This is a genomic window from Kitasatospora sp. NPDC018619 (genome assembly GCF_044391605.1).
GTDB lineage: Bacteria > Actinomycetota > Actinomycetes > Streptomycetales > Streptomycetaceae > Kitasatospora.
This window is the reverse complement of sequence record NZ_JBISAI010000004.1, coordinates 299,475-354,219: the sequence shown is the minus strand read 5'-3', so window position 1 is coordinate 354,219 and position 54,745 is coordinate 299,475. Positions and strand designations below refer to the sequence as shown.

The following is a 54,745-nucleotide window of genomic DNA, read 5'->3' as shown; positions in this document are numbered from 1 at the left end:
GGACGCGCGGTGCCGCCCGACCGCCCGCTCGACCTCCTCGGCCAGGAGGTCGTGGTCGAGCGCGATGGCGGCCGCCGCCCCCGCACCGGCGGCGACGACCACCTGGGCGCGCGGGTCGGCGACGTTGCCGACCGCCCAGACGCCGGGGACGCTGGTGCGGCCGGTCCGGTCGGTGGTGACCCAGCCCTCGGCGTCCCGGGCGCAGCCGAGGCCGAAGAGCAGCGCGTCCCGGGGCACCGGCCGGGGGGCGACGAACACCGCCTCGCGCGGCACCACCTGCCCGTTCGCGAGCTCGACGCCGCGCAGCCGCCCGTCCTCGGACACCAGCCGGACGATCCGGCCCCCGACCACCCGCACGCCCCGGGCGGCCAGCCGTTCCCGCTCGGCGTCGGTCGGTTCGAGGGTGTGCGCGAGCAGCACCACGTCCGCCGACCACTGCCGCAGCAGCAGCGCCTGGTTCACCGCGCCCGGGCCGGTGCCGAGCACCCCGAGCGGGCGGTCGCGGACCTCCCAGCCGTGGCAGTACGGGCAGTGCAGCACGTCGCGGCCCCACCGCTCGACCAGGCCCGGCAGCTCCGGCAGGCCGTCCCGCAGCCCGGTGGCGACGACCACCCGGCGCGCGTGCAGCGCCGGCCCGCCGGCCAGGTGGACCACGAAGCCCCCGCCGTCCGGCTCGATGTGCCCGACCCGGGCGCCGATCAGGTCCACCCCGTACCGGGCGACCTCCTCCCGGCCGACCGCCAGCAGCGCGGCCGGGGGCATCCCGTCGCGGCTCAGGTAGCCGTACATGTGGGCGGCGGGCGCGTTGCGCGGCTCGCCGGCGTCCACCACGGCGACCCTGCGCCGCGCCCGGCCCAGGACCAGCGCGGCGTTCAGCCCCGCCGCTCCACCGCCGACCACCACCGCGTCGTAGCGCTCGTCCTCGTTGTCCCCGGCCGTCCGTGTCGTCTCGCCCATGGCGCTCACCTCCACCGCCAGGCTGCGACCGGCCGAGCAGAACGGCAAGCTTTGTTGCCGACTCAGCAAACACCGGCGGTCCCCGGCCGAGACACGCCCCCGGCCGAGTCACGCCCCCGTCCGCCGCCAGTACGACCGGGCCGCCACCACCAGCGCGACCCCGTACCCGGCGAACCCTCCCATCCCGATCCAGGCGACCTCCAGCGCACTCTGCTCGCTGGGGAAGTCGCCCAGCCTGATCCGCGTCACCCCGGCCGCGCACAGCCCCAGGTAGCCGACCCCGAACAGCCCGTACGGGGCCAGGGTGGCCGCACCCAGCAGGCCCGGGGCGAGCGGCAGCCAGCGCGGCACCCGGCGGCCGCGCAGCACCGGCGTCCAGCGCGGGAAGACCTGCCCCCACGGGCGGACCAGGCCCCAGAGCAGGAACACCCCGAGCAGCGCCAGCAGCATCGTGCCGTCGAGCCCCCGGCGCTCCAGGGCGAGCCAGAGCCCGGAGGAGCCGTTGCGCACGTAGCTCGCGTACATCCGCTCGCCGCTGATCCCGGCGAAGCTGCCGCCGAGCGCCCAGACCAGCTTCATCAGCACGTACGGCGCGAAGGCCAGGGTGCCCGCCCAGGCGGCGAGCTGGGCCGGCGGCGACGCGGCCGTGGGTGCGGGCGCGACGCGTCCGGCCGGGCCGCCCGGGCCGACGACGGCCGCGGCGGCGCCGGGCCGCGGGCGCCGGGCGGCGCCGGCCAGCAGCACCGCCCCCAGCGCCGCCAGGACGCGCTCGACCGTGTCGGGGACGGCGTCCACCCGCTGCCCGAACAGCAGCGTCACCAGGTCCATCAGGAGGCCCCAGGCCGCCGCCGCGGCCGACCCGCACAGCAGCCACAGCAGCCGGCGCACCGGCCTGCCGCGCGCCGCCGCCGCACCGGCGCCCGCCGCCACCAGCCCCGCCCCGGCCACCACCCAGCCCGGCCACCCCGCGCCGAACAGCTCCGTCCCGCCCAGCGCGCACCCCAGCCCGAACCCGGCGAAGCCGAGGCCCCAGCCGGTCACCGCCCACCCGATCGCCACCATGCCGCCAGGCTCGCCCGCACCGCCCGCCGCACTCCTCCCCCGGCACGGTGATCCGGCTCCCCCGCCCGGGGGACACCGGCACCCCTTGCGTTGGAGCGCACTCCAACTCCTAGTCTCAGGAGCACCACTGACCCACCACCAGGGGGAGCAGCACCATGCGCTACCGCGTCCTCGGCGGCACCGGCATCGAGGTGAGCACCTACTGCCTCGGCACGATGATGTTCGGCTCCATCGGCAACCCCGACCACGACGAATGCGCCCGGATCATCGACGCCGCGGTCGAGCGGGGCGTCAACGTCATCGACACCGCGGACATCTACTCGGCCGGCGAGTCCGAGGAGATCGTCGGCAAGGCGCTGGCCGCCCGCGGCGACCGGGACGACATCGTGCTCGCCACCAAGGTCCACTTCCCGATGGGCGAGGGCCGCAACCGGGGCGGCAACGCGCGGCGCTGGATCGTCCGCGAGGTCGAGGAGAGCCTGCGCCGGCTGCGCACCGACCGGATCGACCTCTACCAGGTGCACCGGCCGGACCACACCACGGACATCGAGGAGACCCTCGCCGTCCTCGGCGACCTCGTCCGGGCCGGCAAGATCCTGGCCTTCGGCTGCTCGACCTTCCCCGCCGAGCAGATCGTCGACGCCCACCACGTCGCCGAGCGCCGCGCGCTGCCGCGCTTCCGCACCGAGCAGCCGCCGTACTCGCTGCTCGCCCGGGGCGTGGAGCGCGACGTGCTGCCGGTCGTCCAGCGGCTCGGCATGGGCGCGCTGACTTGGGGCCCGCTGGCCGGCGGCTTCCTGACCGGCCGCTACCGCAAGGGCCGCCCGATCGACCTCGGCCGCGGGCGGGCCGCCCTCAACCCGGCCCGCTTCGATCCCGAACTGCCCACCACAGACGCCAAGCTGGAGGCGGTCGAGGCGCTCACCGCGCTCGCCGAGGAGCTCGGCCGGACCCTCCCGGAGCTGGCCACCGCCTTCCCGCTGGCGCACCCGGCCGTCACCTCGGTGATCATCGGCCCGCGCACCATGGCCCAGCTGGAGTCCTCGCTCACGGCCGCCGACCTGGTCCTGGACGACGACGTCCTCGACCGGATCGACGCCGTCGTGCCGCCCGGCACCGACCTCTACCGCGCCGACGGCGCCTGGCAGCCGCCGGCCCTCACCACCCCGGCCCTGCGCCGCCGCCCCCTCCCGGACCGCTCGGCGGCCTGAGCCCGGACGGGCCCGGACGGGCCGACCCGCCCGGCGGAACCGGCCGGTCCGGCGGGCGCGGCCGGGGCCTCACCCCCTCGGGGCCGCGAAGCAGTGGACGGTGACGGTGCGTCCGGAGGCCCACCGCTGGTCGCCGCTGCCGAGGTGGGTCCAACCGAGGCGGCGGTAGAGCGCCAGCGCGGCCCTGTCGGTGGCCAGCACGTCCAGTACGGGGTGCAGGCCGAGCGCCCGCGCGTGCGCCACGGCGCAGGCCAGCAGCCGTGCGCCGATGAGGCGGCCGCGCGCCCACGGGGCGACGTAGAGCCGGCCGATCACGCTGGTGAGCTCCGGGCGGCCGCCGGTGCGGTGGCCCCACAGCCCCGGGGCGAGGTCGCCCGGGGCGCTGCGGGCGAGGCCGACGTGCCCGGCGAGCCGGCCGTCCGTCTCGGCGATCCAGGCGGCGAGCAGGCCGTCCGGGGTCAGCCAGGCGGCGGGGCGGTCGGGCCAGTCGGCGGGGTAGCCGTCGGCCGCGTGGACGTCGCCCAGCACCCGGACGCAGTCGGCGAGGTCGTCGGCGCGGCGCGGTCGGACCACCACCCCCGCCCCGGCCTGCCGAGAGTCGGACGCGACGACGGTGGCGCGTTCTTCGAGGTCTGCCATGCCGGTACGTTACCGGCCGCACCTCACCGTCGCAGCAGGTCGACGACCCCGGTCAGGTCCTCCTCGCCGCCGCCGAGCGCCAGCCGCCGCTCCATCAGACGGAAGTACGGCCGCAGGAGTTCGGGGCTCACCCGCTGCTCCTCGGCGGTGCGCAGCAGCGTCTCCTGGCCGGCCACCTGCATCGCCAGGTTGGACACCACGTCCCGGGCGTAGTCGCCGCTCTCCAGCTGCTCCGCCGTCCGGGCCACCGAGCCGGACATCGCGGCCAGCCAGCCGCCCAGCAGCGGCGCCAGCTCGCCCGGCGAAACGGCCTCGCCGCGGACCAGCGCGAAGGCGTGCGCGATCCCGGCGAACATCCCGTACATCCCGCTGAGCAGCGCCACGTCGTGCAGCGCCGCGAAGCCGGCGTCCGCGCCCACGTACCGGGTGCCGGCCGGGACGGCGAGGACGCTCCCGTGCTCCGCGAAGAGTTCGGCGGAGCCGCTGTAGAACACGTACGCCCCGGCCTCCGGGACGCCGACCATCGGCGGGACGGCCATGATCCCGCCGTCCAGGTAGCGGGCGCCGCGCTCCTCGGCCCAGGCGGTGCGGGCGCGGGCCTGCCCGGGGGTGCTGGTGACCAGGTTGACCAGGTCCTTGCCGGCCAGGTCGACACCGTCCAGGGCCGCCGTCACGGAGGCGTCGTCGAGCAGGCAGACGACGACCAGCCGGTTCGCCGCGACGGCCTGCGCGGCGGTCGCGGCGACGGCGGCGCCGCGGGCGGCGAGGCCCTCGGCACGGGCGGCGGTGCGGTTCCAGACGGTCAGCGGGTGCCCGGCCGCGAGCCAGGCCCCGGCCAGCGCGGTGCCCATCGCGCCGAGGCCGAGCAGGGTGAGCGGGGTGGACGGAGTGGACGAAGTGGACGGGGCGGACGCGGACGGGTTCTCAACGGGGTTGGTTGCCATGGCAGTCAGCCTCCGCGCCGGGCCCGTGGGCGATCAAGTACGCACTTCGGAGTGGGTGGTTACCCTGGGGTGAGCATCCAGGTCGGAGGGGTGGGAGGGGCGGGCATGGCGACCGTGTCGAGGCCGGGGGCGTACATCTGCGGGACGGACGCCGCGATGGACGTGATCGGCGGCAAGTGGAAGGTGTCGATCCTCTGGGCCCTGGGCGAGCGCCCGCAGTGCCGCTTCGGCGAGCTGCGCCGGCTGCTGCCGGGCATCACCGAGAAGGTGCTGGCCGCGCACCTGCGCGAGATGGAGGCCCACGGCATCGTCCACCGGGAGGCCTACGAGGAGGTGCCGCCGCGGGTCGAGTACGCGCTGACGGAGGCGGGGCGCCGCCTCAACACGGCGCTGGGGCCGCTGGGCGACTGGGGCCGGGAGCACCTCCTGGGCGGAGCGCCGCACCCGGTGTAGCGCGCGCTGCCGGGGCCGCCCCGGCGCTACGCGATCGCGGCCGACACCACCGCCGCCACCGCGATGTTGCAGCTCGCGGACACCCAGACCGCCGGGTGCGGCTCCGGCTCGACCAGGATCTCGCCGAGCCTGCCCGGCGTCAGCAGGTCCACCAGCCAGAACGCGACGGCCATCAGCAGCAGTCCGAGCAGCCCGTAACAGGCCGTCGAGAGCAGGCCCTTGCCGAAGTCCTCGTAGGTGTACATGATCGCGGTGAAGACGATCCCGCCGATGCCGAGCAGGGCGGAGCTGAGCAGCACGGCGGCGTTGCGGTTGCGCTCGACCCAGATCTGGTGGCCGAGCCTGCCGGGCGTCAGCACGTCGACCAGGCCGATGCCGAGGAGCAGCAGCACCACGCCGAGGGCGCCGTAGGCCGCCGCCGCGCCGAGCCCGTGCAGGATGTCGTTCATCGTGGTTCCAGCCCCCGGTCCGCTCACACCGTTCCCCGACCGGCTCGGTCAAGGGTTGGCAAAGATACCCCACGGCGGCCGGGCGGCGGACCGCTACGCGGAAACCGGGAACGCGGCCCCCGGGGAGCCCCGGCCCGCACCCCCCTGCCGCGGCGCCCCCCGGGTCCGCTTCAATACCGCCATGCACACCGCGCTCACCACCACCGAGCTGCGCAGCGAGCGCCTCGACCTGCTGCCGATCGCCCCCGGCCACGCCGAGGAGCTGGCGGCCGCGCTCGCCGACCCGGCCCTGCACGCCTTCACCGGCGGCCGCCCCGCCACCGTCGAGGAGCAGCGCGCCCGCTGCGCCCGGCTCTCCGCCGGCTCCCCCGACCCGGCCGAGGCCTGGGGCAACTGGGTGCTGCGGCTGCGCGCCGACGGCGCCCTCGTCGGCTACGTACAGGCCACCGTCCGCCCCGACGATGCCGAACTCGCCTGGGTGGTCGGCACCCCGTGGCAGCGCCGCGGCCTGGCCCGCGAGGCCGCCCGCACCCTGCTCACCCACCTGGCCGGCGCCGGCGTCACCACCGTCGTCGCCCACGTCCACCCCGACCACCACGCCTCCGCCGGGATCGCCCGCGACCTCGGCCTGCGCCCCACCCCCCGCACCCGGGACGGCGAGACCCGCTGGGAGGCAGCCCTCACCCGGCCCGGCCTCCTCCCCGCCCCCTCGGCCTGACGGTCGGCCTGCCGCCCGGAGGCCCGCAGCAGCCCGCCCGGAATGCGGGCCCCCGGCGTGCGGTTTGATGGGGTTATGGCATCTCGTGCACGTGTACGCGCCCCCGAGCTGGTCGGGGCAGGCGGTTGGCTGAACACCGGCGGCAAGGAGCTCACGCTCGCCGACTTCCGGGGCAAGATCACCATCCTGGACTTCTGGACCTTCTGCTGCATCAACTGCCTGCACGTCCTGGACGAGCTGCGCGAGTTGGAGGAGAAGCACCGCGACACCGTGGTGATCGTCGGGGTGCACTCGCCGAAGTTCGTGCACGAGGCCGACCACCAGGCCGTCGTGGACGCCGTCGCCCGCTACGAGGTGCACCACCCGGTGCTGGACGACCCGGCGCTGGCCACCTGGAAGCAGTACGCCGTCCGGGCCTGGCCGACGCTGGTGGTGATCGACCCGGAGGGCTACGTGGTGGCCCAGCACGCCGGCGAGGGCCACGCCCACGCGCTCGCCCGGCTGGTCGAGGAGCTGGAGGCCGAGCACGCCGCGAAGGGCACGCTGCGCCGCGGCGACGGCCCGTACGTGGCACCGGAGCCGGCCGCCGGGGACCTCGCCTTCCCCGGCAAGGCGCTCCGGCTGCCGAACGGCCACTTCCTGGTCGCCGACTCCGGCCACCACTCGCTGGTCGAGCTGGCCGAGGACGGCGAGACGGTGGTGCGCCGGATCGGCGACGGGCAGCGCGGCCTGGTGGACGGCGACGGCTCGGACGGCACCGGCCCGCGGTTCAGCGAGCCGCAGGGCCTCGCGCTGCTGCCGGAGGGCTCGGCGTACAACGTGGTCGTGGCCGACACCGTCAACCACGCCCTGCGCGGGGTGCGCCTCGCCGACGGCTCGGTGACCACCCTGGCCGGCACCGGCCGCCAGTGGTGGCAGGGCTCGGCCACCGGGGGCCCGGCCCGCGAGGTGGACCTCTCCTCGCCGTGGGACGTCGCCTGGTTCGACGGCCGGGTGTGGATCGCGATGGCCGGCGTGCACCAGCTCTGGTCGTACGACCCGGTGGCCGGCACGGTCGCCGTCGCGGCCGGCACCACCAACGAGGGCCTGGTGGACGGGCCCGCCGCCGAGGCCTGGTTCGCCCAACCGTCCGGCCTCGCCGTCTCGGCGGACGGCGAGCGGCTCTGGGTCGCCGACTCCGAGACCTCCGCGCTGCGCTGGGTTTCACGTGAAACACACGCCGTCCACACCGCCGTCGGCACCGGCCTGTTCGACTTCGGCCACCGCGACGGCGAGGCCGGCCAGGCCCTGTTCCAGCACCCACTGGGCGTGACCGTGCTGCCGGACGGCTCGGTGGCCGTCGCCGACACCTACAACCACGCGCTGCGCCGCTACGACCCGGCGAGCGGCGAGGTCAGCACCCTGGCCACCGACCTGCGCGAGCCCTCCGGGGCGGTGCTGGCGGACGGGGACATCGTGGTGGTCGAGTCGGCCCGGCACCGGCTGACCAGGCTGCGGCTGCCGGAGGAGGCGGTGCGGGTCGAGTCGGTGGCGCACCGCACCCGGCGCGCGGCCACCGAGGTCGCCCCGGGCGCCTTCCGGCTGGACGTGGTCTTCGAGGCGCCGAGCGGCCAGAAGCTGGACGAGCGCTACGGCCCGTCCACCCGGCTGCTGGTCAGCTCGACCCCGCCCGAGCTGCTGGTCTCCGGCGCCGGCGCCGACACCGACCTCTCCCGCGAGCTGGTGCTCTCCGCCGAGGTCACCGAGGGCGTGCTGCACGTCTCGGCGATGGCCGCCTCCTGCGACGACGACCCGGAGATCGAGTACCCGGCCTGCCACGTGCACCAGCAGGACTGGGGCGTGCCGGTGAAGCTGACCGCCGACGGCGCCCGCCGCCTCCCGCTGGTCCTGGCCGGGATGGAGTAGCCCCGACCGGGCGGAACGACGTGAAGGGGCCCGGCGGTACCCGCCGGGCCCCTTCGCGTGCCGACCGGGCGCTCAGCCCTCCAGGAAGGCCTTGAGCGCGCTCGCCAGCAGGTACGGGTCCTCCGCGCCGCACAGCTCGCGCGCCGAGTGCATGGAGAGCGCCGCGATGCCGCAGTCCACCGTCTTGATGCCCAGCCGTGCCGCCGTGATCGGGCCGATCGTCGTCCCGCAGGGCATGGCGTTGTTGGAGACGAAGGTCTGCCAGGGCACGCCCGCCTTCTCGCAGGCGGCCGCGAACACCGCCCGGCCGATGCCGTCGGTCGCGTAGCGGTTGTTGACGTTGACCTTGAGGATGGGCCCGCCGTTCGGCATCGGGTGGTGGCCCGGCTCGTGCCGCTCGCTGTAGTTCGGGTGGACGGCGTGGCCCATGTCCGAGGAGAGGCAGACGGTGCCGGCGAGCGCCCGGGCCCGGTCCTCGGTGGTGCCGCCGCGCGCGTGGATCGTGCGGTCCAGCACGGTGCCGAGCAGCGGGCTCTGCGCGCCGGTGTCGGACTCGCTGCCGGTCTCCTCGTGGTCGAAGGCGGCCAGCACCGGGATGTACGGCAGGCGGGCGGCGTCCTCGGCGCCGGCCACGGCGGCGAGCGCGGCGGTGCCGGCGTGCACCGAGAGCAGGTTGTCCAGGCGCGGGGCGGCCAGCAGCTCGCGGTCACGGCCCAGGTAGGAGGCGGGCTGGACGTCGTGGGTCATGAGGTCCCAGCCGACCACGTCGGCGGCCTCCAGCCCGGCCCGCCCGGCGACGTAGGAGATCAGCGACCCCTCGTCGACCGGGCCGAGGCCCCAGATCGGGGTGAGGTGGCGCTGCTTGTCGAGCTTCATGCCCTCGTTGACCTGGCGGTCCAGGTGGATGGCGAGCTGCGGCACGCGCAGCAGCGGCTCGTCCAGCTGGACCAGCCGGGCGGTGCCGTCCCGGAGCGCGAGCCGGCCGGAGAGGCCGAGGTCGCGGTCCAGCCAGGTGTTCAGCGGGACGCCGCCGTAGATCTCCACGGCGACCTGCCGCCAGCCCTCCGAGCCGGTGTCCGGCACCGGCTTGACCCGCAGGTTGGGCGAGTCGGTGTGGGTGCCGACGATCCGGAACGGCGTCTCGGGGCCCGCTCCCTGCGGCAGGTACCAGGCGATCAGCGCGCCGCCGCGGATCAGGTAGCGCCCGCCGGCCGCGTCGTCCCACGCGTCCGTCTCGGCTACCTGCCGGAAGCCCACCTTCTCCAGCCGCTCGGCGGCGCTGGCCACCGCGTGGTACGGAGACGGCGAGGTGCCGAGGAACGCGATCAGGTCGTCGCTGTGCGTCCGGTCGAAAAATGCCTGGCGGGCGGCGGTCGACATACTGCTCCCGGGTCGAGTGAGGGCCGAAGCCGGATGGGGGGTCGGCTCCGCCCATGAGCATATGCCCGTACACGGACAGGGCATTCGGAACGGTCGGTTCGATGCGCAACCCGGACACAACCGTGAACCGCCCCGCACCCGCCGGGGGTTTGCGCCCCCGGCGACCGCACCGGCGCCCGGCCACCGCCCGGCAGTGACACCCGGCGGTCACGCCCGGTGGTCACCGCGCCGCCGCCCCGGACACGCCGAAGGGCCCGGTGGCAGCCGGGCCCTTCGGCGTGAGGGTGTGTCAGGCGGTCCGCAGATGGGGCGGGAGGGCCTAGAAGGCCTCCTCCGCCAGCTCCATGATCTCGTTGTCGATGCCCTCGGCGATCAGCCGCTGCGGCGCGACGGTCGGCAGGATGTTCTTGGCGAAGAAGCGGGCGGCCGCGACCTTGCCCTGGTAGAAGGGGACGTCCTTCTCCGAGGCGCCGGCCTCCAGCTTGGCCAGGGCCACCGCGGCCTGGCGCAGCAGCAGCCAGCCGACCACGACGTCGCCGGAGACCATCAGCAGGCGGGTGGTGTTCAGGCCCACCTTGTACATGTTCCGGACGTCCTGCTCGACCGAGGTGAGGTCGGCCAGCAGCTTGCCGACGATCGCCTCCAGGTCGCCCGCGGCCTTGGCGAGCAGCTCGCGCTCGGCGGCCAGGGCGTCGCCGCCGGCGGCGGAGGCGAGGAACTTCTGGATCTGCTCGGACAGCGCGGTGAGCGCCTGGCCGCCGTCCTTGACGATCTTGCGGAAGAAGAAGTCCTGGCCCTGGATCGCCGTGGTGCCCTCGTACAGGGTGTCGATCTTGGCGTCCCGGATGTACTGCTCGATCGGGTACTCCTGGAGGTACCCGGAGCCGCCGAAGGTCTGGAGCGACTGGGCCAGCTGCTCGTAGGACTTCTCCGAGCCGTAGCCCTTGACGATCGGCAGCAGCAGGTCGTTGAGGCGCTCGGCGGCCTCGTCGCGCTCGCCGCGCAGCTTGGCGGCCGTCATGTCGTCCTGGACGGACGCGGTGAACAGCACCAGCGCGCGCATGCCCTCGGCGTAGGCCTTCTGGGTCAGCAGCGAGCGGCGCACGTCCGGGTGGTGGGTGATGGTGACGCGCGGGGCGGTCTTGTCCATGAACTGCGAGATGTCGGCGCCCTGCACGCGCTCCTTGGCGTACTCCAGGGCGTTCAGGTAGCCGGTGGAGAGGGTGGCGATGGCCTTCGTGCCGACCATCATCCGGGCGAACTCGATGATCTTGAACATCTGGCGGATGCCGTCGACCTTCTCGCCGAGCAGCCAGCCCTTGGCCGGGTGCTTGGCGCCGAAGGTCATCTCGCAGGTGTTCGAGGCCTTGAGGCCCATCTTGTGCTCGACGTTGGTGGCGTAGACGCCGTTGCGCTCGCCCAGCTCGCCGGTCTCCCAGTCGAAGTCGAACTTGGGGACGATGAACAGGCCCAGGCCCTTGGTGCCCGGCTTGCCACCCTCGGGGCGGGCCAGGACCATGTGGATGATGTTCTCGGACATGTCGTGCTCGCCCGAGGTGATGAAGCGCTTCACGCCCTCGATGTGCCAGGAGCCGTCCTCCTGCCGGACGGCCTTGGTGCGGCCGGCGCCCACGTCGGAGCCCGCGTCGGGCTCGGTGAGGACCATGGTCGAGCCCCACAGGCGGTCGGTCATCCGCTTGGCGACCTCCAGCTGCTCCTCGGTGCCCTCCTCGGCGATGACGCCGGCGAAGGCCGGGCCGGAGGAGTACATCCAGACGGCCGGGTTGGCGCCCAGGATCTGCTCGGCGAAGGCCCAGATCAGCGAGTTCGGGGTGACCTGGCCACCGATCGACTCCGGGATGCCCAGGCGCCACCACTCGGCGTCCATGAAGGTCTGGTAGCTCTTCTTGAAGGAGGCCGGGACCGGCGCCGTGTTGGTCTCCGGGTCGAAGACCGGCGGGTTGCGGTCGGCGTCGGCGAAGGACGCGGCGAGGTCGTTCTCGGCGAGGCGCGAGATCTCGCTGAGGATGTTCTTCGCGGTCTCGACGTCCATGTCCGCGAACGGTCCGGTGCCGTACACCTGCTCGCGGCCGAACACCTCGAAGAGGTTGAACTCCACGTCCCGCAGGTTGGACTTGTAGTGACCCATGGCCGTTATCTCCGGTTCGTCGCTTCCGGGAGACCGCCGCGTTCCGGCGTCCCGTACCCACCAGTAGGCATCATGATGCTACCCAGCGGTAACTTGGGCAAGCCCCCGCCGGCGAATCCGCTATGAACGTGGTCACGTCCCACAGCCCGCGCGGCCACTCCTTGTCAGGATCGGCGCCAGCGGAAGGGGGTGCGATCCCGCTAGCCTGTCCGTGTGTACGGATATGACCAGAACACATACCCGGGCGACCCCTACCAGCAGCAGGCGGGACCGCAGCAGGGCATGAACGGCATGCCCGGACCCGACGCCTACGGCGGGCAGTCGCAGGCCCCCCAGCAGTCCCTGTACCCCGAACCCTCGCCGCCCTCACTCGCGGACGCCGTCCGGGCCTTCACGACCGGCTCGATGGCGGTCGAGGACTTCCAGGCGATCTTCATCACCTCGAAGGTGCACTGCCCCCGGGGCGACCGCCCCGGCTTCCTGGCGCTGCACAACACCCCGACGCCGGTGATCCCGATGTTCAGCTCGCTGAAGGAACTGCGCCGCTACGCGGGCAAGGACTCCAAGCACTTCACCGTCACCGGCGCCGAGGTCCTGGACCTGCTGCCGACCGGCTACGGCTTCGCGCTGGACATGGAGGGCGAGCACCGGATGGTGTTCGACGCCAAGGCCGTCGAGCAGATGGTCGACTTCACGATGCGCCGGATGTACGGCTGACCCATGCTGGACGAGGAGCCCGCGCTCCTTCGTCACTACATAGTTCAACTTTCAACTTGCCTGTTGTTGAGAATTGAACTAACCTCGTGCACGTAGGCCAGACACCCCCCGAAGGAGGCCGACATGCCCGCCGTGACCGTCGACAACCCGCTGACTCTCCCGCGCGTCACCACGCCGGACCCCGCCGTCACGAGCGCCCGGCCGGTCCTCACCGTGGCGACCGCCCCCGAGGGCTTCGAAGGCGAGGGCTTCCCCGTCCGCCGCGCCTTCGCCAAGATCAACACCAAGTACCTCGACCCGTTCATCATGATGGACCAGATGGGCGAGGTGGACTACGCGGCCGGTGAGCCCAAGGGCACCCCCTGGCACCCGCACCGCGGCTTCGAGACCGTCACGTACATCATCGACGGAACGTTCGTCCACCAGGACTCGCACGGCGGCGGCGGCACCATCACCGACGGCGACACCCAGTGGATGACGGCCGGCTCGGGCCTGCTGCACATCGAGACCCCGCCGGAGTCGCTGGTCAGGTCCGGTGGCCTCTTCCACGGCCTCCAGCTCTGGGTGAACCTGCCCGCCTCGGACAAGATGATCGCCCCGAAGTACCAGGACATCCGCGGCGGCAGCGTCAAGCTGCTCAGCACCGAGGACGGCGGCGCGCTGCTGCGCGTCATCGCCGGCGAGTTGGACGGCCACCAGGGCCCCGGCACCACCCACACCCCGATCACCATGATCCACGCCTCGGTCAGCCCCGGCGCCCAGCTCACCCTGCCCTGGCGCGCCGACTTCAACGCCCTCGCCTACGGCCTGGCCGGCAGCGGCTCGGCCGGCACCGAGCACCGCCCCTTCCACCGGGGCCAGGCCGTCGTCTTCGGCGACGGCGACTCCCTCACCATCCGCGCCGACGAGAAGCAGGACTCCCGGGACACCAACTTCGAGGTGGTCCTGCTCGGCGGCCTGCCGATCCGCGAGCCCGTCGCCTGGTACGGCCCGTTCGTGATGAACAGCCACCGCGAACTCCAGCAGGCCATGGAGGACTTCCAGGCCGGCCGCCTCGGGACCGTCCCGACCGACGGCCACTGACGGCCCCGGAGCCGGGGCGGCGCGACGGCCGCGGGTACCGCCCGCGGCCGTCGGGCCGTTCCGCCTCCGCCCCCACGGCCTCCGCCGCTACAGCAGCGCGTAGACGGCGGAGGCGTCGTCGTGGGTCTTGCCGCGCGGCCAGCGCTCGCAGTCGGCGTCCGCCCGCTCCGCCGCCCGCACCTGGGCGATCAGCTCGCCCGGCCCGGACTCGGCGAGCAGCCGCAGCACGTCGCCCCAACTGCCCAGCCCGAAGCGCTCGGTGTAGCGCGAGGCGCCGTCGGTGAGGGCGGCCAGCGCGCGCAGCCGCTCCAGCCGGACGAAGCCGGTCTCGGCGTGCTCCGCCGCCCGCGGGCTGGCCGCCGCGATCCACGGGCCGTTGCCCCGGTTGCGGGCGGCCCGCACCGCCAGCGTGTACTCCAGGTGCAGCGCAGCCCGCTCGGCCGAGCCGGGGACGGTCTCCCAGACCTGGCGGCGCAGCTCCTCGCCGCCGGGGAAGCGCTGGTTGTCCCCGATCACCTTCGGCGGGCCGTCCCGGAACTCCAGCACCAGCAGGGAGTCGCCGAGCACCAGGTACTCCAGCGCCTCGCCGTGCCGCCGGGCCGCGACGACCATCGCGGCGGGGGTGTTCGGGTGGGCCAGGTCGCAGCGGCCGCCGTGCAGCGCGGCCGTCTCCGCGATGGCGTCGGCCAGGCACCCGGCGATCGAGCGGTCCGCCCGGTCGGTGAGCCGGGCGAGCAGGTGCACGCCCAGCCGGCGGACGTACCAGGCCGTCCCGTGCCGGCACCCGGACTCCAGGCCGGCCGGCGAGCTCGCGCCGTCCAGCAGGACCAGTGCTTCCGGCGAGGCCGCCGCGAAGTCCTCGCTCTCGCGGTCGGGCCGCCGTGCTTCCCCTGCGAGCTGTAGCTGCATCCCGACAGTGTGGCCGCCGCGGCCGGCCCGCGCCCAGACCCGTGCGCCGGTGCGGCGCGGCCCAGGGCCCGGCGCCCGGTGGCAGCCGGGGTGATTCGGCCCTACCGTCGGAACAGTGACCGGACGGTCCGGCCCGTCGTCACGGGCCCGGTCCGGGATCGCCTCCGGCTGCCCCGGCCGCCCGCGACTGACGAGGAGCGGAAGATGTTCTGGCAGTTCATCGTGGTGCTGGCCGCCTCGCTCGGCTTTCCGGCCGCCGCACTGCTCTTCCTGATCGGCGGGCCCCGCTTCCCCGACGAGCGGCGCGCCCCCGCGCCCCGGGGCACCGGGGCCACCCGCCTCTGAACCGCTACGAGCTCACGCCTTCCAGGCCGGGTCGCGGCCGAGCAGGGCCAGCGCCCGGGCGAACCGGCCGGCGCCGCCGCCGGGTTCGAGCCCCGGGGCGAACGCCCGGCCGGGGGCCCGCGCCTCCGGCGTGTCCGGGACGGCCTCCGTCACCGCGAGCAGCGCGGCGGACAGTTCGCCGTCGCCGTCCACCGCCGCGACCAGCCCGTCCGCGGTGCCGAGCGCCGCGGCGACGTCCCAGCCGTGCACCAGGGTGTCCAGCAGGTGGAAGCCCACCGCCGCGGCGAGCGGGAAGGGGCCGCCGTCGCGGATCTCGGGCAGCCAGAGCGGCCGGCCCTCGGCGGCGGCCGCCCGGAAGGCCTCGACGAGGTCGGTGCCGGTGCGGCGGAAGGCGCCCGCCGGGTCGGCACCGAGCGGGGCGTCCGCGAACAGCGCCGGGTCGGGCCCGGCACCGCGGGCGGCCGCGGCGAAGCCCTGGTGCTGGCCCACGCAGTGCTCCAGCAGCCTGCCCAGCGTCCACCCGGCGCAGGGGGTGGGCAGCGCCAGCTGCTCCGGCCGTACCCCGTCCACCACCCCGGCGGCCGACTCCATGGCCCGTGCGTGCAGTTCGACGATCCTCATCCGGCAGCCCCCCGGTCCGACGACGGTGTGTCCGATCACCTGGCCAACGACGGACGGTCCCCGTTCCTTCCTGGTCCGCCCCACCCGTACCGGGGGGCGGCGCCCGGGCGCCGCCCGCCGGTACGGGTGCTAACCGCCCTGCCGACCGCCCGCCAGGGCGCGTTCGAGGAGCGCGGCCCGGCCCAGCAGGCGCTCGTCCCCGCCCTCCGCGCCGACCACCTGGAGCCCCAGCGGCAGGCCCTCCCGGGTGCGCCCGGCGGGCAGGCTGAGCGCCGGGCGCCCGAGGAAGCTCCACGGCAGCGACATCACCGCGTCCCCGGTGCTGTGCAGGCCCTCCGGCGCGCCGCCGGTCGCCGAGGGGGCCAGCCACAGGTCCACCCCGGCCGCCGCGCCCGCCGCGGCCACCCGCTCGCGCAGCCGCTCCCGGAACCGCAGGCCGGCCTCCCGGTCCTCGGCCGCCACGCCCCGGCCGGCCCGGATGCCCGCCGCCGTCTCCGGCCGGTAGAGCCCGCCGAAGCGGGCGAACCAGTCGGCGTGGCTGCGGGCCAGCTCGAACCGGTTGACCCGCTGCAACTGCCGGACGACCTCGGCGAAGTCCGGGAACAGCTCGACCCGGCGCACCGTGCACCCGGCCCGCACCAGCCGCGCCAGCTGCTCCTCGAAGGCGAGCAGCGCGGCCGGTTCGGCGCGCTCCAGGTAGGTGCCCTCCGGCACCCCCAGCACCGGGGCGCCCGGCGCGTCGGGCTCCGGCCGCCAGCCGTCGCAGAGCAGCGGGGCCGCCAGGGCCGTGCCCGCCAGGTCGGCGGTGAAGATCCCCACGGTGTCCAGGCTCGGCGCGTTCGGGACCACCCCCGTGACCGGGATCCGCCCGTACGTCGGCCGGAAGCCCACCACCCCGCAGTACGCGGCCGGGCGGATCACCGAGCCGACGGTCTGGGTGCCGACCGCCAGCGGCACCAGCCCGGCCGCGACCGCCGCCGCCGAACCGCTGCTGGAACCGCCCGGGGTGTGCCCCGGGTGGTGCGGGTTGCGGGTCGGGCCCGGGGCGGTCGCGGCGAACTCGGCGGTCACCGTCTTGCCCGCGACCAGCGCCCCCGCCGCCCGCAGCCGGTCCACCACCGCGGCCTGCGGCCCGGCCAGCACCCCGGGCGGCAGGGCCGAACCCGCGTGCGTGGGCAGCCCGTCCACGTGCACGATGTCCTTGACGCCCACCGCCACCCCGTACAGCGGCGGCCGGCGGCCGGGATCCGGCCAGCGCGCGGCCGTCGCCCGCGCCTGCGACCGCAGCCGCTCGTGCCTCCCGGGCTCCGGCACGAACGCCCGGACCAGCGGGTCCACCCGCTCGACCAGCGCGCACAGCCGGTCCACGGACGTCGGCAGGTCCGGCGCACCGGCGCGCAGCCCGGCGGCCTCGTCGGTCAACGGCCGCGGCCGGACGAGGGGTTGCTCCGTGCCGGGCACGCTGGCGCCGCTCACCCGGGAGCGCCCCTACTGGTGTTCGGCCGCCAGGTACGGTGCCTCGCGCAGGAAGTACGCCCCGCACGTGTGGCAGCACAGCTCCGGGGTCTTGCCCCAGTCCACCGCCGAGCGCACCCGCGCCTCGGGGGCGAGCTCGCGGCCGCACATCGCCACGCTCTCCTCGCCCCGGACCACGTGCCACAGCCGCACCCCGCCGGCCTCGCCGTCCGGGCCGTACTCGGCCCGCATCTGGTGCATCATGGCCCCATCGTCCGGCCGCCGCGCGCCCCCGGCAACCGCAGCGGCCCCACCGCCCGGCAGCGCTACGACGCCCGCAGCAGCGCGTCGTCCCGCCACTTGAGGATCTTGTCGAAGCTCACGATCGCCCCCCGCAGGGGGTGGTTGCGCAGCTGGACGTGGTCGGTGAGGGCGTGGATGAGGAAGAGGCCCCGGCCGGACTCGGCGGTGAGGTCGGGCAGGGTGTCCAGGTCGACCGGGCGCAGGGTCGGGGCGCTGGGGCGGCCGGGCAGCACATGGGTGTCGTACGGGCGGCCCTCCCGGCGGGGGCGGTGGGCGGTGAGGACGCGGGCCGGGACGGTGGCACGGCCGCGGCGGGTGCGGCGGGGGGCCCGGCCGGCCGCCGGACGGGCCGGGGCGGCCGGGCGGCGGGCGGCCACGGCGGGCGCCGCGGGGGCGGGCAGGCCGGGGCCGGAGTCCGTGACCTCGATCCGCAGCCGGTCGCCGCAGATCGACGCGGTGACCTGGAAGGCGTCGTCGGGCCGCCCGGTGGCGCCGTGCTCGACGGCGTTGGCACAGGCCTCGGTGAGGGCGACACCGAGGTCGTCCGCGATCTGCGGGTCGACGCCCGCGGTCGCCATCGCACCGAGCAGGATGCGCCGGGCCAGCGGGACGCTGGCAGGGTCGCGCTTGAGGTGCAGAGTCCACCAGATGTCCACGGGAGGTCCCTCCTGGCTGCGGCTCCACATACAACTAGGTATCTCCGGGCGATTCCCGGGTGAACCGTGCCCGGGGGCCGCTACCGCCCGTTCGGCGGATGGACCGGGGGCCGGGGTCTGTGCCGGGCGACACGTACGCCCCCTCGCACGCCGCCGCCGAAAGGGGCATTCATAAGGATTTCCCACCCTGCCCGTGTCGGCGGCGTACGCAATGAGAGGATGGCCCGGCCATGACTGCCCTCGCCGCCGCCCCGCTCCCGGGCGCCCCCGGACCGGCTCAGCCGGTGGGGTCCGCCGCCTGGGACCTGCGGCTTGCCCGGGCGGTCCCGTTCGCGCTGGTGTGCACCCTGATAGCCGCCGCCGGGCACGCCCTGGCCGGCGGCGGGAACGTGCCGCCGACGGCACTGGCCCTCGGCTTCGCCGGGACGCTGGCGTTCGCGGCGGTCTGCGGCGGGCGGGAGCGTTCGCTGGCGGCCATCGCCGGGGCGCTGGGCGCCGGGCAGCTCGCACTGCACTGCCTCTTCCACGGCTTCAACGGCCTCCCCGGCGCCATGGCCGGGATGCACCACGGCGCCCCCGGCTCCGGCCCGCTGACCGTGCCGCAGGTGGCCGGCCGGCTGATCTGCAACGAGGCCCGGCCCGGCACCCTGCTCGGGCTGCCCGGCGGCCCCTCCCCGGAGCAGCTGGTCTCCTCCGCGGGCCTGGACCCGCACGCCTTCGCCGCCGCGCCCTGGTGGCAGGCCGGCCTCTTCGGCATGACGCCGTCGATGCTGGCCGGGCACCTGGGGGCCGCGCTGGTCGCGGGCTGGTGGCTGCGGCGCGGCGAGGCGGCGCTGTGGCGGCTGCTGCGGGTGGCCGGCACGGCCGCCCGGGTGCACTGGGCGGCGCCGCTGCGTACCGCGTTCGCCCTGGTGGCAGCAGTGCTACGGGGCCTGTTCGCGGTGGCCGGTCCGGTCCGCCGGTTCGGTGCCCGGGGCGGCGAGGGACTCCTGCCCTCCGATGCGGTGCTGCGGCACAGCGTGGTGCGGCGCGGCCCGCCGTGCGGGGCCCTCGCGTACTGACCGGCGTCTCCCGGCGGCCCTTCGGCCGTCCCGGGTGCCGGGTGTGCGCACCGTCCGGCCGTTCCCGACCACCGGGGCGGCCCGAGGCCCTGCCCCCCACGCCCCCGCGGCCCCGCGGCACGGCTCACGCCCGCGCCCGGCACCCGCCGCCGAGCTCCGATCGGAGACCCGCCCCATGCGTTCCCTTCCCACCCGCCGTACCGCCGCCGTCGCCCTCGCCGCCGCCGCGTCCGTGCTGGCGCTGGCCGGCCCCGCCGCCGCGCACGTCACCGTGAACCCGGGCGCGGCCGCCCAGGGCGGCTACACGGCCGTCGACTTCCGGGTGCCGAACGAGAGCGACACCGCGAGCACCGTGAAGCTGGAGGTCAACCTCCCGCTGGACCACCCGCTGGCCTCGGTCCGCACCCTGCCGCTGCCGGGCTGGACGGCCACCGTCGAGAAGGCCAAGCTCGACAAGCCCGTCAAGGTGCACGGCAACGACGTCACCGAGGCCGTCTCCAAGATCACCTGGACCGCCGATGCCGGTACCAGGATCGCCCCCGGCCAGTTCCAGGAGTTCCGCGTCTCGCTCGGCCCGCTGCCGACCGACACCGACACCCTGGAGTTCAAGACGCTCCAGACCTACGACAACGGCGACATCGCCCGCTGGATCGACGAGTCCAAGGAGGGCCAGCCCGAGCCGGCCAAGCCCGCGCCCGTCCTGAAGCTCACCAAGGCCGCCGCGGGCGACGGCCACGGCGTCACCGCCTCCCCGGCCGCGGCCGCCCACGGGGACAGCTCCGACCGCGCCGCCGCCTCGGACGGCGCCGGGTCCAGCGACTCCACCGCCCGCACCCTGGGCGTCGTCGGCATCGTGGTCGGCGTCATCGGCACCGCCGTCGGCGTGCTCGGCCTGCGCCGCAAGAACGGCAGCTCCGCCTCCTGACCCCCGCGCCGGCGGGGCCGTGCCCGGGTTCCGGGTACGGCCCCGCCGGCGGTCCACCGCGCACGATCGGAACACCCATGCCCCGCACCACCCGACTGGCCGGCGCCGCCGCCCTCGCGCTGGCCGCCGCCCTGACCCTCTCCGCCTGCGGCTCCTCCGGCGGCGACTCCGGCACCGCCAAGGTCACCCGGCAGAAGGAGGACACCCCGTACCAGGGCACCAAGCTCGCCAAGAACTTCGACAAGCCGGACCTCCAGCTGACCGACACCTCGGGCCGGCCGTTCGACCTGCGCCGGCAGACCGACGGCAAGGCCACCCTGCTGTTCTTCGGCTACACCAGCTGCCCGGACGTCTGCCCGACCACCATGGGCGACATCGGCGTCGCGATGAAGGCGCTCCCCGCGGAGGAGCGGCAGAAGATCAACGTCGTCTTCGTCTCCACCGACCCGGACCGCGACACCCCCACGGTGCTGCGCACCTGGCTGGACTCGATGGGCAGCGACTTCATAGGCCTCACCGGGGACCTGGCGAAGGTGAAGACCGCCGCCAGGTCGCTCGGCATCATGATCGAGGACCCGGTGGTCAACGCGGACGGCACGGTCACCTCCACCCACGGCGCGCAGGTGCTGGCCTTCCTCCCCTCGGACGACAAGGCGCACGTGCTCTACATGAGCGGCACCGAGGAGAAGACCTACGAGCACGACCTCCCGCTGCTCGCCAAGGGGGTCGCGGCGTGAGCTCCGTGCAGACCGGAACCGGCCGCTTCCGCCGCAGCGCCCTGCTCGGCGCCGTCGTCGCCACGGCCCTGGGCGGCGGCGCCTTCCTCGCCGCCTGCGGGACGGACGGCGGCACCGGCGGCCGGGACGGCGCCTCCGCCGGCCCCGCCCGGCTCAGCGTCGCCGACTCCTACATCCCGCTGCCCCCGGCCGGCGGGATGGCGGCCGGCTACCTGACCGTCCGCAACGACGGCGGGCAGGACCAGCTGCTCAAGGTGACCAGCCCGGCCGCGGAGTCGGTCACCATGCACCGCTCGACCGCGTCGACCATGGAGCAGGTGGACCGCCTCGACGTCCCCGCGCACGGCGAGCTGCAGCTCGCCCGGGGCGGCAACCACCTCATGATCATGGGGTGGCAGAAGGCCCCGGCCCTCGGCGACGAACTGGAACTCGACCTCACCTTCGCCAAGTCCGGCACCATCGCCGTCAAGGTGCCGGTCAAGGAGCTCACCTACCGCCCCGGCCAGAGTTAGGGGACCGCCACCATGCAGTCGGCCGGCCTGGAGAAGGCCACCCACCACCGGATCGCCGGGGTGCTCGGAGTGCTCGGCGCGCTGCTCGCGCTGATGCTCGCGGGCGCCGGGCCGGCCTCCGCGCACGCCACCCTGGATTCCACCGACCCGCCGCAGAACTCGGTGGTCGCCACCGCCCCGCAGGCGGTGACGCTGACCTTCAGCGAGTCCGTCTCGCTCTCCGGCGACTCCGTCCGGGTGCTCGACCCGGCCGGCCGGGCCGTGGACACCGGCAGCCCGGCGCACGCCGACGGCCGGGGCAACACCGCCCGGGTCGGGCTGCGCAGCGGGCTCGCCAACGGCACGTACACGGTGGCCTGGCGGGCCGTCTCGGACGACTCCCACCCGGTCGGCGGGGCGTTCACCTTCTCCGTCGGCGCGCCCTCGGACACCTCGGTGTCGGCGACCGCGCTCCAGGGCGCCGACGCCGACGGCCTGGTCGCCGCCCTCTACGGCACCGGGCGCACCGTCGCCTACGCCGCCTTCGCGCTGCTGGTCGGCGTGGCCGGCTTCGTACTGGTCTGCTGGCCGGCCGGGACCGCCCGGCGCCGGGTGCAACGGCTGCTGATGACCGGCTGGACGGCCCTGCTGGTCTCCACCGTCGCGGTGCTGATGCTGCGCGGCCCGTACGAGCGCGGCTCGGGGATCGGGCAGGCCTTCGACCTCTCGCTGGTGCGCGCCACGCTGGACGAGCGGATCGGCACCGCGCTGGCCGCCCGGCTGCTGCTGCTCGCGGCGGGCGGGGTGTTCCTGTCGCTGCTGGTCGGCCAGCTGGGGCAGCCGCAGCGGCCGGTCGTCCCCGCGCCGCGGGACGAGCCGGAGGGCGGAGCCGGCGCGGCCGCCGAGGAGGACGCCGAGGCCGCCGAGCTGCGCGAGCTGGAGCGGCGGGCCGCCGAACGCCCGCAGCACGAGGTCCGGCTGGGCCTCGGCGTGGCCGGGCTGGTGCTGGCGGTGGCCCTCGCGGCGACCTGGGTCGGCGCCGACCACGCCTCGGTGGGCATCCAGGTCTGGCTGGCGCTGCCGCTCGGCATCCTGCACCTGATCGCGATGGCGCTCTGGCTGGGCGGGCTGGCCGCACTGCTCGTCGCGCTGCGCGAGGGCGTCGGCGCCGAGGTGGTGGACCGCTTCTCGCGGATCGCCTTCGGCTCGGTGGCCGTGCTGGCCGTGACCGGCGTCTACCAGTCCTGGCGCGGGCTGGGCGGCTGGGGCGCGCTGACCGGCACCGAGTACGGGCGGCTGCTGCTGGTGAAGAGCGGCTGCGTGGCCGTGATGCTCGGCGTCGCCTGGATCTCCCGCTCCTGGCTGGCCAGGCTGCGCTCGGCCCCGGCCGAGGCGGTCGAGGTCGCCCCGGCCGAGCTGCCGGAGCCGGTCGCCGTGTCGGCGCACCCCGAGGACCCGGTCCGGCAGGCCCAGCTGGAGCGCCAGCGGGCCGCCCTGCGCAGCGCCGGACGCGACCGCGGGCTGACCCCGACCCGGGCCGGGCTGCGCCGCTCGGTGCTGGTCGAGGCGCTGGTCGCGGTGGCGGTGCTGGTGGTCACCACGATGCTCACCAACTCCCCGCCCGGGCGGGTCGCGGGCGAGGTGAAGGCCGGGTCGGCCGCCGCGCCGGCCGCCGGCGGGCCCGCGGCGGCGCCGCAGACCGAGCCGGGCCGCACCGTCGAGCTCAAGCTCCCGTACGACACCAAGGGCCGGACGCCGAACGCCAAGGGCACCGCGACCGTCACCCTCAACCCGGCCGGGACCGGGCCGAACGACGTGCGGCTCGCGCTGGACGGCGCGGACGGGCAGCCGGTGGACGTCCCCGAGGTGCAGCTCGCCTTCACCCTGCCGGACCGCGACCTCGGCCCGCTGCCGGTCGCGCTCACCACGGAGGGCACCGGCCGCTGGAGCGGCACCGCGCAGCTGCCGCTGGCGGGCAACTGGGTGGTGTCGGTGCAGATCCGCTCCTCGGACATCGACCAGACCACCCCGACGCAGCAGTTCAGGATCGGGTGAGCGGGATGACGGACGTTCGGGCGGACCAGGACGCGGCCGCCCCGGGCCCGGCGGACCAGGACGCGGCCGCCCCGGGCCCGGCGGGGCCCGCGGGGTTCACCCGGCGGGCGCTGCTCGGCACCGCCGGGGCCGGGCTGCTGGTCGGCGCCGGCGCGGGCGCCGCCGGGGCGGTCGCCTACGACCGGCCCGGCCGCGGCGGCGCGGGCGCGGCAGGGCGGGCCGGGGCGCTGGGCGCGGGCCGGGTGCCGTTCCACGGCGAGCACCAGGCCGGGATCACCGACCCGCCGCAGGCGAGGGTCCAGCTGGCCGCCTTCGACCTGGCCGAGGGCGTCGGCCGGGACGGGCTGCGCACCCTGCTGCAGCGCTGGACGAGGGCGGCCGAGCGGCTGACCGCCGGGGAGCCGGCCGAGGAGTTCGACAACCAGGTCGCGCTGGACGCCGGGCCCTGTTCGCTCACCGTCACCGTCGGTTTCGGCGCCGCGCTGTTCGACAGGACCGGGCTGGCCGACCGCCGCCCGCCCGGGCTCGAACCGCTGCCCGCCTTCCCCGGCGACGCGCTCGACCCGGCCCGCGGCGACGGCGACCTGTTCGTCCAGATCGGCGCGGACGACGCCCTGGTGGTGGTGCACGCCCTGCGGGTGCTCCAGCGGCTGGCGGCCGGCACCGCGGCGCTGCGCTGGCAGTCGGCCGGCTTCGCCCGTACCCCCGGCGCCGCCGCCCGGCCGGTGACCGGACGCAACCTGATGGGCCAGATCGACGGCACCAACAACCCCCGGCCGGACGAGGAGGGCTTCGCCGCCACGGTGTTCTGCACCGCGGGCGAGGACCGGCCGGCCTGGCTGGCCGGGGGCTCGTTCCTGGTGTTCCGGCGGATCCGGATGCTGCTGGACCACTGGGAGGCGCTGCCGGTGGACCGGCAGGAGCGGGTGATCGGGCGGCGCAAGTCGGACGGCGCCCCGCTCGGCGCGCCCGCCGGGGCCGGCGAGCACGCCCCGGTCGACCTCGCCGCCCAGGGCCCGGACGGCACCCTGGCGATCCCCGCCGACGCCCACATCCGGGTCGCCGCCCCGGCGGCCAACGGCGGGGCGGCGATGCTGCGGCGCGGCTTCTCGTACCACGACGGGCTGCTGCCGGACGGCTCGCCGGACGCCGGGCTGCTCTTCCTCGCCTTCCAGTCCGACCCGCGCAGGGGCTTCACCCCCGTGCAGCGCAAGCTCTCCCGGGGCGACGGCCTCTCCCGCTTCCTGCGGCACGAGGCCGGCGGGCTGTACGCACTGCCGCCGGGCGTGCCGCCCGGCGGGTACCTCGGCCAGCAGCTGCTGGACGGGTAGCTCCGGCCCGCCCCGGCGCCGCCGGCCCGCCCCGGCGCCGCCGGCCGGCCCCGGAGCCACCGCCGCGGTCCCGGTCGCCGAAACGCTTGGCTGCCGGGGCCGCGGAGTCGTTAGGGTGACCACTTCGGCACATCCTGCCCGCGCAGCACCGAGACTCCCGGAGGCGTCATGTCGGCCACCCGCTACACCTACCTCGGACCGGCCGGCACGTTCACCGAGGCCGCCCTGCACACGCTGCCCGAGGCGGCGACCCGGGAGCTGGTGCCGCTGTCCTCGGTGGCCCTGGCGCTGGACGCGGTGCGCGCCGGGAAGGCGGCCGGGGCGTTCGTCCCGATCGAGAACTCGGTGGAGGGCGCCGTCACCGCGACCAACGACGAACTCGCCTCCGGCACCGCACTCATGATCTACCGTGAGGTGCTGCTGCCGATCACCTTCGCGCTGCTGGTGCGCCCGGGCACCGAGCTGTCCGACATCAAGACCGTGACCAGCCACCCGGTGGCCCAGCCGCAGGTGCGGCGCTGGCTGGCGGCCAACCTGCCGGACGCCGCCTGGGAGTCGGCGGCCTCCAACGCGGACGGCGCCCGGCTGGTCGCCGAGGGCCGCTACGACGGCGCGTTCGCGGGCGAGTTCGCGGCGCCGATCTACGGGCTGGAGCCGCTGGTCAAGGAGATCGCGGACGCCCAGAGCGCGGCGACCCGGTTCGTGCTGGTCGGCCGCCCGGGGCGGATCTCGGCACCGACCGGCGCCGACAAGACCTCCATGGTGGTCTGGCTCCCGGACGACCACCCGGGCGCCCTGCTGGAGCTGCTCCAGGAGTTCGCGGTGCGCGGCGTCAACCTGATGCGGATCGAGTCCCGCCCGACCGGCGAGGGCATGGGCAGCTACTGCTTCCTGATCGACTGCGAGGGCCACCTGTCCGAGCGGCGGGTCGGCGAGGCGATGATGGGGCTCAAGCGGATCTGCCCGCAGGTGCGGTACCTCGGCTCCTATCCGCGCGCCGACCGGCAGGAGTCCACCCACCGCCGGCCGGGGACCTCGGACGGGGACTTCACCTCGGCGGCGGACTGGCTGTCCCGCGCGCTCGACGGCCGCGCGGACGACTGAGGCGCCCGCCGCCCGACTCCGGCCATCCTGACGGCATCTTTCGTCTTTCCGACCATTTCCGACTGTTTCCGACCCGACAGATCGGCCGGGGCGGGCGGCCCGACCCGTCGTCCACAGGCCGCCCGGAGCCGGGACCCGCTGTCCACAGGGCTCCCGCTGTCCACAGCCCGGAGTTATCCACAGGCCTGGGGACGAGTCGACAAACCGGTATAGCCATTGCCCAGAACTGGTCGGACCATCGGTTTGCGTCGCAGAGATGACCAATCGGACCAGAGTCACCCGGTTGCCACCAAATCACCCGTCCGAGTGCTTCAATTCCCTCACCCGGGAAGGTTCATTGAGGTTTGAAACCTCAATTCCCCAGTCCGCTCGCCCGGAGGCCGGCCCTCCCCTTTGGTCCACAGGCCCGGGCCCCGGCCTGTGGATAACTCGGCCGAAGAGCGTTCCCCACAGGAGTTATCCACAGGTCCGGCGAAGTTATCCCCAGGGAAAAAGGCGTACCGGTGGAGGAACGGCCGCCCGGTACGCTTGGGCCTGTGATTGACCTTCGCCTGCTCCGTGAGGACCCTGACCGAGTGCGCGCCTCGCAGCGCGTCCGTGGCGAGGACGTCGACCTGGTCGACGCCCTCCTCTCCGCCGACGAGCGGCGCCGGTCCTCGGGCAGCCGCTTCGACGAACTGCGCAGCGAGCAGCGGGTGCTCGGCAAGCAGGTCGCCCAGGCCAAGGGCGACGAGAAAGCCGCCCTGCTCCAGCGCACCAAGGAACTGGCCGCCGAGGTCAAGGCCGCCGACGTCGAGCAGGGCGCGGCCAAGGAGGAGGCCGACCGCCTGCTCCGCGCGCTGGCGAACCTGATCGACCCGGCCGCTCCGGTCGGCGGCGAGGAGGACTTCGTCACCCTGGAGGAGATCGGCACCCCGCGCGACTTCGCCGCCGAGGGCTTCGAGCCCCGCGACCACGTCGAGCTCGGCCGGATCCTCGGCGCGATCGACACCGAGCGCGGCGCCAAGGTCGCCGGTGCGCGGTCCTACTACCTGACCGGCGTCGGCGCGCTGCTGGAGCTCGCCCTGGTCAACATGGCGATCGCCCAGGCCACCGCGGCCGGCTTCATCCCGATGATCACCCCGACCCTGGTCCGCCCGGCCGCCATGGACGGCACCGGGTTCCTCGGCCAGGCCGCCGAGAACGTGTACCACCTCGCCGAGGACGACCGGTACCTGGTCGGCACCAGCGAGGTCCCGCTCGCGGCGTACCACATGGACGAGATCCTCGACGCCGACAAGCTGCCGCTGCGCTACGCCGGCTACTCGTCCTGCTTCCGCCGCGAGGCCGGCACCTACGGCAAGGACACCCGCGGCATCATCCGCGTCCACCAGTTCGAGAAGGTGGAGATGTTCGTCTACACCACTCCGGAGGACGCGGAGACCGAGCACCGCCGCCTGCTCCAGTGGGAGAAGGACTTCCTCAACGCGCTGGAGCTGCCCTACCGGGTGATCGACGTCGCCTCCGGCGACCTCGGCGCCTCGGCCGCGCGCAAGTTCGACATCGAGGCGTGGATCCCCACCCAGGGCAAGTACCGCGAGGTCACCTCGACCTCCAACACCACCGAGTACCAGGCCCGCCGGCTGTCGATCCGGATGCGCGAGGAGGGCAGGACCCGACCGCTCGCCACCCTGAACGGCACCCTCGTCGCCGTCCCGCGCACCATCGTGGCGATCCTGGAGAACCACCAGCAGGCCGACGGCTCGGTCGTCGTGCCCGAGGCGCTGCGGCCGTACCTCGGCGGGCGGCGCGTCCTCGAACCGGTCGAGTAGTCCGGCCCGCCCCGCCCAGCACCACCTGTGAACCCCCGGGAGACGTACGGCCCATGAGCACCGCCAGCCCCCGCCACGGCTCCCCCGACGGTGGCGACCTGCCCTACCGGCTGGTCGCCACCGACCTCGACGGCACCCTGCTCACCAGCTCGGAGACCGTCTCCGAGCGCACCCGCGCCGCCCTGGCCGCGGCCACCGGCGCGGGCGCGCTGCACATCATCGTCACCGGGCGCTCGGCCGTCTGGGCCCGCCCGGTCTTCGACGAGATCGGTTACACCGGCATAGCGGTCTGCGGCCAGGGCGCCCAGGTGTACGACGCCGGGGCGCACCGGCTGCTCACCTCGCTCACCCTGGACCGCCGGCTCGCCGCGCTCGCGATCGAGAAGATCGAGGCCGAGACCGGGCCGCTGGCCATCGCCGCCAACCAGGACGGCCTCGACGGGCAGGTGCTCGCCGGCCCCGGCTACGAGCTGCTGATCGGCTCCGACCTGCCGGTCGTCCGGGTCGACCGCGGCGGCCTCCTCGACGCCCCGCTCAGCAAGCTGTACATCCAGCACCCCGCCCTCACCGACGACGCGCTCGCGGACGCCGCCCGCCGCGCCGCCGGGGACCTGGTCGGCGTGGTGATGGCCGGGGCCGGCGTGGTCGAGCTGCTCCCGCTCGGCCTGTCCAAGGCCACCGGCCTGGCCGTCGCCGCCCGCCGCCTGGGCGTCCGCGCCACCGACACCATCGCCTTCGGCGACATGCCCAACGACGTCCCGATGTTCGGCTGGGCCGCCCACGGCGTCGCCATGGCCAACGCCCACGAGGAACTCCTCGCCGTCGCCGACGCCGTCACGGGCAGCAACGACGAGGACGGCGTCGCCATGGTCCTGGAGCGGCTCTACCCGCGGTCCTGACCCCACGGGGGCCGGTGGGCCCTCCTGCCCCGCTCCGGTTGTAGGATGACCGGACAAGTGGTCGTAGGATGACCCATGACCAGCGGTGTGGAAGGGAGGTCCGGCATGAACGGCGGTCTGCAGGCGGCCGGGCGGCGCTCCCTGGTGGACACCGCGATCGAGCAGCTGCGGGCGCAGCTCGCGGACGGGGCGTGGCCGGTCGGGTCGCAGATCCCCACCGAGCACGAGCTCGCCGAGCGGCTGGGCGTCGGCCGGAACACCGTGCGGGAGGCGATCCGGGTGCTGGCGCACGCCGGCATGCTGGTCTCCCGACAGGGCGAGGGGACCTTCGTCCGCTCCACCAGCGACCCGGCGTCCGTCCTGCGCGGCGTCCAGCGCTCGGGCATCCGGGACGTCCTGGAGGTCCGCGCCGCGCTGGAGACCGAGGGCGCCCGGCTGGCCGCGCTGCGGCACACCCCCGAGGACATCCGGCGGATGCGCGCCGCGCTGGCCCGCGAGGCCGAGGTGTTCGCGGCGCACCCCGAGCGGGCGAGCCGCGAGGCCACCGTCGAGCACGACCTGGAGTTCCACACCGCGGTCGTCGAGGCCGCCCACAACCCCGCACTGGCCGAGGTGTACCGCTACTTCGGCGCCTCCGTGCGCGAGGCGATGACCTCCGCCTTCGGCGACCACGAGATGCCCGAGGCCGTCGTGGCCACCCACGAGGCGCTGGTCGACGCGATCGAGAGCGGTGACCCGGACCGGGCCGAGGCGGCGTCCCGCGCGCTGCTCGCGGAGCCCACCGCGGCCGTCGAGCAGCTGCTCGCGGCCATCGCGGCGCGGAAGTAGGACGGCGCGAGCCGCCCTTCCGCCTGCCCGCATCCACGCACATTCACGAAAGAACAGCACGCCCATGGCCGTCACCCGTGCCCAGCAGCCGGTTGCCACCGCTCCTGCCCCGCTCCCCGTCCGCGCCCGGCTGGCCCATCCGCTTCTGCTGCTGACCGGCATCGTGCTGGTCGCGGCGAACATGCGCGCCTGCCTGGCGGCGGTCTCCCCGATGGTCGGCGAGATCCAGCGGACCTTCGGCCTGTCGGCCACCGCGGCCGGGCTGATCACCACCGTCCCGGTGCTGTTCCAGGGCGTCGGCGCCCCGCTCACCCCCCGGCTGACCCGCCGCTTCGGCGTGGAGCGGGTGGTGCTGGGCGCGGTGCTGGTGCTGGGCGCGGGCGTGCTGCTGCGGGTGCTGCCCTCGGTGGCGGCCCTGTACGCGGGCTGCGTGGTGATCGGCGTGGCGATCGCCGTGCTGAACGTGTCGATGCCGGGCCTGGTCAAGCGCGAGTTCCCGGACCGCGCGGCCACCATGACGGGCGTCTACTCGACCACCATGCTGGTCGGCGCCACCGTCGCGGCCGGCACCTCCGTCCCGCTGGAGCACGCGCTCGGCGGCGGCTGGCGGGCCTCGCTGGGGGCCTGGTCGCTGCTCGCGCTGGTCGCGGCGGTGGCCTGGCTGCCGCAGGTGCTGCGCTCCCGCCAGGAGCAGCGGGAGGCGGTGGCCGCGGCCGCCGCGCCGGCCAGGCCGATCGAGGGCATCTGGAAGTCCCCGCTGGCCTGGCAGATCAGCTTGTTCATGGGCATCTCGTCGCTGCTGGTGTACACCCTGGTCGCGTGGATGCCGACCATCCTGGCCGAGCACGGCATGGACCGCGGCCAGGCCGGTCTGGTCTTCGCCTTCTCCAACCTGGTGCAGGTGACGGGCGCCTTCCTGGTGCCGCTGATGGCCGGCCGGATGACCAGCCAGCGCGGGCTGGCACTGACCATGGTCGCCCTGAACGGGCTGGGCATCGCCCTGCTGCTGGTCGCCCCGGTCCCCGCCGCGTGGGTGTCGGCGACCATCCTGGGCGTGGCCCAGGGCGGTTCACTGGGCCTGGGCCTGGCGTTCATCGTGCTGCGCACCCGCACCGCGGCGGGCGCCGCCCAGCTGGGCGGGATGTCGCAGGCGATCGGCTACCTGGTGGCGGCGGCCGGCCCGGTCGGCGCCGGTGCGCTGCGCCAGCTGACCGGCGGCTGGGAGACGCCGCTGGTCCTGATGCTGGTGCTGGTCCTGGTGGTCGGCGCGGCCGGCTGGGGCGCGGGCCGCAACCGCACCCTCTGAGCCGCTCCGGCAGCACGACGGGCCCCGGACACCCTGCGGTGTCCGGGGCCCGTCGCCGTTCGGGGCCCGCTCACTCCTCGCCGGCGAGGGTCATCCCGGCCAGCTTCACCGAGGCGAGCACCGTCGCCGCGACGGTGACCACCAACAGCAGCGGCACGGCCGCGCCGAGCGAGACGTCCGAGCGGATGGCGTCCTGCCCGGCGACCGCCTCGGCCACCGCGCGCCCCCACTGCTGGATGCTCAGCGTCCGGGCGCCCTCGACGAAGTTGCCGACCGTCGACTCCCAGATCAGCGCGTACGCCAGCCCGGCCACCACCGCGTGCCGGGTGACGACGCCGAGGAGCAGGAACAGCGCGCTGTACGCGGCCCCGGCGACCAGCACGGCCACGGTGTAGCCGAGTGCCACGCCGTCCTGGGTGCCGACCAGCACCAGCCCGGCCAGCAGGGTCGGGACGACCGAGAACAGCCAGGTGACGCCGATCGCGACGGCCAGCTTGGTGGTGACGATGCGCCACCGGGGCAGCGGCTTGGCGAGCAGGTAGACGATCGAGCCGTCGTCGATCTCGTTGGCGATCGCCCCGGTGCCGACCACCAGCCCGAGGATCGGGATCAGGGTGCCGAGGCCGAGGGCACCGAGGATGTTGCCGGCCATGTCGTGCGGGTCGGCACTGGAGGCGCGCGCGACGACCGCGACGAGCAGCAGCAGGGCGGGTGCCACCAGCAGCAGCAGACCGCGGCGGCGGCCCAGCAGCCCGCGCAGGGTCAGTCCGGCGACGGTGGGGTTCATGGTCGGTCGGCCCCTTCCTGGGCAACGGCGGTCATGCGCTCTCCTCGCTTCGGCTGATGCGCGCGCCTCGCGGTGGTTCGCTCGCTCACGCGGACACCAGGTACGAGAAGACGCTCTCCAGCGATTCGTCCGCCGGGGAGACGGTGTACAGCCGGATGCCGGCCTCCCCGGCGACCCGGGGCAGCAGGGTGGTGAAGCCCTGGAAGTTCACCGCTTCGATCCGCAGCGCCCGCTCCCGCTCGTCCACCTCGATGCCGCTGGTGGAGCCGTCGGCGATCAGCGCGGCGGCGAGTCGGCGGTCGTCGCTGGAGCGGACCAAGTAGCGGTGCGGGCGGTCGGTCATCAGCCGGCGGATCCGGCGGAAGTCGCCCGAGGCGGCGTGCCGGCCGGCGACCACCACCTCGATGTGCCGGGCCAGCTGCTCGACCTCCTCCAGGATGTGGGAGGAGAACAGCACCGTCCGGCCGTCCGCCCCGAAGCGGCGCAGCAGGTCCATCAGCTGGAGCCGCTGGCGCGGGTCCATGCCGTTGAAGGGCTCGTCGAGCAGCAGCACGGACGGGTCGTGGACCAGCGCGGAGGCCATCTTGACCCGCTGCTTCATGCCCTTGGAGTAGGTGCCGGTGCGGCGGTCCTTGGCGTGGGCCATCTCCACCAGGTCCAGCGCCCGGCGGGCGGCGGCGCCCGGCTGGGCGAGGCCGTGCAGTTCGGCGTTGGCGAGGACGAACTCCCAGCCGGTCAGGTAGTCGTACATCGACTCCCGCTCGGGCACCAGGCCGATCTGCCGGTAGACCTCCTGGTTGCGCCAGATCGGCGCGCCGTCCAGGGTGACGGTGCCGCTGGAGGGGGCCAGGAAGCCGCTCATCATGTGGATGAGGGTGGACTTGCCCGCCCCGTTGGGGCCGAGCAGACCGGTGATGCCGGGGCCGATAGACATGGTGATGTCGTTGACCGCGACCACGTTCCCGAACCAGCGGGAGACCTTGTCGATGCTGATGGTGGCCATGCCGCCCTCTCAGACACTGCGTTGGATTTAGACACGGCGGTAGCGGCGCAGCAGCAGCCGGTACGAGCCGACCACCATGGCCACCGCGACGAGGGCGAACACCGCCAGCCCGAGCCCGCCCGGCGCGTGCCGGCGGTCCAGGCCCTCGCCGAGCCCGAACAACTCGTTGACCAGGGACTCCACCAGGTCGGTGGGCGAGATCAGCGACATCCACTGCGGGGCGTCGGAGCCGGTCGTGCTGCGGTTGCTGATCCCGACCGCGGCGGCCCCCAGGGCGGCGCTGACCGCCAGGTAGCCCATGATGGCGGCCACCCCGAAGCCGCGGCGCGGGGTGGAGGCCGCGATCACCGTGGCGACCGAGGTCGGCACCAGGGCGTACAGCACGGCCGCGACCAGGCCGTACAGGAAGTGCCCGGTGTTGTGTCCGAAGTCCATCCCGGCGAGCAGCGCCCCGATGTACAGCACCAGCAACGGGGCCGTCATCAGCAGCAGTTGGGCGCAGACCATGGCACCGAACTTGGCCCGGACGTAGTCGGTGCGGGTGATCGGGCGGGAGAAGTAGAGCGGGACGGTCTGGTAGCGCAGGTCCCGGGAGAACAGCACCGGCGCCTGGGAGGCGAGGAAGACCGAGATCACCAGGCTGAAGACCGAGAGGTAGCCGGAGTACTCGACCGGCAGCTCGTCGCGCTTCATCACGATCGAGACCGCCACGAAGATCGTCGCGGGCACGGTGATCACGCCCAGCACCAGCATCGGCAGCACCTTGGACTTGCCGGAGCGGCCGAGGCCGTACGCGGCGCGCAGGCTCTGGGTGAACAGCGCGCGGGTGGCGTAGGAGCGGCCGAGCCGGGGGCCGGTGTAGCCGCGGTAGCCGATGTCGTGGATGACGCCGGTGTCGACGGGCCTGGTCTCAGGAGGCAGCGGCATCGTTCGTCCCTCCCCTGCTCTGCTCGGTGTCCTGGGCGTCGGTGAAGAGTTCGGCGACCCGGTGCCGGCGCTGCTCCAGCCGCACCAGGCCGAGGCCGAGGCCGGCCACGGCGTCGCGGATGGCGTCGTACGTGGACTCGTCGGCCAGCCGGACCAGCACCTGGTGCGAGCCCTCGGGCTGGACGGACAGGCCGGCCGCGGCGAGCCGCTCGCCGACCGCCGGGCCCGGCTCCCGGCCGTGGTCCTCCGGGAAGTCGCCGACCTCGACCGCGAGGACGGCCGTCGCCTCGGTGAAGGAGGCGGTGGAGGAGGAGCGCAGCAGCCGGCCGCCGTCGATCACGACCAGGTGGTCGCAGGTCCGCTCCAGCTCGCCGAGCAGGTGGGTGGTGACGAGCACCGAGATGCCGAAGTCGGTGTGGACCCGGCGGATCAGCGCCAGCATCTCGTCCCGGCCGGCCGGGTCGAGGCCGTTGGTCGGCTCGTCCAGCAGCACCAGCTTCGGGTCGTGCACCAGCGCCTGGGCGAGCTTGACCCGCTGCTTCATGCCGGTCGAGTAGCCGCCCATCGGGCGGTACCGCTCCTCGTACAGCCCGACGTGCCGCAGGGTGTCCGCGGTGCGCTCACGGGCGGCGGTGGCGGGCAGGCCCGCCATCCGGGCCATGTGCACCACGAACTCCGTCGCGGAGACGTCCGGCGGCAGGCAGTCGTGCTCGGGCATGTAGCCGACCTGCGCGCGGATCTCGGAGCCCCGGGTGGCGACGTCCAGGCCGAGGACCTCGCCGCGGCCGGAGGACGCCGGGGCGAGCCCGAGCAGGATCTTGATGAGGGTGGACTTGCCCGCGCCGTTGGCCCCGACCAGACCGACCACACCCGGCCGCACCTCGACGGTCAGCTGGTCGAGGGCGGTGACGCGGGGATACCTCTTGGTGAGGCCGTCCGTCTTGATGACAGCTGTGGACACGCCCACCAACGTAACGGTCCTGTGCCGCAAGGGCCATGAGCACGAATGACGAGCCCGTCTGCTGCTGCGGTATGACGCCGGGCCCCCGCACCCCTAGGGGTCCGGCCAAGCGGAACTCGCCTGTACCCTTTGTCGAACTCTTTACGCACGTGACGAGTTCTTTGCCGACGGGGGTGCCGGGACAGCGTGCCGGCACGGAGGGGGAGCGATCGACATGTCTGATCGGGCGACCGCGTTCGACCGGATGATGAACCCTTGGGCGTACGACGCGGACGGGAACCTGACCGACCGGGCCCGCGCCCAGGAGGCGGCCCGGACCCGGCTCAACTCGGCCTCGGCGGCGGGCGGCGGGGGCGGCTTCAGCGCCGACACCAACGCGCTCACCACCGCCGGCAACAACTCCGACCAGATCCACGCCCGGCTCAACACCGACGGCCGGGCCGCCGACGAGGCCACCGCCAAGGTCTCCACCTCGCTCGCCAACTGGAGCACCGGCAAGGCCGCTGCGGGCGCCGCCGGCACCTGGGACCAGTGCGTCGCCGCCCTCGGCAGCACCATCGGGCAGACCACCCAGGCGCTGCGCGCCAGCGCCGCCAACTACCGGCAGAACGAGTCGGCCGTCCAGTACGACCTCGGCAACTGAGAGGACCACCGCGATGGTCGACTTCCACGAACTCAGCACCGCCGACTTCGGCGTCCTGGACACCGCCGTCACCGCCTGGACCACCGTGGCCCAGAAGCTCAAGTCGCTGGACGAGGACTGGGACACGACCGTGCTGGCGCAGGTCGGCTCCGCCTGCTGGAGCGGCCCGGCGGCCGACCGGGCCCGCCCCGGACTCCAGCGCACCAACGAGCAGTTGACCGCCGCCGTCACCGAGGCGAACGCCTTCGCCTCGATCTTCACCGAGGCGTCGACCGAGTTCAAGGCGGCGCGGGCCAAGCTCGACAAGGCCGTCGCGGACGCCCGCGCGGCCGGGCTGACCGTCACCGACAACGGCACCGTGAGCTGGCCGCCGGCCGACAACGCCACCCGGCACGACTACGAGGCCCTGCGGGACTACCAGAAGGAGTGGGGCGACAAGGCGGAGGCCGCCCGCAAGGCGATCGACGCCGCCGTCGCCGAGGCCACCGCCGCCGACGAGCGGATCGCCTGGGCGCTGCGCGCCGACAGCACGACCGACGCCCAGAAGTCCTTCAACGGCAAGGCGATCGGCGGCGGCCCGGAGGCCGACGGCCGGCGCGCCGCCCAGCTCGCGGCCCGGGGCGGGGAGATCACCGAGCCCGAACTCACCGAGCTGAACTCACTGCTGGCCTCGCACGGCAACGACCCGAAGTTCGCCACCGCGTTCTACCGGGACCTCGGCCCGGACGGCCTGATCAAGACCTGGAACAGCATGGTCGGCGACCCGGCCCACCCCCGCGACGACAAGTCCCCGCGCTGGAAGGGCTACGCGGAGCTCCAGAAGAACCTCGGGCTCAGCCTGGCCACCGCCACCCGCACCACCAACGAGCCGCACCTGTCCGACGAGTGGGCAGCCGCGCTGCGCAAGGCCGGCTCCCAGCCGGTCTGGGACAAGCCCTACCGGGCGTCCGGCCTGGACTACGTGCCGTACGGCTACCAGGTGCTCTCCGGCATCCTGATGAACGGGAACTACGACGCCCACTTCATCAACCCGATCGCCGAGCACGTCACCCAGCTCGACACCCGGGACCGCTACTGGCCGGCCCCGATGCCCGGCTCCGCGATCCACGGCTTCAACCTCGCCGGCGGCGACGAGGCCGGCGCGGGCTTCCGCCCGACCACGGCCGTCCTGGAGGCGCTGGCGCACAGCCCGGAGGCCGCCAACAGGTTCTTCACCGAGCAGCCGACCGCGTACCACGAGGACGGCACGGTCGACCGGGACGGCAAGCCCAAGCCGGCGGACTACTTCACGTACTACGCCCACGACAAGGACTGGGTCCCGGACACCAGCTCGCGGGACGCCAAGGTGTGGGACGCGAGCAAGCAGGCCGGGCCGGCCGCGTTCGGCCACGCCCTGGAGGCCGCCACGACCGGGCACCCGTACGACGAGCCGGGGCCCGTCCCGCCGGCCCGGCACACCACCGAGCAGGCCGACCTGATGAAGCGGGTCGTGGACACCTTCGGCCGCCACGGCGAGGACGGCGGGCTGGACGACATCAAGGGCGACGGCAAGCTCTCCGCCCTGCGCGGCAGCCTCGGGCACATGAGCGCCGAGTACATCGGCGACGTCCAGAACGCGCTCGCCCTCACCCACGAGCTGCCGGTCAACGGCTCGCCGGCCAACCTCGGCAAGTCCGCCGTGGAGGGGCTGATGGACGCGCTCGGCCGCGACCCGGAGTCCTACGGCGCCGTGGTCAACGCCAACCAGGCGTACACCACCGCCCTCATCCGCGGCCACATGGACGGCGGGCAGACCGACTTCGCCCGGCTCAACGTCGACATCAACAACATCGCCCACGCCGGCGGGATTACCAGCGGCATCCTCAACGAGGCCCGGGTCGACGAGGTGCACTACAAGCAGGCCGAGTCGGACAAGGAGTTCAACGAGGCGCTGGAGAAGAACGTCGGCTACGGCAAGGACGCCTTCAGCGCCGTCATCGGCACCGTGACCGACAAGATCCCGCTCGGCGGCGAGATCGCCGACCAGATCATCGACTCGATCGCCGAGAGCGTCGTCGAGGCCAACAAGCAGGACACCACGGCCGCCGGCGACCAGACGGCGCGCGACAGCAACGCCGGCGGCCAGAACCAGGCGGTGGGCAGCGTCAAGCAGGCCGTCAAGGACGCCGGCTCCACCTCCGGGATGAGCCGCGAGGACGTCAACCGCCTCGCCGAGAGCGCCGGGATCAACGTGATGAACGGGTACAGCAACGGGGTCGTCAACAACCACGTCGACCATGCGAAGGGCGGCGCGTGAAGGACGCCGCGGCCCGGTGGGGCCGCCACCAGGCGAACCGGTGGGCGGGGCGGCTGCACGACCCGCTGGTGCTGCCCGCCGTGCTGGTCGCGGCGGTGGCCGCGGCCGGCCTCGTCGGCTACCGGGACTGGCAGGGCCACCGCCCGACCGACCCGCCCGGCCGGGCCGCCCGCCTCTGCCACCTGCCCACCGGCGCCGACACCCCACTGGGCCGACTGCTGCCCGACGGCGACCAGGACACCGAGGAGCAGACGAAGGCCTACGCCGGCCGCGACCCGCGGACCTGTGTCATCCGGGTCGACGGGCGCACCGCGCTCACCTTCACGTCCGTCCGCAGCCAGGGCGCGCTCGCCCTCACCGCCGCGGGCGCCGGGCGGCCGGACGCGCGCCCCTTCGAGGTCGCCGGGCTCGGCGCCTCGTGGCCGGGCGGCGCCGCCGTGGCCGCGAGCTGCCTGACCGCGGCGGCCGGGCCGGACGACCACCTCCAGCTGGAGGTCACCGCCGGGGAGGCCGTCCGCACCCCGGCCGGCTCCGGCGACGGCGTGCGGGGCGACCTCGAAGAGCTCGCCCGCGCCGCGCTGGCGCAGACCAGGAAGGACCTGTGCTCATGAGGCGTCCCCGGGCGCTGGCGGCCGGCGGGACGGCGCTGCTGCTCGGCGCCGGCCTGCTCGGCTGGCACGTGTACCTCGACCGCACCGCCTACCGGCCGCCGGCCGTGGCCCTGTCGCACGGCGAGTGCCGGGGGCTGCTGGACGACCCGGGCATCGCCGCGCTGCTGGGCCGCGCCCCGCGGGTCTTCGCGACCACGGAGTACCTGCCGGCGGCGGACGGGGCCAAGCCGTCCCTGCACTGCCGGATCTCCGGGGAGGACGGGCGCTCCCTCACCGCCGACGCGGGGACCACGGCCGTCGGCACGGGCGGCGCCGGCGTGGGCGCGGCCTCCTTCGGCTGCTCGCTGAACGGCCGGACGGAGCTCTACCTGGCCGTCCTCAGGGTCACCGGGAAGGACGGCGCGGCCTTCGCCGACGGCCCCGGCCGGGCGCGGATGGGCGAGCTGGCCGGCGGCTTCGCCCGGCGGGCCGCCGAGCGGCAACTCGGCTGCGCGGGCGGGGCGGAGCAGCTGGAGGCCCGGTAGCCCCCGCCCCCGCCCGCGCCTCCGCAACGGCGACGGGTGCCGCCCCTGGGGGGCGGCACCCGTCGGTCCGTCACACCGGGGCGGTCAGGGGCTGCCGGCCGCCGTCCGCGCCGGGGCGGCCGGCAGCTCCAGCGGGTTCACCGGCCGGGTGGCGGCGCTCCCCGGCGCGGCCGGCGCCGCCGACCGCGCGCTCGCGGCGGCCGACTTCGCGCCGACGCCCGTGGTGTAGTAGCCGAACATGTCGACCACCAGGTCGGTGCTGCCGACGTGGTTGAAGAAGTCCACGTACCCGTTGGCCCCGACCGCGGCGTTGACCAGGTTGGGGATGGTCTGGCCGGCGGTGAAGTTCAGGTTCGAGGCGTCCGGCAGCCCGGCACCGGTCGGAGCGGAGTCCGCCGGGCCGCCGTCCGGGTAGACGGTGACGAAGCTGTCCTCGGTCGGGTTGGTGGCCGTCACGTTGAGCAGCAGCGAGCCGATGCCCCAGTCCCGCGGCTTCAGGCCCCAGCCGAGCAGCGAGCTGCCGCCGGGGATCGGGCCGCCGCCCTGGCGGCTGTCGTACTGCCGCACGGGGGTGCCGGTGACCAGCACGCCGTCGGTGGTCTGGCCGCTGTCGTCCGGGACGAAGTAGCCCGAGGTGTCGACCACGATGTCGACCGGGGCGAACGCCGAGCTGAAGACGTCCACCAGGCAGCCGTCGCCGAGCCGGGCGACCGCCATGTTGGAGACCGTCTGCCCGGGGGTGAAGTTGAGCGTCGACGCGTTCGGCAGCGCCTGGCCGTGCGGGTAGACCGTCAGGAAGCCCTGGTCCCGGGGGTCGGTCACGGTCACGTTGAGCGCCGCCGCCGTCGCGTCGTACGGGATACGGGCCTGGCTGCACAGGTTCACCGTGACGGTGCCGCGGGGCGGCACGTGGGTGGGCCGGGTGTCCAGCACCCGCTTGGGGGTGAAGCCGGTGTAGACGGCGCCGGTGGTGTCCGGGACGTAGTACCCGGTGACGTCGGCGATCAGGTCGAGGTCGCCGTCCGAGCCGTTGAGCAGTTCGACGGCGCCGTCGGCCCCGAGCTGGACGGTCACCGCGTTGGGGACGGTCTGCCCCGCGGTGTGGTTCAGGTTGGAGGTGGTCGGGGCCGGCCGGCCGGCCGGGTGGACGGTGACGAACCCGGTGTCCCCGGCGTTGGTCGCGGTGACGTTCATGACCACGGCCACCGCGTCGGCCGGGATGCCCGCGGTGCCGGCGACCTTCAGCGAGGCGGTGCCGCGGCCCCGCAGCGTGCCGCCGTTGCGGGTGTCCAGCAGGCGCTGCGGCGCCGTCGCCACGTACGTGCCCGCGCTGCCCACCGAGATGTCCAGCGGCCTGGCCGGCGGGGTGCCGGCCGCGCCGTGGCTCTGGGTGCCGTTGGCGTCGGTGACGGCGATCTCCAGCGCGTACAGCCCGGGCTGGCAGCCCGTCGGCTTCGAGCCGTCCGCGGTCGTCCCGGCCGCGGCGAACGGCAACGACAGCGAGACGTTCGTGGCGAGGGTGCCGGGCGGGAGGTCGGTCGAGGCCGTCGGCGCGCAGCCCGGGGCGACCGGGCCGTGGGCGGTCACGGTGACCCGGGAGATCGGGACGGAGTCGCTCACCGGGAAGGAGACCGGCGCGCTGCCGCCGTCGGGCGACACCTGGTGCTGGAAGGAGACGTCACCGATCGTCACGGCACTGGCCGGCGTCTGGAGCGGCGTGACGACCAGCCCGGCCGGGGCCTTGGCCTCGAAGTCCCGCTGGCTGTCGTCGGTCACCCTGACGGAGGTGACCACGCACGGGGTCACGGCGCTGGTCGGCACCGTGATCTTCATCGTGACGGTGTCGCCCGACCAGCCGAGGTCGAAGGCGTTGCTCCAGCAGTCCCCGGTCAGCTCGGGGCCGACCTGGGTGATCCGGCCCGCGGTGTCGGTGGCCTTCATCGACATCGTCACGGTCTGGGCCTGGGCCCGGTTGTCCACCGTGGTGGCGCTCAGCGCGAACCCGGAGGCCTGGACGGGGTTGGCACCGGCCGTCAGCTCCACCGACGGCACCTTCAGCTGGGTGCCGATGGCGGCAGTGACCGGCTGCCGGTACACCGAGCCGTCCGGCTGGGCCAGCTCCACCCCGGTCATCTCCCAGTGGCCGAGCGCGGCGGCGCCCGGGAAGTGCACCGTCACCCGGCACGTGCTGTCCGGCGAGCCCTTGGGCGTCCAGCAGGGTGCGCCCTGCTCGTCGCCGCCGAAGGCCGCCCGGACGGTCTGCGAGGGGTCGGCGGAGGAGGTGAAGGTGACGCTGTTGCCACCGGCCACCCCGGCCCCCTTGACGAGGAACCAGAACGTCCGGTCCCCGCCGTCGGGCTGGAGGTAGACGCGGGTGTCCGCCGTCCACACCGCGCCGGTGGAGATCACGCTGTGCACCGGTGCGGTGCCGGCCGAGGCGGCCGGCGCGGCCAGGCCCGCCGCCGCGAGGCCGGTCACCGCCGTCAGGGCCACCGCGGTGGCCCGGCGCAGTCCGCCGCCTCGGGATATCTCTGTGGTCATGCCGTCCTTCGCTGTGGACTCGACGCGCTCGCCCGGGGCTGCGGAATCACGGGCGTCGGACGCCGCCCCCGGAAATCGGCCAGATCCTAGCGCCCGCCGACGACACGACGGGGCCGGAGCACCCCGCGGGGTGCTCCGGCCCGGTGCGCTCGGCGGCTCAACCCAGCTGCGCGAGGCCCTCGGTGGCGATCCGCTCGAAGACCGCGAGGTCGTTGTCGAAGATCGAGTCGGGGATCGGCCAGTGGATCACCAGCTCGGTGATGCCCAGCTCCCGGTACGTACCCGCCCAGTCGACGAAGGCGTCCACCGACCGCAGCGGCTTCTCCGCCGTCGAGCCCTGGAGCAGCACCTTCTCCAGCCCGGCCGCGTCCCGGCCGACGGCCTCGCAGGCCGCCGTCAGCCTGTCGATCTGCCGCGCGACCACCCCGGGCGCCTGCTCCACCGGCACGTCCGCCGGGCCCTTCGGGTCGCCGTACGTCACCCAGCCCTGGCCGTGCTCGGCGGCCAGCCCGAGCCCGCGCGGGCCGGTCGCGGCCACGTAGAACGGCAGCCGCGGACTCTGCACGCAGCCGGGGACGTTCCGCGCCTCGACCGCCGAGTAGTACGTCCCCTGCCGGGTGGTGGCGCCGTTGCGCAGCAGCTCGTCCAGCAGCGGCACGAACTCCCCGAAGCGGTCCGCCCGCTCCCGCGGCGACCACGGCTCCTGCCCGAGCGCCGTCGCGTCGAAGCCCGTCCCGCCGGCCCCGATGCCCAGCGTGAACCGCCCGCCGGACACGTCGTCCAGCGTGATCAGCTCCTTCGCCAGCGTCACCGGGTGCCGGAAGTTCGGCGAGGTGACCAGCGTGCCCAGCCGCAGCCGCTCGGTCGCCGTGGCCGCCGCCGTCAGCGTCGGCAGCGAGCCGAACCACGGCTCGTCCTGGAAGGACCGCCAGCTCAGGTGGTCGTAGGTGTACGCGGTGTGGAAGCCGAGCTCCTCGGCCCGCCGCCAGATCTTCTGCCCCTCGCTCCACCGGTGGACGGGGAGGATCACGGTGCTCAGTCGCATGCCCCGACCCTATGCCGACCGGGCCGGGGCGGGGCGGTGTTCTCCGGGCGGGGGCGCCGGCGGGCGCCAGGGCGTGTCCGACGCGAATTGCCAGACACGCCCTAGGGGTGGGGGCGGGTGCGCTGGGCGGGGAGGGAGGGGGCGCGGGTGCGGCGGGCGAGGTCGGTGAGGGTGTGGAAGAGGACGTCGCCGAGCAGGACCGGCTCGCGCGAGGCGTCGTCGGACGCCTGCGGGGCGCGGGTGTCGGGGCGGGCGGAGGAGGGCGGCTGGTCGCTGAGCTGGCGTGTGGGCATGGCTCTTCCTGCCGACGGGGTGGCCGTGGGCAGTCATGCCCGCCGCCGTGGGCCGGGCACCCCGGGGCGGGCGGATCGGCCGGAAACGGCGCATGAAGGGCTTGATCACTTCGCGGGCCGTCGGGGGCCGCGGGCCGGGCCCGGTGACCCGGCCGCGCCGATGGGCGAAGATGGACCGGTGACCGAACCCCGTACCGCGCCCCGCCTCATCGCCACCGACCTGGACGGCACCCTGCTCTGCTCCGGCGGCACCGTCACCGACCGCACCGCCGCGGCGCTGGCGGCGGCCGAGGCGGCCGGGGTGCAGGTGGTGTTCGTGACCGGGCGGCCGCCGCGCTGGATGCAGCAGGTGAGCCCGCACATCGGCGGCCACGGGGTGGCGATCTGCTCGAACGGCGGCGCGGTGGTGGACGTGCGGCGCGGCGAGCTGCTGGAGACCTTCCCGCTGCCGGTGGAGACCACCCTGGCGGTGGTGGAGGCGCTGCGGGCCGAGCTGCCCGGCACCGCGTTCGCCTTCGAGTACCCGGGCGGCTGGGCCCGCGAGGCCGGGTACGCGGTGCCGATGTGGGGCGACGAGCTGGAGCACGAGGTCGGCTCCGCGGAGGAGCTGCTCGGGGCCGGCGGGCCGGTCCGGGGCCTGTTCAAGCTGCTGGCCAAGCACCCGGACCTCGACCCGGACAAGTTCCTCGCCGAGGCCCGGGTGGCGGCCGGGCACCTGGCGGAGATCACCCGCTCGGCGTCGATCCCGCTGCTGGAGATCAGCGCGCCCGGCGTCACCAAGGCCAGCACGCTGGCCCGCTGGTGCGCCGGGCACGGGATCGACCGGAGCGCGGTGGTGGCCTTCGGCGACATGCCGAACGACCTGGAGATGCTGGCCTGGGCCGGCACCGCGTACGCCGTCGCCAACGCGCACCCGCAGGTGCTGGCGGCGGTGCCGCTGCACACCCTGAGCAACGAGCAGGACGGCGTCGCGGCGGTGCTGGAGGAGCTGCTCGGCCTCGGCCGGGCCGAGGACGCCTCCGGCCCGGCCGGGAGCCACCGGACGCGCCCTAGCCGAAGCGGCCGTTGACGTAGTCCGAGGTCCGCTGGTCGCGCGGGCTGCCGAAGACCTGCACGGTCGGCCCGGCCTCGACGATCCGCCCCGGGGTGTCGTGGGTGGCCAGGAAGAACGCACAGGTCTGCGAGACGCGCTGGGCCTGCTGCATGTTGTGGGTGACGATCACGATGGTGAGCCGCCCGCGCAGCTCGGCGATGGTCTCCTCGACCCGCCGGGTGGAGGTCGGGTCGAGCGCGGAGCACGGCTCGTCCATCAGCAGGATGTCCGGCGAGACGGCCAACGACCGTGCGATGCACAGGCGTTGCTGCTGGCCGCCGGAGAGCGCCCCACCCGGGGTGTGCAGCCGGGTGGACACCTCGTCCCAGAGCCCGGCCCGGCGCAGGCTGGTCTCCACGAGGTGCTGGCGCTCCTCCTTGGAGACCTTGATCCCGGCCAGTTTGAGCCCGCTGGCGACGTTGTCCTGGATGGACATCGCCGGGAACGGGTTGGGCCGCTGGAACACCATGCCGATCCGGCGCCGCACCTCGGCGGGCCGGCGGCCGGGCCGGTAGACGTCGTCGCCGTCCAGCAGTACCTCGCCGGAGAGCGCGGCGCCGCGCACCATCTCGTGCATCCGGTTGAGGATCCGCAGGTAGGTGGACTTGCCGCAGCCGGACGGGCCGATCAGCGCGGTGACCTCGCCGGCCGGCATCGCCAGCGAGACCCGCTCCAGCACCTTGCGGCTGCCGAACCAGGCGGAGACGTCCCGGGTCTCCAGCCCGGCGAGCGGCTCACCGGGCCGGGCGCCCGCGTCCCGGTGGCCCGCGTACGGGGCGGCGGCGACCGGCGGGAGGGTGATGGTGTCGGCGACCGGGTCGGTCGGCGGGGTGTCGGTCAGTGGTGCGTCGGTCATCGGAACGGTCCTCCGGGCGCGCGTCAGTAGAGGTTGGGCAGCAGGGCGGCGGCGTTCTCGTAGACCGCCCAGAGCAGCGCGCCGACCACCGGCGCGAGGCTCAGGTACGCGGCCGAGCGCCGCCAGTACCGGGCCAGCACCACGGCACCGGCCACGGCGCCGAGCAGGCCGAGCGACCACAGCTGGAGCGTGGCCAGCGCGCCCTTGTCCGCGGCCAGCGCCTTGTCGTACGGGACGGTCGCGGGCCGGCGGCCCGGGTTCTGCTCCGGGTCGCCGTCCAGCCGGGCCCCGACCAGCACGGTGGTGCCGGGGATCCAGTCGGAGTCGCCGGTGACCAGCACCATCCGGTTGGTGGCCTGGTCGGCGATCGGGTGGTCGCCGTCCCCGTACGTGTTGACGGTGTAGCTGAACCTGCCCTGGCCGGTGGTGGCTTCGATCTTGTCGCCGATCCGCAGCTTGGACAGGTCGGCGAACGGCGCCCCGAAGGTGGCGCCGCGGCCGAAGACCACGGCGACCCCGCGCTGGCCGGGCAGCGCGGTGTCCCGGCGGTGGCCGGGGCCGCGCATCAGGTCCCGGCCGGTGGTGCCCTCGACCACCACGGCCTGGTGCAGGCCGATCGCCGGGATGTCCAGCAGCGCCACCGGAGCGCCGTCCGCGGCCGCGCCGGTCGGGGCGACGGCCCGGGCCAGCTGGTCGCGGAAGGTCTTGTACGCGGTGGACTGGTAGTGCCGCTGCTGGATGTGCGACAGCGTGAACAGGTACCCGACGAAACCGAGCACCAGCGCGGCCGCCAGGCTGACCGCCCAGGCGCCCTGGAGGAACCGCCGCCGCCCCGCGGAGACGGCGGGCCGGGCCGGGGCGGCGGGCGCCCCGGGGGCGGCGGGCTGCTCGGGGGCGCTCGGCGCGACCGGCTTCTCCAGCACCGGGGCGGTCACGAGGTGCCGCCCGAGCCGTTGCGGCGGCGCAGCAGGCGGCGGCCGAGCAGCGGCGGGACGAGCACCACGGCGAGCAGCTCCAGCGCGGTGAGCGAGGACAGCATCCAGTCCTCGGGCCGGCCGCTGACCTCGACCACGTTGGCCGCCACCTCGGTGGCGGCGCCGCCGCGCCCGCGGGCGACCACCTGGCCGGTCTGCGGGTCGACCACGTCCTCGGTGGCGTCCCCCGCGGCGGGCGCGTTCGGGTCGCCGCCGGCCGCACCGTCGGCGGCGTTCGGGTCGCCGGCGCCGCCGGCCGTACCCGCGCCCGCACCCGCACCGCCGGTACCGCCGTTCCCGGTGCCGCCGCTGCCGCCGGACCCGCCGGCCGCACCGCCGGAACCGCCCGCGCCCGCACCGCCCGCGCCGCCGCCCGCGCCGCCGGAACCGCCCGCGCCCGCACCGGCCTTGACCGGCTGGCCGTCCTTCACGACGCAGTCGATCGGAGCGCCCGCCTTGTCGCACGGGCTGGGCATCGGGGCGTTCTTGAGGACGGTCAGCTCACCGGCCGAGTTGAAGGTCGGGTTGGCGCAGTTGGACAGCGTGTTCGGGTCGACCGGGCTGGCGTTGCCGGGGATGTTCCTGGTCTGGAGCAGACCGCCCTTGACCAGTCCGCGCGGGATCGGCGAGTAGCCGAGGTCGTCGGCCTTGCCCTGGCCCTCGCACAGCACGTACGACAGGAAGCGGCTGAGCGCGGAGCCCTTGTCGTTGTTGAAGCGCGGCGGCGGCGGGTTGGCGGCGCCGGCCCGCGGCACGATCAGGTAGCTGTAGCTGGAGATCGGGTAGGCCCGCGGGTCGTCCATGGTGTAGACGCCGTCGAGGTTCTGCTGGAGGTAGTTCGGGTCGTTCGCCGGGGTGCTGTCGTCCACGCCGCGGATCCTGGCGGCGGTGAGCGCGACGGCGACGTTGGAGGCGGTCGGCAGCGAGTAGTAGCCGGCCTGGTTGAGCACCTTCACGACCGGCCAGTTGCTGCGCTTGGCGAAGGCGTACTCGTCGTAGCCGATGGTGCCGACGTTGGTCGGGGACTTGATGTAGCCGGCCACCACGTCCGAGCCGTTCTGCGCGGTCATCCGGCCGGACGGCGGGAAGAACTCGGTGTAGTCGCCGCAGCTCACGCCGTTGACCGAGGTGCAGTAGGCGTCCCACTGGTCCTTGTGGGTGTGCTCCATCCAGCGGGTGAACTGCGCGGTGGCGCCGGAGCCGTCGGAGCGGACCACCGGGGTGATCGGCAGGCTGGGCAGCGGCTTGCCGTAGTCGTTGGTGATCTTCGGGTCGTTCCAGTTGGTGATCTTGTTGGTGAAGATGTCCACGATGGTCTGCGGGGACAGCCGCAGGTCGCGGACCTGCTTGCCGCCGACCACCAGGTTGTACATGAAGGTAGTGCCGCCCGCCGTGATCGGGACGTAGGAGAAGCCCCAGACCGGGTTCTCCGCGCTGCCGGCGCCGGAGGACGTGCCGCCGTGCCCGACGCCGGTGTCCTGCACGGAGCGGAACGGGACGTCCGAGGCGGTGAAGTCGTCCTGCCCGACCGACCACTGGGTGCGGCCGGCGGCCGAGCCGACCGGGTTGAAGTTGATCTGGATGCCCTGCGGGGAGACGTCCTGGCGCCACTGGTCGATGGCGGGGCCGGCCCAGCTGGAGCCGTCCGCGCTCAGCGAGACGGAGGCGGCGGACGCCGGGGTCTGCCCCAGCAGGGGGGAGGCCGCCGCGAGCATCAGGGACAGCGTCCCCGCCAGCAGCCGGGCCACGGAGCGACTGAGGCCCCTGGACATGTGAACTCCTCTGGTACGGAGGTTGGTTGGCCTTGTCATCGGTGCTCGGCCTCGGAGTGGAGGGCGTACGGGCGGGCGGCGCCGCCGAGGGCGGCCGCCTCCTGGCGGCGGGCCTCCCGGCTGATCCGGCGCTTCTGGGCCCTGGTCAGCTGACCGGGGCGGCGCCCGCCCACCACCCGTGCGGTGACGAAGAGGACCAGCACCACGGCCATCAGGGTCAGGCCGGCCGCGAAGCCGCGCGCGATCATGCCGTCGTAGGGCTGCTTGACGTAGTTCCAGATGTACAGCGGCAGCGACACCTGGTGCTCGGAGAACGGGTTGCCGTTGAACTGCGAGGTGAAGCCGGAGGTCAGCAGGACCGGCGAGGTCTCGCCGACGCCGCGCGCCATGCCGAGCACCACCGCCGTCACCAGGCCGGGCCGGGCGGTGGGCAGCACCACGTTCCACACCGTGCGCCACTGGCTGCCGCCGAGGGCGTAGGAGGCCTCGCGCAGGGTGCCCGGCACCAGCCGGATCACCACCTCGGCGGCGCGGGTGACGATCGGCATCATCATCACGGTGAGCGCGAGCGAGGCCGCGAGGCCGCTCTTCTCGAAGCCGAAGGTGAGGATCACGACGCCGAGGATGAACAGGCCGGCCACGATGGACGGCAGCGCCGTCATCGCCTCGACCAGGGTGCGCACCGGGCGGGCCATCCGGCCGCCGACCTCGGACATGAAGACGGCCGCCGCGATGCCCAGCGGGACGGCGAACAGCGTGGCCAGGCCCAGCTGTTCGAGCGAGCCGACGACGGCGTTCAGCGCTCCGCCCGAGTCCAGCCCGTCGAGCGGGCCGGTGTGCTCCATCGACTGGAGGAAGAAGTTGAGGTGCTGGGCCGCCTCCCAGCCCCGGCTGGCGACGTAGCCGATCTGCTCGGCGATCAGCGCCACCACCAGCAGGCCCGAGCTCCAGGCCACGACGGCGATCAGCCTGTCCCGCACCATCATCGGGTGCCACTGGAGCCGGCCGGCCAGGTAGTAGCCGGCCAGGAAGAGCAGGTACCAGCAGACCAGGAAGCCGAAGGCGCCGCTGAACGGCAGCACCCGCTCGTACAGCAGCCAGTCCAGCGCGAGCGAGCCGACCGCCGTGCCCGCCACGGTGAGGACGTCGTCACGGGTGACGCCGCCGAGCCGGAGTCGGCGCTCCGGGCGCGGGGCCGCGGCCTCGGCGGCCCCCGGTCCGCCGGCGGGCCCCGGTTCGTCGGCGGGCCCGGGCGCCGCGACCGGCGGCAGGTCGAGCGTGGTCATCGGAGGGTCCCTTCACGGTTCGGGTGGCTGGGTGCCGCCCCACGGGCGGCCTGACGATCCGTCATGCTCAGTCCGCCGTCGCGGCGCCGGAGCGCGAGCGGTTGATGACGAACCCGGCCAGCACGTTGACCAGCAGGGTGAGCGCGAACAGCACCAGGCCGGCGGCCATCAGCGCGGAGAGCGACAGCGCGTCCGACTCGCCGAAGCGCAGCGCGATCAGCGCGGAGATCGAGTTGGCGCCGTTCTCCAGGATGTGGGTGATCGCCTTGAAGTTCGGCGAGATGATCAGCGCGACGGCGATGGTCTCGCCCATCGCGCGGCCGAAGCCCAGCATCACCGCGCCGATCACCCCGCCCTTGCCGAACGGCAGGACGACCGCGCGCACCATCCCCCAGCGGGTCGAGCCCAGCGCGTACGCGCCCTCCCGCTCGCCCTGCGGCGCCTGGGAGAAGACCTCCCGGCTGAGCGAGGTGATGATCGGAATGATCATCAGCGCGACCACCACCCCCGCGATGAAGGTCGACGAGGTGTACGAGGTGCCGATGTCCCCGGTGCGCACCTTGAGGAAGGGGACGTAGTCCCCCAGGTGGTTGGCCAGCCAGCGGACGAAGCCGAGGATCCGCGGCTGGAGGAAGAACAGCCCCCACAGGCCGTAGACGATGCTGGGGATGGCCGCCATCAGGTCGATCAGCGACACCAGGGCGGCCCGCAGCCGCACCGGGGCGTACTCGGAGATGAAGACCGCGGTGCCGAGCGCCACCGGGACGGCGATGACCAGCGCGATCAGCGCGATCAGCAGGCCGTTGGGCAGGACGGCGCCGATGCCGAAGTTGTGGGCGGCGGTCTGCCACTTCTGCTCGGTCAGGAAGGACCAGCCGACGGAGCGCAGGGCGTCGGTGCCCCGCAGGATCAGGAAGAAGGCGATCAGTCCCATGATCGCGAAGACCGAGAGGCCGGCCATCCGCAGCACGCCGCGGAAGACCCGGTCGCCCGGGGTCGCGGGGGCGGTGATGGTGCGCGGCACGTCCTGGTCGGGCCCGTGGCCGGGGTCGCGTGGCGCCCCGGCGTACGGTGCCGCGGGCTCGGCGGCGGATGTCATGGTGTGCTCTCCGTGCTCGGGAACGGGCGTGCTCGGTGAGGGACCGGGGCGCTGCCTCGGCGGGCGGGGATCGACGGGCGCGGATCGGCGGGGCGAAGGCGCTCGGCAGGGCCAAGGCGCTCGGCGGGGCCGGAACGGCGGCCCCGCCGAGCGCGGGCTCCTACGTGCGGCGCAGCCGCGACCACCGGGCGCGGGCGCCGGCCAGCGCCTTCGCCCCGGCCGGGGTGCCGCCGAAGAACAGCGCCGCCGGGCCGCCGACCAGCAGCACCAGGCCGGCGATCAGCGCGACGGGCAGCAGCAGCCGGGCGGTGCCGGGACGGTCGGGCACCGGGGTGCCGACCGGGGCCGCGGCGATCGCGTTGCCGGAGGGCGCGGCGCTCGCGCCGGGCTTGGCGCCGCCGGCCGCACCGGGCGCCGCGGCGCCCCCGCCCGTACCCGGCCCGGTGGAGCCGGTGGTCCCGGTGGAACCGGTCCCGGAGAAGCCTCCGCCGCTCAGGCCGTCGGAGGAGCCGAAGCCGGTCCCGCCGGAGTTGCCGTCCGCGGTGGTGCCGCCGGTGCCGAGGCTGCTCACCGGGGTGGTGCCGTCCCCGGCACCGCCGGAGGGACCGTTTCCGCCCTCCGGGGTGCCCGGCTCGCCGCCGGCCGGCGGCGCGGTCTGGTTGCCGGGCAGCTTGCCGTCCTGGGCGGCGACGTGCTGCGCGGCCTCCTGGGCCTGCTGCCGCTGGGCGCCGGTCAGGGCCAGGTAGCCCTGGGCCAGCTGGCCCGGCGCGATGCCGTAGGTCTGGCCGTCGGTGGTCACGGTCCTGAGGAACTGCGAGATCGCGGCGGCCTTCTCGGCGGACAGCCCGCCGGTCGGCACCATCGCGTACTGCACCGCGGTCAGCGGGTACGCCCGCTGGTCACGCGAGAACGCGGTGTCCGGCGCGCCGTAGGGCAGCAGCTGGACGCCGGTGGCGGCGTCGGTCGGCATGTCGGCGACGGCGGCCTGGAAACCGGCCGTGCCGGGCGCGACGTAGGAGCCCGCCGGGTTGAGCAGCGCCGCCTCGGGCAGCGAGAACGCCTTGGCCTGGGCGGTGTCCATGATGGCGAGCAGCGAGCGCTGGCCGGGGATCTGCGCGGGGCAGGCCTTGTGGCTGCCGTCGGACTCGGTGTTCGGCTGCTGGCAGTTCGGCTGGTACTGCATCAGGTTGCGGGCCACCCGGCCGAGACCGTCGATGGACGGGTTCCACTCGTACTGCTTCCAGTGCTGGAAGTCCACGTTCGGGATGCTCTGGGTGGGCCCGGAGTAGTCCTGGACCTGGAAGGCCTCCGCCGGGTAGCCGGCGAACTTCGGCTTCAGGTAGAAGCTGTCGACGTGCATGCCCCACGGGTCCGGCTCGCCGTCGAGGAAGCGGCTCGCGTCCGGGTCGGCGGCCAGCCACGAGGTCAGCTGGTAGGTGAAGTCGGTGGTGCCGCCGGGGACGCCGGGGTAGATCGTCAGGGTCCCGCCGCAGCTCGTCGGCCAGTGGATCCCGTTGGCCGTGGTCTCCGGGTTCAGCTGCCTGAACTCGGGGTCGGTGAACAGGCAGGTCGGGTTGCCGGCCACCGAGGCGATGGTCGTACCGGGCGAGGCGTAGGACTGGGTGAGCAGCTTGGCCACCAGCCGGGCGTTGAGCCTCATGTCGCGGATCTGTCGACCGGTCTTCGGGTCGTCGATCAGGTACGTGACCGAGATGCCGGTCGTGGCGAGCGGGGCGTAGACGTACGGGCGGGTGGGCGGCGACCGGTCGGGCCGCACCGTCAGCGCGACCTCCGTGGTGCCGCTGCCGGCCAGGAACGCCGCGCGGGCCTGCGGCTCGCCGCCGGCCGGGACGTAGCCCACGGTCATCGGCGCGTCGCCCAGGCACAGGCCCGAACGCCACTGCTGCATGGCCCGGTTGGCCATCTCCAGGCCGGCCGCGCCGAAGGCCTGGCCGCTCACCTTGCAGGACTCCGCCGTGGGGGCGAACGAGAGCGGGACCACCGTCCGGTGCTGCCAGGCGCACTGCTCGCTGGTCCGGTTGCCGGTCTTCCAGTTCTGGTTGCCCGGCGTCATGATCCCGTCGGCGGCGGTGTAGCCGTCCGGGTCGGTGTCCAGATCGTGGAACTCGCAGTCGGCCTTGCCGTCGAGGACCTGGTAGAGGTCCAGCGGGTCGCCGCCGTAGTTCGGCTCGACCACCAGGGAGCAGGGGTGGGTCGCGTCACAGCCGAGCGTGGCGCTCTCCTTGGCGCTCCACACCTCGATCGAGGCGGCGCCCGAGCCGTCCGGGCCGGTCGCGGCGATCACCTGGTTGGTGGGCCACTCCGGCACCTCGGTGCGGGTCGGCCGGGGCGGCTGCTCGAAGCCCTTCGAGGGGTCGCCACCGTAGAGGGTGCTGCCGTAGCAGTCCGTCACCGCGGGGTCGGTGCCGCGGCACTGGTAGATCCGCACCGCGTACAGGATGTGGGTCGACAGCGGCTGCGCGGTCGAGACCGGTGCGTTGGAGCCCAGGGCGACCGTCGGGGTGAACCCGCTCCAGGAGACCTGGAGCACCTGGTTGGTCAGGTTGCTCGTCTGGGAGACCGTCACGCTGCCTTCGGGCCCGTACGACTTGGTGGCGGGGATCCAGACCTTGGGGCCCTTGACCGTCGTGGCCGAGGCGGCGTGCGCCTGCGGCGCCGCACCCAGCCCGATCGGGATGACGGCGAGCGTCGCCACCACGGCCTTGGCGAGTGCCAGGGCCGGTAGTCGGCGGCGCCACCTCCCTCGGTCTCTCGGGTCGGGTACGCGGTTTCTCATGGCGAGGCCTCCGGGAGGTACGGGCCGCCGAGGGAGGCGGCGCGAGGGCGTCGATCGCGCTGGGGACGGACGGTTCCGTGCGTACTATTCGGCCAGCCGGATATGGCGGGATCCGGTCGGCCAGATGTACGAGACCACAACGCGACGACTCCGTACCGGAGTTGGGAACTCCGCAAAGGGGCGGGCGCGCGCCGGGGCGCGGGCCCGCCGACCTGCGGTCCGGGTACCGGGTGAGCGGTACCGGGCGGCTCAGTGGGCCGGGGTGTAGGACAGCGCGAGCTTGCCGATCTTCTGGCCGGCGGTGAAGTAGCCGGTGCCGAGCTTGGTGTCGAGGTACTGCGCGCCCGCCGCGTCCACCTCGAAGCTGGAGGAGGCCAGGTTCTGGGTGAGGCCGCTGCGGGTGATCACGTTGTCGCCGGACGGGTCGAGCAGCGGGACGGGGGTGGTCGAGCCGTTCGGCACCGCGGTGAAGTAGCCGTTGTCGACCGAGAAGTCGAGCTGCTTGAACGTCACGCTCCTGCCGGTCCTGAGGTTCAGGAAGAGCAGGCCGCCGCCGAACTGCACGTCGCCGTAGAAGGAGGGGATGTTCGCCGCGCCGCCGGTCACCGGGAGCGTCACGGTGAGGCCCGCGGTCTGGTCGTAGGCCGGGCTGGCCGGCTGGAGCGGGATGACCACGATGCCGTTGAGCGCGGCGTTGGTCAGGAAGTCGACGTCGGTGGTGATCACGGCCTGGCCGGCGGCCGGGGTGGTGGCCGCGTCGGCGACGGCGGCACCGCTCACGGCGGTCAGCGACAGGACGACGGCGGCACCGGTCGCGGCCAGGCGGGCGCTGAGGCGGGACATGCTGGACTCCTTGGGAGAGGGAGAGGTGGTGTGCGGGTCGCGCGGTTCACAGGAGCCCAGGGGTGGGTGGCGCTGCCGCGGGCGGACCGGGGCAGGGCCCGCCTCCGGCGTCCCGTGGTGGTGGAGCCGGGCCGGCGGCCGCGGGGAACGGGCCCCGCGGCCGCCGGTGTGGTGCGGGTGGATCAGGAGTGGGTGACGGAACCGCAGGCGAAGGAGGACAGCGGCAGGAAGCCGAAGCTCTTCAGGTCGTTGCCACCGTTGGTGCAGAGCCAGCCGTTCTTGCCGAAGATGGCGCGCAGGGTGGCGTTCGAGGTCCACTCGGCGTCGCGGAAGACGTTGTAGACCACGCGGGAGTAGGGGGTGGCCGCGTAGGCGGAGCTGATCGTCTTGGTGGTGGTGTCCACCGGGCCGCCCGTCACGCCGTCCACGTTGCGGATGGTCAGCGGGCCCTGGACGTCGGCGCCGGCGCCCTTGCCGTAGTAGACCTGGCCGATGTAGTGGGCCACGGAGTAGGGGACCAGCGCGTTGACGTCGGCCAGCGCCGGGTCGCTGCCCTGGTTCTCCTGGGTGCCGCTGGTGACGCAGGCGCCGGGGGTGACCGCGACGCCGCCACCGATGGTGGTCAGGAAGAAGGAGCGCGTGCCGGAGTCGGACTGCGGCAGGAAGGGCTTGATGGTGGCGTTCGGCAGCGACGCGTCGATGTCGTGCCAGTTGGTCACCGCGCAGGTGTAGATGTCCTTCAGGTTCGCGGTGCTCAGGTTCGCCGGGGCGTTGCCGGTGGCCGGGGCGGCCCAGGCCACGGCGTCCTTCGCCAGGCTGACGAAGTCGTCGGTGGTCGGGTCGGTCGGCTGCGGGCCGCGCGAGGAGCGGGCGAAGTCCACCGTGGTGTTGGTGTAGGTGGTCAGGGCCTTGATGCCGGCGCCGGAGCCGTTCGGGCGGGCGATGGTGGCGGCGCCGGCCTTCGGGGTGATGGTGGTGCCGGTCGGGGTCGCGTCCCAGCTGTAGACGCGGGGCGCGGTCGGGTCGGTCAGCGACGCGTTGTAGTCGGCGGCGAGCTGGTTCAGCACGGCCTGGGTGGTGTCCGAGCCGGTGCCCACGAAGTCGATGGCGCGCGGGGTCACGCCGGCGGCCGGGTCGGCGACGGCGGTGCCGCCCGCGACGGTCGCGATGGAGGTCGCCAGGGCGGCGACGGTGAGCAGCTTGGCAGCGGTCTTACGCATGTTCCTCTTCCTCCGGGGGAGAGACGTACATCGCGTGAACCCGTACTCCGTTCGGGAGTCCGGTGCCGTGTGGCCGCGTCCGCTGCGGCCTCGCCGGCAGTGCCGATCCTGTCCGGCGGGGAGGTTCCGCCGGAAGAGAGGTCGAGCCCCGCCGGGGAATGTCGACTCATCGGTTCGGCGAGGTTTAGCCACTGGTCAGCGTGCACGTGACAGGGGCACTGCCCGGGCTCCGAACCCGGTCGACGTTCTTCTCCAGGAGGCTGCTCGGGGTGTTGCCGGAAACCTGCCCTTCACCGGAACTGCACGGGAGCGGAGCCGGAGCGGAGTCGTCGCCTCCGCGAACGCCTGTATGACAGGCCGTCGGGCGACGGACCGTTACGACGGCTGCGGTTCACAGCGGCCAGCGGCCGTCCCGCCCGGACCTGCGCAACTCCTGGCCCACCCACTGCAGTCCGGCCAGGAACCCCTCCGCCCCGGCCTGGCACTGGTCCCGCCGCAGGTAGCCCCGGGCGCTGCGGGCCACCGGAACGGCGTCGGCCGCCCCCGGCCGGGTGCTGCGCACCGGCAGGTAGGCGGCCCAGACCCACTGACGCCCCTCGGACTGCCCGACCGAACACCGCAGTGCGGCCCGCTCGATCAGCAGCACCCGCACCGCCTCGGCGAGTTCCTC

The 54,745-nt window shown here is 74.5% G+C and carries 51 protein-coding genes (2 of these 51 only partly in view); 23 read left to right on the top strand and 28 right to left on the bottom strand.

Annotation, left to right across the window (positions count from 1 at the left end; genetic code table 11):
* On the bottom strand, positions 1 to 957 hold the 5' portion of the coding sequence (locus tag ACH5AR_RS08790) for an NAD(P)/FAD-dependent oxidoreductase (RefSeq protein WP_396300647.1). It extends 21 nt beyond the left edge of the window; the window shows 957 of its 978 coding nt (coding positions 1-957); it begins with the start codon at positions 955 to 957; the stop codon falls past the left edge of the window.
* Positions 958 to 1,065: 108 nt separating this feature from the next.
* Complete coding sequence (locus ACH5AR_RS08785) at positions 1,066 to 2,019, bottom strand: hypothetical protein (protein WP_396300646.1); 954 nt, start codon at positions 2,017 to 2,019, stop codon at positions 1,066 to 1,068.
* Between the two features lie 155 nt (positions 2,020 to 2,174).
* Between ACH5AR_RS08785 and ACH5AR_RS08780 the strand changes: the two genes are divergently transcribed.
* A complete protein-coding gene (locus ACH5AR_RS08780) occupies positions 2,175 to 3,230 on the top strand; it encodes an aldo/keto reductase (protein WP_396300645.1) in 1,056 nt (351 codons plus the stop codon).
* Between the two features lie 69 nt (positions 3,231 to 3,299).
* On the opposite strand, the gene ACH5AR_RS08775 is transcribed toward ACH5AR_RS08780, so the two are convergent.
* Together ACH5AR_RS08775 and ACH5AR_RS08770 are read right to left on the bottom strand one after the other, a co-directional pair.
* A complete protein-coding gene (locus tag ACH5AR_RS08775) occupies positions 3,300 to 3,869 on the bottom strand; it encodes a GNAT family N-acetyltransferase (RefSeq protein WP_396300644.1) in 570 nt (189 codons plus the stop codon).
* A gap of 23 nt (positions 3,870 to 3,892) precedes the next feature.
* Positions 3,893 to 4,813 (bottom strand): NAD(P)-dependent oxidoreductase, encoded by a 921-nt coding sequence (locus ACH5AR_RS08770; RefSeq protein ID WP_396300643.1) that lies wholly within the window; start codon positions 4,811 to 4,813, stop codon positions 3,893 to 3,895.
* Between the two features lie 105 nt (positions 4,814 to 4,918).
* On the opposite strand from ACH5AR_RS08770, the gene ACH5AR_RS08765 reads away from it, so the two are divergent.
* Positions 4,919 to 5,266, top strand: a complete 348-nt coding sequence (locus ACH5AR_RS08765) for a winged helix-turn-helix transcriptional regulator (RefSeq protein WP_396300642.1) — start codon at positions 4,919 to 4,921, stop codon at positions 5,264 to 5,266.
* A 26-nt stretch (positions 5,267 to 5,292) separates the two neighbouring features.
* Here ACH5AR_RS08765 and ACH5AR_RS08760 read toward each other — a convergent pair whose 3' ends face one another.
* On the bottom strand, positions 5,293 to 5,715 hold the full coding sequence (locus ACH5AR_RS08760) for a DUF350 domain-containing protein (RefSeq protein WP_396300641.1): 423 nt from the start codon (positions 5,713 to 5,715) through the stop codon (positions 5,293 to 5,295).
* 181 nt (positions 5,716 to 5,896) lie between these two features.
* Here ACH5AR_RS08760 and ACH5AR_RS08755 point away from each other — a divergent pair, with 181 nt between their 5' ends.
* Both ACH5AR_RS08755 and ACH5AR_RS08750 read left to right on the top strand, forming a co-directional pair.
* Positions 5,897 to 6,433: a GNAT family N-acetyltransferase gene (locus ACH5AR_RS08755; protein WP_396300640.1), complete on the top strand. Its 537-nt coding sequence runs from the start codon at positions 5,897 to 5,899 to the stop codon at positions 6,431 to 6,433.
* 75 nt (positions 6,434 to 6,508) lie between these two features.
* Positions 6,509 to 8,338, top strand: a complete 1,830-nt coding sequence (locus ACH5AR_RS08750; protein ID WP_396300639.1) for an NHL domain-containing thioredoxin family protein — start codon at positions 6,509 to 6,511, stop codon at positions 8,336 to 8,338.
* Positions 8,339 to 8,410: 72 nt separating this feature from the next.
* On the opposite strand, the gene ACH5AR_RS08745 is transcribed toward ACH5AR_RS08750, so the two are convergent.
* Together ACH5AR_RS08745 and ACH5AR_RS08740 are read right to left on the bottom strand one after the other, a co-directional pair.
* Positions 8,411 to 9,718 carry a M18 family aminopeptidase gene (locus ACH5AR_RS08745; RefSeq protein ID WP_396300638.1) on the bottom strand — a complete coding sequence of 436 codons (1,308 nt, stop codon included), beginning with the start codon at positions 9,716 to 9,718 and terminating at the stop codon, positions 8,411 to 8,413.
* Between the two features lie 319 nt (positions 9,719 to 10,037).
* Positions 10,038 to 11,867, bottom strand: coding sequence for an acyl-CoA dehydrogenase (locus tag ACH5AR_RS08740; protein ID WP_396300637.1), 1,830 nt, complete (start codon positions 11,865 to 11,867; stop codon positions 10,038 to 10,040).
* A gap of 213 nt (positions 11,868 to 12,080) precedes the next feature.
* On the opposite strand from ACH5AR_RS08740, the gene ACH5AR_RS08735 reads away from it, so the two are divergent.
* Together ACH5AR_RS08735 and ACH5AR_RS08730 are read left to right on the top strand one after the other, a co-directional pair.
* Entirely contained in the window at positions 12,081 to 12,584 is a 504-nt protein-coding gene (locus ACH5AR_RS08735; RefSeq protein ID WP_049651062.1) for an SseB family protein, read from the top strand.
* Positions 12,585 to 12,707: 123 nt separating this feature from the next.
* Positions 12,708 to 13,667: a pirin family protein gene (locus ACH5AR_RS08730; protein ID WP_396300636.1), complete on the top strand. Its 960-nt coding sequence runs from the start codon at positions 12,708 to 12,710 to the stop codon at positions 13,665 to 13,667.
* 87 nt (positions 13,668 to 13,754) lie between these two features.
* Here ACH5AR_RS08730 and ACH5AR_RS08725 read toward each other — a convergent pair whose 3' ends face one another.
* The gene (locus tag ACH5AR_RS08725) at positions 13,755 to 14,576 is read right to left on the bottom strand and encodes a protein phosphatase 2C domain-containing protein (RefSeq protein ID WP_396300635.1); all 822 of its coding nucleotides are present in this window, start codon (positions 14,574 to 14,576) and stop codon (positions 13,755 to 13,757) included.
* Between the two features lie 204 nt (positions 14,577 to 14,780).
* Between ACH5AR_RS08725 and ACH5AR_RS08720 the strand changes: the two genes are divergently transcribed.
* On the top strand, positions 14,781 to 14,921 hold the full coding sequence (locus ACH5AR_RS08720) for a hypothetical protein (protein WP_396300634.1): 141 nt from the start codon (positions 14,781 to 14,783) through the stop codon (positions 14,919 to 14,921).
* Positions 14,922 to 14,933: 12 nt separating this feature from the next.
* Here the strand turns inward: ACH5AR_RS08720 and ACH5AR_RS08715 are convergent, their stop codons facing one another.
* The 4 genes from ACH5AR_RS08715 to ACH5AR_RS08700 all read right to left on the bottom strand — a co-directional run bounded on the left by ACH5AR_RS08715 (position 14,934) and on the right by ACH5AR_RS08700 (position 17,956).
* Positions 14,934 to 15,542, bottom strand: a complete 609-nt coding sequence (locus ACH5AR_RS08715) for a TIGR03086 family metal-binding protein (RefSeq protein ID WP_396300633.1) — start codon at positions 15,540 to 15,542, stop codon at positions 14,934 to 14,936.
* Positions 15,543 to 15,671: 129 nt separating this feature from the next.
* Positions 15,672 to 17,018, bottom strand: coding sequence for an amidase (locus ACH5AR_RS08710; RefSeq protein WP_396300632.1), 1,347 nt, complete (start codon positions 17,016 to 17,018; stop codon positions 15,672 to 15,674).
* A 12-nt stretch (positions 17,019 to 17,030) separates the two neighbouring features.
* Entirely contained in the window at positions 17,031 to 17,261 is a 231-nt protein-coding gene (locus ACH5AR_RS08705; protein ID WP_396300631.1) for a hypothetical protein, read from the bottom strand.
* A 62-nt stretch (positions 17,262 to 17,323) separates the two neighbouring features.
* On the bottom strand, positions 17,324 to 17,956 hold the full coding sequence (locus tag ACH5AR_RS08700) for an ATP-binding protein (RefSeq protein WP_396300630.1): 633 nt from the start codon (positions 17,954 to 17,956) through the stop codon (positions 17,324 to 17,326).
* 230 nt (positions 17,957 to 18,186) lie between these two features.
* On the opposite strand from ACH5AR_RS08700, the gene ACH5AR_RS08695 reads away from it, so the two are divergent.
* The 11 genes from ACH5AR_RS08695 to ACH5AR_RS08645 all read left to right on the top strand — a co-directional run bounded on the left by ACH5AR_RS08695 (position 18,187) and on the right by ACH5AR_RS08645 (position 30,504).
* On the top strand, positions 18,187 to 19,017 hold the full coding sequence (locus ACH5AR_RS08695; RefSeq protein ID WP_396300629.1) for a hypothetical protein: 831 nt from the start codon (positions 18,187 to 18,189) through the stop codon (positions 19,015 to 19,017).
* A gap of 175 nt (positions 19,018 to 19,192) precedes the next feature.
* Entirely contained in the window at positions 19,193 to 19,942 is a 750-nt protein-coding gene (locus ACH5AR_RS08690) for a YcnI family protein (protein WP_396300628.1), read from the top strand.
* A 77-nt stretch (positions 19,943 to 20,019) separates the two neighbouring features.
* Positions 20,020 to 20,679, top strand: coding sequence for an SCO family protein (locus tag ACH5AR_RS08685; RefSeq protein WP_396300627.1), 660 nt, complete (start codon positions 20,020 to 20,022; stop codon positions 20,677 to 20,679).
* Positions 20,676 to 21,191 (top strand): copper chaperone PCu(A)C, encoded by a 516-nt coding sequence (locus tag ACH5AR_RS08680; protein WP_396300626.1) that lies wholly within the window; start codon positions 20,676 to 20,678, stop codon positions 21,189 to 21,191. Before ACH5AR_RS08685 ends, ACH5AR_RS08680 begins: the two co-directional genes overlap by 4 nt.
* A 12-nt stretch (positions 21,192 to 21,203) precedes the next feature.
* Positions 21,204 to 23,225: a FixH family protein gene (locus ACH5AR_RS08675; RefSeq protein WP_396300625.1), complete on the top strand. Its 2,022-nt coding sequence runs from the start codon at positions 21,204 to 21,206 to the stop codon at positions 23,223 to 23,225.
* 5 nt (positions 23,226 to 23,230) lie between these two features.
* The gene (gene efeB / locus ACH5AR_RS08670; protein WP_396300624.1) at positions 23,231 to 24,556 is read left to right on the top strand and encodes an iron uptake transporter deferrochelatase/peroxidase subunit; all 1,326 of its coding nucleotides are present in this window, start codon (positions 23,231 to 23,233) and stop codon (positions 24,554 to 24,556) included.
* A gap of 168 nt (positions 24,557 to 24,724) precedes the next feature.
* A complete protein-coding gene (pheA, locus tag ACH5AR_RS08665) occupies positions 24,725 to 25,660 on the top strand; it encodes a prephenate dehydratase (RefSeq protein ID WP_396300623.1) in 936 nt (311 codons plus the stop codon).
* Positions 25,661 to 26,196: 536 nt separating this feature from the next.
* Positions 26,197 to 27,471, top strand: a complete 1,275-nt coding sequence (gene serS / locus ACH5AR_RS08660) for a serine--tRNA ligase (protein ID WP_396300622.1) — start codon at positions 26,197 to 26,199, stop codon at positions 27,469 to 27,471.
* 53 nt (positions 27,472 to 27,524) lie between these two features.
* Positions 27,525 to 28,370 carry an HAD family hydrolase gene (locus ACH5AR_RS08655; RefSeq protein ID WP_396300621.1) on the top strand — a complete coding sequence of 282 codons (846 nt, stop codon included), beginning with the start codon at positions 27,525 to 27,527 and terminating at the stop codon, positions 28,368 to 28,370.
* 105 nt (positions 28,371 to 28,475) lie between these two features.
* Complete coding sequence (locus ACH5AR_RS08650) at positions 28,476 to 29,198, top strand: FadR/GntR family transcriptional regulator (protein ID WP_396300620.1); 723 nt, start codon at positions 28,476 to 28,478, stop codon at positions 29,196 to 29,198.
* A 64-nt stretch (positions 29,199 to 29,262) separates the two neighbouring features.
* Positions 29,263 to 30,504 carry a CynX/NimT family MFS transporter gene (locus tag ACH5AR_RS08645; protein ID WP_396300619.1) on the top strand — a complete coding sequence of 414 codons (1,242 nt, stop codon included), beginning with the start codon at positions 29,263 to 29,265 and terminating at the stop codon, positions 30,502 to 30,504.
* Between the two features lie 70 nt (positions 30,505 to 30,574).
* Here ACH5AR_RS08645 and ACH5AR_RS08640 read toward each other — a convergent pair whose 3' ends face one another.
* The 4 genes from ACH5AR_RS08640 to ACH5AR_RS08625 all read right to left on the bottom strand — a co-directional run bounded on the left by ACH5AR_RS08640 (position 30,575) and on the right by ACH5AR_RS08625 (position 34,182).
* The gene (locus tag ACH5AR_RS08640) at positions 30,575 to 31,291 is read right to left on the bottom strand and encodes an ABC transporter permease (RefSeq protein WP_396300618.1); all 717 of its coding nucleotides are present in this window, start codon (positions 31,289 to 31,291) and stop codon (positions 30,575 to 30,577) included.
* 85 nt (positions 31,292 to 31,376) lie between these two features.
* On the bottom strand, positions 31,377 to 32,294 hold the full coding sequence (locus ACH5AR_RS08635) for an ABC transporter ATP-binding protein (protein WP_396300617.1): 918 nt from the start codon (positions 32,292 to 32,294) through the stop codon (positions 31,377 to 31,379).
* Between the two features lie 27 nt (positions 32,295 to 32,321).
* Complete coding sequence (locus ACH5AR_RS08630; protein WP_396300616.1) at positions 32,322 to 33,221, bottom strand: ABC transporter permease; 900 nt, start codon at positions 33,219 to 33,221, stop codon at positions 32,322 to 32,324.
* On the bottom strand, positions 33,205 to 34,182 hold the full coding sequence (locus tag ACH5AR_RS08625) for an ABC transporter ATP-binding protein (protein ID WP_396300615.1): 978 nt from the start codon (positions 34,180 to 34,182) through the stop codon (positions 33,205 to 33,207). The genes ACH5AR_RS08630 and ACH5AR_RS08625 overlap by 17 nt, the downstream gene beginning before the upstream one ends.
* A 214-nt stretch (positions 34,183 to 34,396) precedes the next feature.
* Here ACH5AR_RS08625 and ACH5AR_RS08620 point away from each other — a divergent pair, with 214 nt between their 5' ends.
* Genes ACH5AR_RS08620 through ACH5AR_RS08605 form a run of 4 tightly spaced genes read left to right on the top strand, consistent with a single transcriptional unit; the run spans position 34,397 to position 38,256 of the window.
* Positions 34,397 to 34,825, top strand: a complete 429-nt coding sequence (locus tag ACH5AR_RS08620; protein ID WP_396300614.1) for a hypothetical protein — start codon at positions 34,397 to 34,399, stop codon at positions 34,823 to 34,825.
* Positions 34,826 to 34,838: 13 nt separating this feature from the next.
* Entirely contained in the window at positions 34,839 to 37,121 is a 2,283-nt protein-coding gene (locus ACH5AR_RS08615; RefSeq protein ID WP_396300613.1) for a hypothetical protein, read from the top strand.
* Positions 37,118 to 37,732, top strand: a complete 615-nt coding sequence (locus tag ACH5AR_RS08610; RefSeq protein ID WP_396300612.1) for a hypothetical protein — start codon at positions 37,118 to 37,120, stop codon at positions 37,730 to 37,732. The genes ACH5AR_RS08615 and ACH5AR_RS08610 overlap by 4 nt, the downstream gene beginning before the upstream one ends.
* On the top strand, positions 37,729 to 38,256 hold the full coding sequence (locus ACH5AR_RS08605; protein WP_396300611.1) for a hypothetical protein: 528 nt from the start codon (positions 37,729 to 37,731) through the stop codon (positions 38,254 to 38,256). The genes ACH5AR_RS08610 and ACH5AR_RS08605 overlap by 4 nt, the downstream gene beginning before the upstream one ends.
* An 84-nt stretch (positions 38,257 to 38,340) precedes the next feature.
* Here ACH5AR_RS08605 and ACH5AR_RS08600 read toward each other — a convergent pair whose 3' ends face one another.
* The 3 genes from ACH5AR_RS08600 to ACH5AR_RS08590 form a co-directional block, all read right to left on the bottom strand.
* Positions 38,341 to 40,797 (bottom strand): hypothetical protein, encoded by a 2,457-nt coding sequence (locus tag ACH5AR_RS08600; protein ID WP_396300610.1) that lies wholly within the window; start codon positions 40,795 to 40,797, stop codon positions 38,341 to 38,343.
* A gap of 157 nt (positions 40,798 to 40,954) precedes the next feature.
* Complete coding sequence (locus tag ACH5AR_RS08595) at positions 40,955 to 41,842, bottom strand: LLM class flavin-dependent oxidoreductase (RefSeq protein WP_396300609.1); 888 nt, start codon at positions 41,840 to 41,842, stop codon at positions 40,955 to 40,957.
* A 101-nt stretch (positions 41,843 to 41,943) separates the two neighbouring features.
* Complete coding sequence (locus ACH5AR_RS08590; RefSeq protein ID WP_396300608.1) at positions 41,944 to 42,135, bottom strand: hypothetical protein; 192 nt, start codon at positions 42,133 to 42,135, stop codon at positions 41,944 to 41,946.
* Positions 42,136 to 42,295: 160 nt separating this feature from the next.
* Here ACH5AR_RS08590 and ACH5AR_RS08585 point away from each other — a divergent pair, with 160 nt between their 5' ends.
* Entirely contained in the window at positions 42,296 to 43,204 is a 909-nt protein-coding gene (locus ACH5AR_RS08585) for an HAD family hydrolase (protein WP_396300607.1), read from the top strand.
* On the opposite strand, the gene ACH5AR_RS08580 is transcribed toward ACH5AR_RS08585, so the two are convergent.
* The 9 genes from ACH5AR_RS08580 to ACH5AR_RS08540 form a co-directional block, all read right to left on the bottom strand.
* Positions 43,185 to 44,084 carry a phosphate ABC transporter ATP-binding protein gene (locus ACH5AR_RS08580; RefSeq protein ID WP_396300606.1) on the bottom strand — a complete coding sequence of 300 codons (900 nt, stop codon included), beginning with the start codon at positions 44,082 to 44,084 and terminating at the stop codon, positions 43,185 to 43,187. The two genes, ACH5AR_RS08585 and ACH5AR_RS08580, sit on opposite strands and share 20 nt — an antisense overlap.
* 23 nt (positions 44,085 to 44,107) lie before the next feature.
* Positions 44,108 to 45,019 carry a sortase gene (locus ACH5AR_RS08575; RefSeq protein WP_396300605.1) on the bottom strand — a complete coding sequence of 304 codons (912 nt, stop codon included), beginning with the start codon at positions 45,017 to 45,019 and terminating at the stop codon, positions 44,108 to 44,110.
* Positions 45,016 to 46,830 carry a substrate-binding domain-containing protein gene (locus ACH5AR_RS08570; protein WP_396300604.1) on the bottom strand — a complete coding sequence of 605 codons (1,815 nt, stop codon included), beginning with the start codon at positions 46,828 to 46,830 and terminating at the stop codon, positions 45,016 to 45,018. The genes ACH5AR_RS08575 and ACH5AR_RS08570 overlap by 4 nt, the downstream gene beginning before the upstream one ends.
* Positions 46,831 to 46,865: 35 nt before the next feature.
* The gene (gene pstA / locus ACH5AR_RS08565) at positions 46,866 to 48,116 is read right to left on the bottom strand and encodes a phosphate ABC transporter permease PstA (protein ID WP_396300603.1); all 1,251 of its coding nucleotides are present in this window, start codon (positions 48,114 to 48,116) and stop codon (positions 46,866 to 46,868) included.
* 67 nt (positions 48,117 to 48,183) lie between these two features.
* Entirely contained in the window at positions 48,184 to 49,215 is a 1,032-nt protein-coding gene (gene pstC, locus ACH5AR_RS08560; RefSeq protein WP_396300602.1) for a phosphate ABC transporter permease subunit PstC, read from the bottom strand.
* A gap of 160 nt (positions 49,216 to 49,375) precedes the next feature.
* Entirely contained in the window at positions 49,376 to 52,012 is a 2,637-nt protein-coding gene (locus ACH5AR_RS08555; protein WP_396300601.1) for a hypothetical protein, read from the bottom strand.
* Between the two features lie 249 nt (positions 52,013 to 52,261).
* Positions 52,262 to 52,855, bottom strand: coding sequence for a hypothetical protein (locus ACH5AR_RS08550; RefSeq protein ID WP_396300600.1), 594 nt, complete (start codon positions 52,853 to 52,855; stop codon positions 52,262 to 52,264).
* Between the two features lie 182 nt (positions 52,856 to 53,037).
* Positions 53,038 to 54,075 (bottom strand): PstS family phosphate ABC transporter substrate-binding protein, encoded by a 1,038-nt coding sequence (locus tag ACH5AR_RS08545; RefSeq protein ID WP_396300599.1) that lies wholly within the window; start codon positions 54,073 to 54,075, stop codon positions 53,038 to 53,040.
* A gap of 391 nt (positions 54,076 to 54,466) precedes the next feature.
* Positions 54,467 to 54,745: the 3' portion of a hypothetical protein gene (locus tag ACH5AR_RS08540; protein ID WP_396300598.1), read on the bottom strand. The gene runs 126 nt beyond the window's last position; 279 of the gene's 405 nt are visible here — the last part of the coding sequence; its start codon lies off the right edge, out of view — the gene reads right to left on this strand; it ends in the stop codon at positions 54,467 to 54,469.

What these genes read in the sequence shown, in the direction of transcription:
- ACH5AR_RS08785 (WP_396300646.1), bottom strand. Translation starts at nt 2,019, where the DNA reads ATGGTGGCGATCGGGTGGGCGGTGACCGGCTGGGGCCTCGGCTTCGCC.
- ACH5AR_RS08780 (WP_396300645.1), top strand. Translation starts at nt 2,175, where the DNA reads ATGCGCTACCGCGTCCTCGGCGGCACCGGCATCGAGGTGAGCACCTAC.
- ACH5AR_RS08775 (WP_396300644.1), bottom strand. Translation starts at nt 3,869, where the DNA reads ATGGCAGACCTCGAAGAACGCGCCACCGTCGTCGCGTCCGACTCTCGG.
- ACH5AR_RS08770 (WP_396300643.1), bottom strand. Translation starts at nt 4,813, where the DNA reads ATGGCAACCAACCCCGTTGAGAACCCGTCCGCGTCCGCCCCGTCCACT.
- ACH5AR_RS08765 (WP_396300642.1), top strand. Translation starts at nt 4,919, where the DNA reads ATGGCGACCGTGTCGAGGCCGGGGGCGTACATCTGCGGGACGGACGCC.
- ACH5AR_RS08760 (WP_396300641.1), bottom strand. Translation starts at nt 5,715, where the DNA reads ATGAACGACATCCTGCACGGGCTCGGCGCGGCGGCGGCCTACGGCGCC.
- ACH5AR_RS08755 (WP_396300640.1), top strand. Translation starts at nt 5,897, where the DNA reads ATGCACACCGCGCTCACCACCACCGAGCTGCGCAGCGAGCGCCTCGAC.
- ACH5AR_RS08750 (WP_396300639.1), top strand. Translation starts at nt 6,509, where the DNA reads ATGGCATCTCGTGCACGTGTACGCGCCCCCGAGCTGGTCGGGGCAGGC.
- ACH5AR_RS08745 (WP_396300638.1), bottom strand. Translation starts at nt 9,718, where the DNA reads ATGTCGACCGCCGCCCGCCAGGCATTTTTCGACCGGACGCACAGCGAC.
- ACH5AR_RS08740 (WP_396300637.1), bottom strand. Translation starts at nt 11,867, where the DNA reads ATGGGTCACTACAAGTCCAACCTGCGGGACGTGGAGTTCAACCTCTTC.
- ACH5AR_RS08730 (WP_396300636.1), top strand. Translation starts at nt 12,708, where the DNA reads ATGCCCGCCGTGACCGTCGACAACCCGCTGACTCTCCCGCGCGTCACC.
- ACH5AR_RS08725 (WP_396300635.1), bottom strand. Translation starts at nt 14,576, where the DNA reads ATGCAGCTACAGCTCGCAGGGGAAGCACGGCGGCCCGACCGCGAGAGC.
- ACH5AR_RS08720 (WP_396300634.1), top strand. Translation starts at nt 14,781, where the DNA reads ATGTTCTGGCAGTTCATCGTGGTGCTGGCCGCCTCGCTCGGCTTTCCG.
- ACH5AR_RS08715 (WP_396300633.1), bottom strand. Translation starts at nt 15,542, where the DNA reads ATGAGGATCGTCGAACTGCACGCACGGGCCATGGAGTCGGCCGCCGGG.
- ACH5AR_RS08705 (WP_396300631.1), bottom strand. Translation starts at nt 17,261, where the DNA reads ATGATGCACCAGATGCGGGCCGAGTACGGCCCGGACGGCGAGGCCGGC.
- ACH5AR_RS08695 (WP_396300629.1), top strand. Translation starts at nt 18,187, where the DNA reads ATGACTGCCCTCGCCGCCGCCCCGCTCCCGGGCGCCCCCGGACCGGCT.
- ACH5AR_RS08690 (WP_396300628.1), top strand. Translation starts at nt 19,193, where the DNA reads ATGCGTTCCCTTCCCACCCGCCGTACCGCCGCCGTCGCCCTCGCCGCC.
- ACH5AR_RS08685 (WP_396300627.1), top strand. Translation starts at nt 20,020, where the DNA reads ATGCCCCGCACCACCCGACTGGCCGGCGCCGCCGCCCTCGCGCTGGCC.
- ACH5AR_RS08675 (WP_396300625.1), top strand. Translation starts at nt 21,204, where the DNA reads ATGCAGTCGGCCGGCCTGGAGAAGGCCACCCACCACCGGATCGCCGGG.
- efeB (WP_396300624.1), top strand. Translation starts at nt 23,231, where the DNA reads ATGACGGACGTTCGGGCGGACCAGGACGCGGCCGCCCCGGGCCCGGCG.
- pheA (WP_396300623.1), top strand. Translation starts at nt 24,725, where the DNA reads ATGTCGGCCACCCGCTACACCTACCTCGGACCGGCCGGCACGTTCACC.
- ACH5AR_RS08655 (WP_396300621.1), top strand. Translation starts at nt 27,525, where the DNA reads ATGAGCACCGCCAGCCCCCGCCACGGCTCCCCCGACGGTGGCGACCTG.
- ACH5AR_RS08650 (WP_396300620.1), top strand. Translation starts at nt 28,476, where the DNA reads ATGAACGGCGGTCTGCAGGCGGCCGGGCGGCGCTCCCTGGTGGACACC.
- ACH5AR_RS08645 (WP_396300619.1), top strand. Translation starts at nt 29,263, where the DNA reads ATGGCCGTCACCCGTGCCCAGCAGCCGGTTGCCACCGCTCCTGCCCCG.
- ACH5AR_RS08640 (WP_396300618.1), bottom strand. Translation starts at nt 31,291, where the DNA reads ATGAACCCCACCGTCGCCGGACTGACCCTGCGCGGGCTGCTGGGCCGC.
- ACH5AR_RS08635 (WP_396300617.1), bottom strand. Translation starts at nt 32,294, where the DNA reads ATGGCCACCATCAGCATCGACAAGGTCTCCCGCTGGTTCGGGAACGTG.
- ACH5AR_RS08630 (WP_396300616.1), bottom strand. Translation starts at nt 33,221, where the DNA reads ATGCCGCTGCCTCCTGAGACCAGGCCCGTCGACACCGGCGTCATCCAC.
- ACH5AR_RS08620 (WP_396300614.1), top strand. Translation starts at nt 34,397, where the DNA reads ATGTCTGATCGGGCGACCGCGTTCGACCGGATGATGAACCCTTGGGCG.
- ACH5AR_RS08615 (WP_396300613.1), top strand. Translation starts at nt 34,839, where the DNA reads ATGGTCGACTTCCACGAACTCAGCACCGCCGACTTCGGCGTCCTGGAC.
- ACH5AR_RS08605 (WP_396300611.1), top strand. Translation starts at nt 37,729, where the DNA reads ATGAGGCGTCCCCGGGCGCTGGCGGCCGGCGGGACGGCGCTGCTGCTC.
- ACH5AR_RS08600 (WP_396300610.1), bottom strand. Translation starts at nt 40,797, where the DNA reads ATGACCACAGAGATATCCCGAGGCGGCGGACTGCGCCGGGCCACCGCG.
- ACH5AR_RS08595 (WP_396300609.1), bottom strand. Translation starts at nt 41,842, where the DNA reads ATGCGACTGAGCACCGTGATCCTCCCCGTCCACCGGTGGAGCGAGGGG.
- ACH5AR_RS08590 (WP_396300608.1), bottom strand. Translation starts at nt 42,135, where the DNA reads ATGCCCACACGCCAGCTCAGCGACCAGCCGCCCTCCTCCGCCCGCCCC.
- ACH5AR_RS08585 (WP_396300607.1), top strand. Translation starts at nt 42,296, where the DNA reads ATGGGCGAAGATGGACCGGTGACCGAACCCCGTACCGCGCCCCGCCTC.
- ACH5AR_RS08580 (WP_396300606.1), bottom strand. Translation starts at nt 44,084, where the DNA reads ATGACCGACGCACCACTGACCGACACCCCGCCGACCGACCCGGTCGCC.
- ACH5AR_RS08570 (WP_396300604.1), bottom strand. Translation starts at nt 46,830, where the DNA reads ATGTCCAGGGGCCTCAGTCGCTCCGTGGCCCGGCTGCTGGCGGGGACG.
- pstA (WP_396300603.1), bottom strand. Translation starts at nt 48,116, where the DNA reads ATGACCACGCTCGACCTGCCGCCGGTCGCGGCGCCCGGGCCCGCCGAC.
- pstC (WP_396300602.1), bottom strand. Translation starts at nt 49,215, where the DNA reads ATGACATCCGCCGCCGAGCCCGCGGCACCGTACGCCGGGGCGCCACGC.
- ACH5AR_RS08555 (WP_396300601.1), bottom strand. Translation starts at nt 52,012, where the DNA reads ATGAGAAACCGCGTACCCGACCCGAGAGACCGAGGGAGGTGGCGCCGC.
- ACH5AR_RS08550 (WP_396300600.1), bottom strand. Translation starts at nt 52,855, where the DNA reads ATGTCCCGCCTCAGCGCCCGCCTGGCCGCGACCGGTGCCGCCGTCGTC.
- ACH5AR_RS08545 (WP_396300599.1), bottom strand. Translation starts at nt 54,075, where the DNA reads ATGCGTAAGACCGCTGCCAAGCTGCTCACCGTCGCCGCCCTGGCGACC.